The organism is Frateuria defendens (assembly GCF_001182895.1).
Taxonomy (GTDB): Bacteria; Pseudomonadota; Gammaproteobacteria; order Xanthomonadales; family Rhodanobacteraceae; genus Frateuria_B; species Frateuria_B defendens.
On the sequence record NZ_LFQR01000049.1, the window covers coordinates 1 to 54,259 of the forward strand.

Here is a 54,259-nt window from a genome sequence, read left to right on the forward strand (position 1 = left end):
TGGGCAAGCAAAGAAAAGTAACTCGCTCCCCGGCAGGGGAGCGAAACCCCCGGCCAAAGGCCGGCCAGCCCGCGATAAGCGCCCCGATTCAATCCAGCCACGCAAAGCTTGGGTGACCCACTTCGCTGTGGTGAAGCGCCCCCGGCCTACGCCGGAGCCAAATCACCCCGCAGGAAGCTGGGCAAGAGGAGCGGCATTCAGCGCCGCCCGTAGCGCGCCACCACGCGGTCGCCGAGCATCTGCAGCAGCTGCACCAGCACGATCAGCAGCGCCACCGTGACCAGCATGTAGTCGGACTTGTAGCTCAAGTAGCCGTAGCGGTAGGCGAGGTCGCCCAGGCCGCCGGCGCCGATCGCGCCGCCCATCGCGGTGTAGCCGACCAGCGCGATGGCGGTGACGGTGACGGCGGCGAGCAGGCCGCCGCGCGCCTCCGGCAGCAGCACGTGGCGCACGATCTGCCAGGTGCTGGCGCCCATCGCCTGGCTGGCCTCGACCACGCCGTGCTCCACCTCGCGCAGCGCGGTCTCCACCAGCCGCGCGAAGAACGGCGCGGCGCCGATCACCAGCGGCGGGATGGCGCCGCGGATGCCGAGCTTGGTGCCCACCAGCACGTAGGTGAGCGGCATCAGCACGATCATCAGAATGATGAAGGGGATCGAGCGCAGCACGTTCACCAGCAGCGAGAGCACGCCGTACGGCTTGGGCATGGCGCACAGCTGGCCGCGGCCGGTGAGGAACAGCAACACGCCCAGCGGCAGGCCCACCAGCACGGTGAGCGCGAGCGAGCCGCCCAGCATCAGCAGGGTGTCGATGCAGGCCTGGCCGATCTCGACCCAGTCGTCGATGTTGGGAAACAGCGATTGCAGCAGCGGCGCGCTCATGCCTTCAGCTCCTCGATTTCGATGCCGGCGGCGCGCAGCGCGGCCAGGGCGGCGTCGGTGTCGGCGCCTTCCAGCGCCAGGGTGAGCTGGCCGTAGGGCATGCTCTTGATGCGGTCGATACGCCCGGCCAGGATGTTGAAGTCCACGCCCGTCTCGCGCATCGCGCGGCTCAGCGCCGGCGACCAGGTGGTCTCGCCGCGGAACGACAGCCGCAGGATGCGGCCGGGTATCTGCGCGTAGCGCGCCTGCTCGGCCGCGGCCTCCTCCGGCAGCGCCTCGTCCACGAAGCGGTGCGTGGTCGGGTGCTGCGGATGCAGGAATACGTCGGCCACCGGCCCGTGCTCCACGATCACGCCGGCGTCCAGCACCGCCACGCGGTCGCACACGCGGCGTACCACGTCCATCTCGTGGGTGATCAGCACGATGGTGAGCTTGAGCTCGCGGTTGATCTCGGCCAGGAGTTCGAGCACGGAGGCGGTGGTCTGCGGATCGAGCGCGCTGGTGGCCTCGTCGCAGAGCAGGATGGAGGGACGGTTGGCCAGTGCGCGGGCGATGCCCACGCGCTGCTTCTGGCCGCCGGAGAGCTGCGAGGGGTATTTGTCCGCATGGGCTTCCAGGCCCACCCGCGCCAGCAGCTCCGCCACCCGGGTGCGGATCGCCGCGGCGTCGCGCTCGCCGGCCAGGCGCAGCGGGAAGGCCACGTTGTCGGCCACCGTCTGCGAGCCGAGCAGGTTGAAGTGCTGGAAGATCATGCCGATGCGCCGCCGCTGCGCGCGCAGCGCGGTGTCGTCGAGCGCGGTCATGTCCACCTCGTCGATCAGGATGCGTCCGCCGCTCGGGCGCTCCAGCAGGTTGATCAGCCGCAGCAGGGTGGACTTGCCCGCGCCGGAGTGGCCGATGATGCCGAATACCTCGCCGTCGGCGATCGTGAGGTCGAAGGGCTGCAGCGCGGGAACCTCCCGCCCGGCGACGCGATAGGACTTGTGGACGGCCTGGAATCGGATCACGGAATGCTCTCGGCGGCTGGCGCGGCGTCGCGCTCGTCAAGGCGATGCGTGGACTGCGTCGCAAAAAACGAAGCATAAGGCCAAGGCCGGTGGCCGAACACCCGGCGGGCTGCTCCCAGCCTGCTCAAGGGCCGCCAGCCGCTCCCCCACGGTATCCGCGATCGAGCCTGGAGGGCATCCCCAGGCCACACTGGCGCGGCGGAAACGATGAGCTGTAGACGCCGCTGTACCGCGCTGGTTCTAAACTGATCCACCACACCCGCGAGGATCGTTCCCATGACCACCGTCTACGATTTCAGCGCCGCCGACATCGACGGCAACGAGCGCTCGCTGTCCGAGTGGCGCGGCCAGACCCTGCTGCTCGTCAACGTGGCCTCCAAGTGCGGCTTCACTCCGCAGTACGAAGGGCTGGAGACGCTATGGCGCGAATACGGCGGCCGCGGCTTCGCCGTGCTCGGCTTCCCCTGCGACCAGTTCGGCCACCAGGAGCCGGGCGACGAGGCCGAGATCAAGAACTTCTGCTCGACCAGCTACGACGTCACCTTCCCGCTGTTCGCCAAGATCGAGGTGAACGGCGAGCACGCGCACCCGCTGTACAAATGGCTCAAGAGCGAAGGCAAGGGCATCCTGGGCAGCGAGTCGATCAAGTGGAACTTCACCAAGTTCCTGGTCGACCACGACGGCCGCGTGGTGAAGCGCTACGCGCCCACCGACACGCCGGAGAAGATCGGCCGCGAACTGGCCCCGCTGCTGCCGGCCTGAGCCGGCGCGGGTGTCCGCGTGTCATGCCTCGGGCCGGCCGAGGGTTCCCTCAGGAGGCCGCCGGCCGCAGCCATGCCTGCCGCCGGCGCAGCCGCAGCGCGATCGCGCCCAGGCTCGCGCCGCGCACCGCCATGAAGGCGAGGAAGGCCAGCCACAACCCCTGGTTGCCCCAGTCGCGGCCGGCCCAGGCCAGCAGCGCGAACAGCGCCACCGAGAGGAGCATGCCGTCGCGCATCTCGCGGGCGCGGGTGGCGCCGATGAACAGGCCGTCGAGCAGGTAGCTCCACACCGCTACCAGCGGCAGCGCGGCCAGCCAGGGCAGGGCCGCGTAGGCCACGGCGCGCACCGCGGGCAGGTTGGTCTGCGCGTCCACGAACAGGCGGCCGCCGAGCCCGAACAGCAGCGCATAGCCCACGCTGCCCAAGAGCGACCAGCCGCCGGCCACCACCAGCGCGCGGCGCAGGGCGTGGCGGTCCCCGGCACCGATGGCATGGCCGCACAGCGCCTCCACCGCGTTGGCGAGGCCGTCGAGGCCGAAGGCGGTGAGCATCAGACCGTTGAGCAGCAGCGCATTGGCCGCCACCACCGCGTCGCCGAGGCGCGCGCCGAGCACGGACAGCGCGAAGAACACGCCCTCCAGCGCCAGCGTGCGCAGGAAGATGTCGCGGTTCACCGCCAGCAGCGGCCGCCAGTGCGACCAGCCGCGCAGCGCCTGCCAGTCGATGCGCCCGTCCACGCCGCGCGCGAGCCGCCGTGCCCGCGCCAGCCCGTACAGCGCCCCGCACCACTCGCCGGCGGCCGAGGCCAGCGCAATGCCTTGCACGCCCCAGCGCAGCCCGAGCACGAGCAGCAGATTGAGCGCGATGTTGACCAGGTTGGTGACCAGGAGCAGCGCCAGCGTGGTGCGCGCGTGCTGCGCGCCGACGAACCAGCCAACCAGCGCATAGTTCAGCAGCGCCGCCGGCAGGCCGAGCAGGCGCAGGTGCAGGTAGCCGAGGCCGCTGTCGCCGAGCGCCGCCGAAGAGTGCATCAGCGCGAGCAGCCAGGGCAGCAGCGGCAGCATCAGCGCGCCGGCGGCTATGCCGAGCGCCAGTGCGAGCCCCAGCGCCTGCGCCAGCACCGTGCGCAGCGCCGAGCCGTCGCGCGCGCCGGCGGCCTGCGCGGCGAAGCCGGTGGTGCCCATGCGCAGGAAGCCGAAGCTCCAGACAGGCAGCGCATAGACCGCGCTGCCTACCGCCACCGCGCCGAGATCGCTGGCCTGGGGCAGGTGGCCGGCCACCGCGCTGTCCACCAGCGCCACCAGCGGCACGGTGAGGTTGGAGAGGATCATCGGCGTGGCCAGCGCCCATACCTGCCGGTGCGTGGGGCGGTGGCGCCAGTCGTGCATCAGCGAGGCGGACATGGAACAGCGGACCGGGCGGGGGGCGTGCATTTTCGCATGCCGGGCGAGCAGCGGGCGCGATCTGTTAGGCTAGGTCGTTCTTGCCGGTGCGAGATGCCGGTTTTCCCCACCGCAACGCGAGAACCACCATGCAGATTTCACCCCGTACCGTTGCCTCGTTCCACTACACCCTGACCGACGACCAGGGCCAGGTGGTCGACAGCTCCTCCGGCCGCGAGCCGCTCACCTATCTGCACGGCAGCGGCCAGATCGTGCCGGGCCTGGAGAAGGCGATGGAAGGCCGCCAGCCGGGCGACCAGTTCAAGGTGGACGTGACGCCGGAAGAAGGCTACGGCGTGCACCACGCCGAACTGGTGCAGCAGGTGCCGCGCGCCGCCTTCCAGGGCGTGGACGACGTCCAGCCGGGCATGCAGTTCCAGGGCCGCGGCCCGCAGGGCGCCTTCAACGTGGTCGTGACCAAGGTCGAGGACGACACCGTGCACGTGGACGGCAACCATCCGCTCGCCGGCCAGGCGCTGCACTTCGCCATCGAAGTGACCGACGTGCGCGAGGCCAGCGACGAGGAGCTGTCGCACGGCCACGTGCACGGCCCGGGCGGCCACGACCACTGAGCGCCGCGCCGCGGACTGCGGCATCGCATCGAGTCACGCACGAAAAAGCCCGGCGATTGCGCCGGGCTTTTTTCGTGCGGCCGCGCGGCCTTTAGTGCGTGGGACGCCGCCGATGCGGCGCTGGCGCTCAGTACCAGTCGAGCAGCGACACGCCCAGGCCGAGGTAGGTGGCGTTGTGGTTGTAGTCGATCAGGCTCTCGCCGTAGCCCTTGAACACTTCCATGTAGCCGCGCAGGTTGCCGGCCATCGGGAAGCTCCAGGTGAAGCGGGCGGCGCCGTGGCTGTCGCTGCCGCCGCGGAAGGAGTGGCGCAGCATCATGCCGAATTCCTGGCTGCCCACCTCGTGCACGATCTGCACCTCGCCGCGGCCCATGTAGTTGCTGATGTCGGGGTTGTTGTCGTTCTTGCCGTGCTCGGGGATGCGCCACCACGGACGCAGCATCACCGTCCAGCCGTCGCGCTCGAAGCCCACGTTCGCCACCACCCGGTTCCAGCTGCGCGAGAGCGGGTTGGAGCGGCCGTTGGACTGGTGGTCGAGGCCGACGGCGAACATGCGCCCGTCCCAGCCCAGCACGTCGTAGTGGGTGGCGAACACCAGCAGCGCCTCGGGCTCGTAGTTGGTTTCGCGGAACGGTCGCGAGGTCTTGTTGTTGTAGACCTGCCAGCGCGAGGACTGGGTGTAGCCCACCCACAGGTCGCCGACGTCGCCGAACACGCCCTGCCACACCTTGGTCTTGAGGCTGAGCTGGAACTTCGCCTCCACGTTGTCCAGCTGCTGCGGCGTGGTCACCGTGTTGAGCGGGTTGGGGCTGGACGGGCGCGTGTTCTGGTTGCTGGTGGCGAACACCGGCATGAAGTAGACGGGCTTGTAGCCGCGCACGTTGAGCGTGCCGAGCTTGCTCTCCGGCGACAGCTCCCAGCGGCTGTCGAGCAGCGACAGCGGGCGGTTCACGGTCTTGGCACTGGTTGCCGCCTGCACGCTGGCGTCGGTATGGAAGAGGTCCGGCCCTTGCGCGGCGGTTTCGTCTTTCTTCTGCGCCGCGGGCAGGTGATCGCGGCCGGTGGCGCGGTCGTAGCAGGCCAGGCGCTGCGCGTCGCTCTCGATGCCGGTGCAGGCCCGGATGTCCATCGGGTCGGGGTTCTGCGCCCGCGCGGCATGGGGCGCCAGGCTTGCGCACAGCACGAGTGTCATAGCGGCGGTCAGTCGCTTCATCGGATCTCCCAAAGTGTCCCGCACTCATGTGCCTGGCGGGAAAAGTGTAGTGGAGCGTTCCTGCATGGCGGATACGAAACCGCCGGCCGCGTCGCCGCGGCCGGCGGTCCATGCGGGCCTGGATTTATTTCTGCTGGGTCCAGCGTGTGTATTCGCTCTTGCTGATCTTGCCGTCGCGGTTGCGGTCGGCGTGGATGAAATCGTTCGCCAGCGGCGGGTAGGTGGCGGCCTGCTCCTCGCTGATCGACTTGCCGCCGTTGGAGAGTTGCGAGAAGTCCGGCGGCGTGCTCTCGGGCGCGGCCGGCGGCATCGAGGAGTGGATCTCCGGCTGGCCCTGCGACGCCTGGCCCTGCGCGGGCGGCGGCTGGCCTTGCGGCGGGTTCGCCGGCGGCGGCATCGCCTGCGGCGGCGCCATGCTGGTGGCGGCGCCGCCGGGCGCGGGCGCGGTCGATGCGGGCGCGGGCTGCGGCGGCATCGGCGGCTGGTTCTGCGCCAGCAGCGGCGCGGCCAGCAGCGCGGTGCCGGCGGCGAGCAGGGACAGCAGCAATGGGTTGCGAGGTTTCATCGTCGATACTCCATGCGAAGATGCGAGAGTGCGCGAGCGATGCGGGATTGCGTCGTAGGCGCCAAGCCGCACGCTAGCAAAGCATTCGTAAACAGCGACTCAACCCAGGCGTCGAGGCCACGTGAAAACGCGATCCCGTTGCAGCAGCCTTCATCCGCGATGACGGATTCCCGTTTTTCCCTCAGCCTGGCGCAGGCCCAGCGCCTGCAACTGGCCGCCCAGGGCCTGCTGCAGACGCCGCGGCGGCGCGCGCGTCCTGCCGACGTGGTGGCCGCCGTCGAGCGCATGCGCCTCCTGCAGATCGACAGCATCCACGTGGTGGCGCGCAGCCCCTACCTGGTGCTGCACGCGCGGCTGGGCGACTACGAGCCGGCATGGCTGGACGAGGCGCTGGCCGCCGGGCGGCTGGCCGAATGCTGGGCGCACGAGGCCTGCTTCGTGCCGGCCGCCGACCTGCCGCTGCATCGCGCCTGGAGCGGGCGTGCCCACCATTGGGCGCATCGCCACGCGGCGCGCATGCACGGCGAGCACCGCGACGCGATGGAGGCGCTGCTGGCGCGCATCCGCACCGACGGGCCGATGCGTGCGGCGGATTTCCCCAACGGCGAACGCCCCGCCAGCGGCTGGTGGACGTGGAAGCCCGAGAAGCGCTGGCTGGAGGCCTGGTTCGCGCTGGGCGCGTTGATGGTGACGCGGCGCGAGCGCTTCCAGCGCGTCTACGATGTGGCCGAGCGCGTGCTGGCGAAGCTCGATCCGCCGTTCGCGCCGGTGGCCGCCGATGCGGCCGCGCTGCGCCGGCGCTTCATCCTGGACAGCGTGCGCGCGCTGGGCATCGCGCAGGCGCGCTGGATCGCCGACTACTACCGGCTGAAGCCCGCGGTGAGCGAGGCCGAACTCGCGCCGCTGCTGGCCAGCGGCGAACTGCTCGCGGCATCGGTGGCGGGCTGGAACGTGCCGGGCTACGTGCACCGCGACCACGCCGACCTGCTGGCGCAGGCGGCCCAGGGGCGGCTGCGCGCCACCCACACCGCGCTGCTGTCGCCGTTCGATCCGCTGGTGTGGGACCGCGCCAGGGTGCAGGCTCTGTTCGGTTTCGAGTACACCATCGAGTGCTATACGCCCGCGCCGAAACGGCGCTACGGCTATTACGTGCTGCCGATCCTGCATCGCGGCCGGCTGGTCGGCCGGCTGGACGCCAAGGCCCATCGCACGACGGGTGTGTTCGAGATCAAGACGCTGTGGCTGGAGCCCGATGTCGAGCCCGCACCGCGCCTGCTGGAAGAGGTGGCGTCCGCCATCGCGCGCACCGCCCGCTGGCACGGCACGCCCACCGTACGGCTGGTGCGCGCGCCCTCCGGCGTGGCGGCGGGGTTGCGCGCGGCCTGGCGCGACGGCTGACTCGACGCCTGTTCGCGATCCGGCGGGAGAGCGGCTGGGCAGCGGCGAACGGGGCTCAGCGGGAACCGCTGCTGCCGGCGGCGGCCGGCCCCGTCTCGCACGGCTTGCCGTGCAGCGCCCGGCGCAGCTGCGTGGCCAGCGCATTGCAGCGGGAGGCGAGCTGCGGGCGGATGTCGGGGTTCTGGGCGTCGCGCAGCAGGCTGGTGCGCATGGCCTGGTAGCGGGCTTCCAGCTGGTCGGTCGGATAGATGCCGGCGGCGCGGTGGCAGCCCTTGTAGCTGGCCAGATAGGCGTCGCACAGGGCGATGCCGGTGCGATCCGGCAGCGGCGCGAGCGCCGGGTGCTGCGGCGGGACGGCCGATGCGGGCGCCGCATGCGTGGCCGCGGCGCGGTGCTGGGCGGTCGCCGCCGCGCGGTCGCCGCGGGCCGCCTTGCCCCCGCAGCCGGCGAGCAGCAAGGCTCCGGTCAGGGCGGCAAGGGCGAGGGACGGGCGGGTGGTCATGCGGGCGTCGGCCGGAAGTTGGGGCCAGTATCGGGCGGAAGGCCAGCATCGTCCACCGGCGGCGGGGCACGATTTCGTGAAGTCGCAATTAAAGGCGCGATTGCGACAATGCATCAATTCGAGGTTTAGGCCGAAAAACTATTTATTAAGCTGAACGGGGAGGGTCGCTTTGTACGCAAAGCACGGTTATGATGCCGATACTGCGTCTGCCGGGGTCACCAAAGTTCCGTGGCCCGATGCTGCCGATCTCGATCTGCCTCATCGCCTCACCCCTAGGGTTTCCTTGCATACCAGTAAGCCGGCTCGTCCATGTGGACGTGGCCGAGTCTCTTCACAAACCTTACGGAGTGTTTCTATGTCTGATCGTCAGATCGGTACTGTCAAGTGGTTCAACGACGCCAAGGGCTTCGGCTTCATCAGCCGCGACAACGGCCCGGACGTCTTCGTGCATTTCCGCGCGATTTCCGGCACCGGCTTCAAGAGCCTGCAGGAAGGCCAGAAGGTGAGCTTCAAGGTCGTGCAAGGCCAGAAGGGTCTGCAGGCCGACGAAGTGCTGCCGGCTTAATCGCCAGCATTTTGCAATGCACAAAAAGGCCGGGCCGCGAGGTCCGGCCTTTTTGTTTTTTGTGACGTGTAATACGAATGGACAGCCACAGTTTTCCGAAAAGTGCTTGCTTCGGCGGAAATCCGTTATGCTTGCAAGCACTGCGGTTGCTCGGTTCTCGTGTGCCCGACGCCAGGGATCTTCGGCGTCCCGCTCCACCTGCTCCTGGCTGCCCAGTTGAGTCGTCGGCCAGGGGGAGGCCGGCTTGTGTCGGTGACGGGTAGTTTCGGAGTGAGTCATGTCGGATCGTGAAATTGGCACAGTCAAATGGTTCAATGACGCCAAGGGGTTCGGGTTCATCAGTCGCGACAATGGTCCCGATGTCTTCGTGCATTTCAGGGCCATCGTCGGGTCGGGTTTCCGCAGCCTCAAGGAAGGGCAGAAGGTGAGCTTCAAGGTCGTGCAGGGCCAGAAAGGCCTGCAGGCCGATGAAGTGTCTCCGGCCTGAAGGCGGAGTCGATATACGAAAAGGCCGGCGCAAGCCGGCCTTTTTTATTGAAGTCTCGTTCGTCGTTAATGCGCACGATGCTGCGCGGATCTGGGGTGGTCGGGCATGCAAGCCACGATGGAGCCGGTTGCCGGCGACGTGAAAATCCAGCGGTTGCCGGCCACCGCCCGCGACGGCGCGCGGGCGGAGGTCACCTTGCTGCGGCCGGCCGCCGGCCCGGCCTCGTGCCTGCTGTACTGGCTGCCGGCGATGGGCGTGTCGGCCAGGCACTACCTGCCACTGGCCGCGGCGCTGGCCGCGCGCGGCGTCGCGGTGGCGCTGCACGAGTGGCGCGGCCTGGGCTCCAGCAACCGGCGCGCCGGGCGGCGGCAGGATTGGGCCTACCGCGAACTGCTGGAGGACGACCTGCCGGCCGGCCTGGCCGTGGCGCTCGATGCGCTGCCGTCGCTGCCGCTGTGGCTGGGCGGGCACAGCCTGGGCGGCCAGCTCGCGTGCCTCTACGCGGGGCGGCATGCGGAGCAGACGGCCGGCCTGGTGCTGGTCGCCTCCGGGGCGCCGTACTGGCGCAGCTTCCGGCATGCCTGGCCGATCCGCATCGCCTACGGCCTGGCGCCGTGGCTGGCGGCGTTGCGCGGCCACCTGCCGGGGCGCTGGATCGGCTTCGGCGGCAACGAGGCGCGCGGGGTGATCGGCGACTGGTCCCGCAGCGGCCGCAGCGGGCGCTACGCGGCGGCCGGCCTCGGCGAGCTCGAGACCGGCATGGCCCGCTACGCGCGGCCGCTGCTGGCGCTGCGCCTGCGCGACGACTGGCTGGGCCCAGCGGCCTCGCTGGACTGGCTGCTGGCCCGGCTGCCGCAGGCGCCGCGCACGGTGGCGGTGCTGGCCCCGGACGAGCTGCAGGGCCCGGCCGATCATTTCAGCTGGATGAAGGCGCCCGGCCCCGTGGCCGCGCGCATCGCCGGCTGGCTGGCCGCGCAGCCGTTCGCGTTTCCGGCCACCGGCTCTTGAAGCGGTGGCGTGCGGACGGCATGTCATGGCCCATCGTCCGCATTCCCGAGGTTTTCCCATGGATCTGTTTTCCCCGTTCCCGCAGCGCACGCTGACGCTGCGCAACCGCATCGTGGTGTCGCCGATGTGCCAGTACAGCGCGCAGGACGGCGTGCCCAACCACTGGCACCTGGTGCACCTGGGCAGCCGCGCGGTGGGCGGCGCGGCGGCGGTGATCGCCGAGGCGACCGCGGTATCGCCCGAGGGGCGCATCTCGCCGCAGGACGTGGGCCTGTGGAACGACGCCCAGCTGCAGGCCTGGCGGCCGATCACCCAGTTCATCCGCGAGCACGGCGCGGTGCCCGGCGTGCAGCTCTCGCACGCCGGCCGCAAGGCCAGCGCGCACCGGCCGTGGGAGGGCGGCGGCGCCCTGCCGGCCGGGCAGGGCGACTGGACCACGGTGGCGCCCTCGGCGATTCCCTTCGACGAGGGCTGGCACGTGCCGGAGGCGCTGGACGCGATCGGCCTGCGCAAGGTGGTGTCCGATTTCCGCGCTGCGGCGCAGCGGGCGCTGGCGGCCGGCTTCCAGCTGATCGAGCTGCACGCGGCCCACGGTTACCTGCTGCACCAGTTCCTCTCGCCGCTCAGCAACCGCCGGGGCGACGACTACGGCGGCAGCTTCGAGAACCGCACCCGACTGCTGCGCGAGATCGTGGCGGCCGTGCGCGAGGTGTGGCCGCAGGAGCTGCCGCTGTGGGTGCGCCTGTCCGCCACCGACTGGAGCGAGGGCGGCTGGGACGTGGAGCAGAGCGTGCGGCTGGCGCGCGAGCTGAAGCCGCTGGGCGTCGACCTCATCGACACCTCCAGCGGTGGCCTGGTGGCGCACGCGAAGATCGCGCTCGGCCCCGGCTACCAGGTGCCGTTCGCCGCGCGCATCCGCGAGGAAGCGCAGATCGCCACCGGTGCGGTGGGCCTGATCACCACGCCCGCGCAGGCCGCGGCGGTCGTCGCCGAGGGCAAGGCCGATGTGGTGCTGATCGCCCGCGAGAGCCTGCGCGACCCCTACTTCCCGCGCCGCGCCGCACAGGAACTGGGTGCGGCGGTGCCGCCGCCGGTGCAATATCAGCGGGCTTGGTGAACGGGGGATGCCGATGGATGCCGTACCGCAGCTGATCGAAGGGCGCGAGCAAGACCTGGGCGACGGCTTTCGCGTGCGCCGCCTGCTGCCGGTGCAGCAGGTACGGCACGTGGGGCCGTTCGTGTTCTTCGACCACATGGGGCCGGCGGATTTCGCCGCCGGCACCGGCATGGACGTGCGGCCGCACCCGCACATCGGCCTCGCCACGGTGACCTGGCTGTTCGAGGGCAGCATCCGCCACCGCGACAGCCTGGGCAGCCTGGCCGACATCCGCCCGGGCGAGATCAACTGGATGACCGCCGGCCGCGGTATCGTGCACTCCGAGCGCACGCCGCCGGCGCTGCGCGAGAGCGGCCAGCGCCTGCACGGCATCCAGACCTGGGTGGCGCTGCCGCAGGCGGATGCGGAGACGGCGCCGGAATTCCATCACCACGGCACGGACGAGCTGCCGCGCATCGAGCGGCCCGGCGCCGGCCTGGTGCTGGCGATCGGCACGGCCTACGGCAAGCGCTCGCCGGTGAAGGTGTTCGCGCCGATGTTCCTGGTCGAGGCCCAGTTGCAGGCCGGGGCCGTGCTGGACTGGCCGCCGGAGCATGCCGAACGCGGCCTGTTCGTGGTCGAGGGCGCGGTGCGCTGGGGTGATCTGGAGGTGCCCAAGGGCCGGATGGCGGTGCAGGCGGGCGGCGAGACAGCGTCGCTGCACGCCACCGCGGCGAGCCGGGTGGTGCTGTTCGGCGGCGCGCCGCTGGACGGCGAGCGGCACCTGTGGTGGAACTTCGTGGCCAGCAGCCGCGAGCGCATCGAGCAGGCCAAGGCCGACTGGGCGGCGCAGCGCTTCGGCAGCGTGCCCGGCGAGGAGGGCGAGTTCATCCCGCTGCCGGGATGAGCTTGCGCGGGGCGGCCGCCGGCGTCAGGCTGGCGTGGCCGCCGTGCCGTGTGGAGGCCCACCATGTCGCGCTTCGCCAGCTTCCGCGAGTTCTACCCCTACTACCTGGGCGAGCACCGGCATCCGGTATGCCGGCGCTGGCATGTGGTGGGCAGCACGCTGGTGCTGCTGGTGGTGGCGTTCGCGCTCGCCACCGGGCAGTGGCGGGCGTTGTGGCTGGCGCCGCTGGCCGGCTACGGCTGTGCCTGGATCGGCCATTTCGTCTACGAGAAGAATCGCCCGGCCACCTTCAGCCACCCGCTCTACAGCCTGATGGGCGACTGGGTGATGTTCTGGCAGGTGCTGCGCGGCAAGGTGAAGCTGTAGCGCCGCAAGCCGGTTCGCGCGCCTAGTCGTATTTCTGGTGGCAATCGTGGCAGGCCTGCAGCACCGGCTTGATGGTGGCCTCGAGCGCGGGGCAGTCGGCCGGAACGGCCTGCGCGGCGCCGTGCAGGGTCTCGCGCAGCTTGCCCGCCAGCGCGAGGAAATCGGGCTCGGTGCCGGCGAAGGCGGGCTCCACGTCGAGCGAGGCCATGTACATCTGCTGCAGCCTGGTGTGGCTCGCCGCCGCCTCGCACTGGCCCCGCTTCACGGCCTGCTTGAGTTCGCCGATGTGGTGCTCCATCACGTTCATCACCGCCTTCGGCAGCGGGTCGCGCTCGCGCAGCGCGTTCATGGCGAAGACGGTACCGATGATGCCGATCGCCAGTCCAAGCACGATCAGTAGGGCTGCACGCATGGGGTTCCTCGACTCGTGGCGCAGGATGCTCCGGTGAGCATAGCGGGCACGGTGCGCCCGCGCAGGACATAAAATGGCGTTTTGCACCCCCGGAACGGCGGCTCGTGCGGCATCGCGCGGGCGCCGCTTCCCACAGTGTTTTTCGGAGCAGCAAGCATGAGTGAGGTGAAGTTTCCGGCCGAGCGCTTCGCCGGCGTCGACCGCCTGTACGGCAGCGGCGCGGTGGAGAAGCTCGCGCACGGCCACGTCTGCGTGATCGGCGTGGGCGGCGTCGGCTCGTGGGCGGCGGAGGCGCTGGCGCGCAGCGGCGTGGGGCGGCTCACCCTGATCGACGGCGACGAGGTGTGCCTCTCCAACACCAACCGCCAGCTGCACGCGCTGGACGGCGAATACGGCAAGCCCAAGGTGGGCGTGATCGCGGCGCGCGCGCATGCGATCAACCCGGCGATCCGGCTGGAGGCGGTGGAGCGCTTCCTCACCCCGTCCACGCTGGACGAGCTGCTCGACCGCCGTTACGACGTGGTGCTCGACGCCTGCGATGCCTTCCGCGTGAAGCTGGAAACCATCGCCTGGTGCCGCCGGCGCAAGCTGCCGATCGTCTCGGTGGGCTCGGCGGGCGGGCGCACCGACCCCACCCAGATCCGCGTGCGCGACCTCTCGCGCACCGAGCATGACGCGATGTTCAGCCTGATCCGCAAGAAGCTCCGCCAGGACTTCGGCTTCCCGCGCAACCCGGACCGCTACTTCGGCGTCAGCGCGGTCTATTCGCTGCAGAACGTGCAGTACCCGCAGCCGGACGGCAGCGTGTGCGGCACGCGCCCGCCGGGCAGCGATCCGCTCAACCTCTCCTGCAGCGGCGGCGGGCTGGGCGCGGCCACGCACGTCACCGGCGCGTTCGCGTTCGCGGCGGTGGGCAAGGTGATGGAGAAGCTGCTGGGGCGGTGAGTTCGCGCCGCGCTGCAAGGCCCGCGAGGTGCGTCCCTCTTCTCTCGGGAGAAGGGTTGGGGTGAGGGGGCGGCCGGAGCGGAGCGATGGTGTCTTGCGCTCCGGCCGCACCCTCATCCGCCTGCCGGCACCTTCTCCCGGTGGGAGAAGGGTTCGAGCTTGGAGGGTGAGGTCGCGGCCGAGCGCCCGCGAGGGCGGAAGCGCCGCGAGGAACGCCTACTGCTGGAGGCTCGCCGCCACCGCGTCGCAGCCCTTGTCGAAGGCGGCGATCCACGCCGCCCCGGCCTGGCTCTGCGCCGGGCGCACGCAGCGCAGCTGCACGGCGTGGCTGTGCACGAACCAGTAGCGCTCGCTGTAGCTGAAGGGCGCGCCGGCTTCCTTCGCGGTATAGGCCTGGCCGTTCGGCTGCGTGCGGCCGGTGGCCGGCTGGTAGCCGTCGAGGGTGCGCGCCTTGGCCATCGCGCCGCTCATGTACTGCTGGAAGTCGGCGAGGTCGGCGGCCTGCTTCACGGTGACGGTGACGCGGGCCAGCGTGCTGCCGGCGGTGGGCGAGGGGTCGGGCACCTGGTACACGTGCACCTCCGGGTCGCCCTGGGTCTCCATGATGCCGACCCAGTTGTCCGGCGTGTGGAAGCTGACGCTGCCGCCGGCCATGCTCACGTCGGCGGCGCCGGCGTGGCCGGCCAGCAGCAGGGCGCCGATCAGTACGGTGTTGCGCAAGAAACTCATGCCTGTTCCCGGTGTGGTGCGTCGATGACGAAGCGCTTGAGCGGCAAGCCCAGCCACTCCAGCGCGGTGCCGTGGAACAGCCGGGCCCGCTCGCCCTCGTCCAGTTCCAGCGCGTCGATGCCGCTGCCGGGCCGCTGTTCCCCCAGCGGGAAAGGATAATCCGTACCGAGCATCACGCGCTCGACGCCGGTCACATCCAAGAGGTAGCGCAGCGCACGCGGGTCGTGCACGCAGGAGTCGAAGTACAGGCGCTGGAGGTAGTCGCGCGGGTTGCGCGGGTTGTCGGTGGCGACCAGGTCCGGGCGCATGCGAAAGCCGTGCTCGATGCGCCCGATGCTCCACGGGAAGCTGCCGCCGCCGTGGGCCAGCATCACGCGCAGGTTCGGCAGGCGTTCGAGCACGCCGCCCAGGGTGAGGCAGCAGGCGGCGCGCGACTGCTCGGCCGGCATGCCGACCAGCCAGGGCAGCCAGTACTTGGGCATGCTGTCGCTGCCCATCATGTCCCACGGGTGCACCATCACCGCGGCGTCGAGGTCGGCGGCGGCCTCGAAGAACGGGAACAGCTCGGGCGCGTCCAGGTTCCACGCGCCGCAGTGCGAACCGATCTGCACGCCAGCCAGGCCCAGCTCGTCGATGCAGCGCTCGAGTTCCCGTACCGCCAGCTCCGGCGACTGCAGCGGCACGGTGGCGAGGCCGGCGTAGTGGCGCGGGTGCGCGGCGCAGATCGCCGCGGCGAAATCGTTGAGATGGCGGTGCAGCTCCAGCGCCTGGTGGCCCGGCGCCCAGTAGCAGAACATCACCGGCACGGTGGAGATCACCTGCACCGACACGCCGAAGCGCGCGTAGTCGTCGATGCGGTGCTGCGGGTCGAAGGCCGACTCCCACACCTCGCGGAAGAACTTGCCGTCCTTGTAGATGCGGTGGCGCCCGTCGCTGTGCGTCATCACCGGGAAGCGCTCGTCGCCGTACCGGGCCGCGAGATTCGGCCAGTCGCGGGGCAGCACGTGCGCGTGGGTGTCGATCTTGAGCATCGGGGCCGAGTGTACGGCCAGGCCGCCGCGGCGTCGTGCGGCGGTGCACACGGGGCGGGGCTGTGCGGGGAGTTGCCGAATGATGGGACCGGCGCGGGGCTGCCGCCCGCAGCCGGTGCGAACCGCGCCGGGGCAGAGCCGCACGAGCGCACGCTGCACCACATCTGCGCGCACATCGAGGCGAACCTGGGCGAGGAGTCGCTCGGCATCGTCTCACTAATCCGTGACATCGCTATCTCGCACTCGACCCTGTGCCGCCTGTTCGGCGATGCGGGCGGAGTGGGCAGCTACATCCGCCGTAGGCGGCTGGAACAGGTGCGCAGCCATCTCGTGCGCGAGCCGGTGTGCAGCATACATGGCGGCTGTACGAATTCGGCTTTGCTTCGGAGCGGCAGTTCCAGCGCGCCTTCCGCGCGCGCTACGGCATCTCGCCGGCGCAGTGGCGCAGGCAGTGCCGCCATGCGCGGGGGATGGCGGTGCCGCAGGGATATGCGGAACGCAGCCTGACGCTTTAGCGTGCTGGCCGCCCAGCACGGCACACAGCGATTCCCGCTGCTGGCGCTACGCGCGCCGGTGGCTCCTTGGGCCATGCGGGCACGTGGCTGCAGTGCCGTAGCTGTTTGCACTTTGCCTGGGGGTTGTGCACCAGTCGGCCTGGAGGCTACCCAAAGAGACTGCGTGCGCAGCAGGTCAGATAGGTAAAGAGCGGCTCCCAGGTTCCGTGGTATTGGGCTTGCCTAAGCCGGATCAAATAACCTCCTCGGGATAATTGGCCGAGTTCGTGCAGTGGCAGATACGCCGCTGCCAGAGCGGGACTCCTCAGCGTCCAGTGGAAAAGCATCCGCCCGACGCGCCCATTACCGTCCGCGAACGGGTGCAGGTTCATCAAGGCAGTCATCGCGACGACGCCTGCGGCGGCGCGTGCCCGTTGATAGTGGCGTACCCAGAAGGTACCGATCCGCGTCACCTGTTGTTCGATCAAGTCGTGGCTGGGATAGCGAACGCAAGCCCCCCCTTCCATCGGGCAGACTTCGAGCGGGGGCATGGCGAAACCCATCGCTACGGGTCCCCAGCGCGGCATGTAGCTTCAGCAGCACGGTACGAAAGGCTTCCGGTCCTTCCTCCGCCACATCGGTGGCGGAGGGCAGGCCTGACGACTGGATAGTGGCCCATTCAACGAATGTCCGGCCCGTGGCGGGTATTTCCGTCGCTGCGGCGTGGAGGAGGGGCGACAACTCATGTTCAAGGTCGGCTTGGCGCAAGGGCCACGGATCGCACCTCGCGACCGGTTCGGACGACAGCCACGCGCGCACCTTCTCGGCGGCGAGCAGGGCCTCACCGCCGTAAGCGCGAAGGAGTGGCACCTGGAGCGCCAGGAGATGTGGCACTGTGTTCCGGCATGGCAGTTGCATCAGGCCGACCTGCCACTCGGCCGACGAGCACAGCCGGTTCACGCGGCCTCGGTGTGCCTGGACAGATCGTCCAAGAATCGCGCCTGCCAATCCGCATTGATCCCATCTGTCTGCCTGATAATCATGGGTACTTCCAGAGCGGTCGACGCATCGGGCGTTATGCCCATCGCCGTAAGCACGCACGCGACCACCGTTTCCCCGTGGCTGAGGAGATCCTCATAATAAATCCGGATGGGCGTCGTTCCGGTTGCTGCGAAGATGTCCTCCCAGGACTGTTTTTGCTGCCGAACACTCTTCAAGCAGCCCTTGATGTGGTCAAAGTCATAGGGGACATCGAGCGTTTTCTCAACGCCCGCAAACCACACGTTGCTGCGCCGCGCACGGGAGTAAGACATCGCTTGGCCCAGGTCGTCTCTTCTGGTCAGATATACGACATAGTTAGGCGTAATGTTCGCCAGAAAGCTCGGGTACGCCTTGGCGATCTCAATGTAGTTCCCCGGAAACATCTTGAAGCCAAACATGCCGTTGAGCGAAGTGCGAAGGCGGCGAATGTCCCTCCAGTAATCTGCCATGCGGCCTTCCGGGATGTGGCCTCGCTCATCGGGCTGGTAGCCGAGTCTTCGGAACACTTGGCCCATCACCCTGAAGTTCAGGTATTCCATGGGGGCACCCAGCAGGCCGCTCTGCCAAAGACGGATGGCGCAGAACGTACTTCCCGAGCGCGGTATCGTAGCCAGCATGTAGGTCCCGATCGGTTCGGCGCCAAAGCAGTTCAAGTCGAATGAGGCGCTGTAGAGTCGATGGATCACGTGCAGGCGGGTTGCCGAGGGGGCGGCGTCACTTGATCCCATCATTCATTCAGTCAGGCAGGTCGGAGGGGGCGCTCTGAGCAGGTCGCTATGGCTGAAGTGACGGCGGAATTCTTCCTTGGCCCACTCGTTCGCATTGGCAACCTGAGCTGGAGTCAGCGCAGTGGCGTAGCTTTTCGACTTCTGTTGAAGCACCAGCGCATACGGCCCCGTAGCGCCTAACAGCAAGAGGCGCGTAGCCCGGTAAGCGGTAAAGGGGAGGCCGATGTACACCTGGCCGCCTAACGCCTGGCCGCGGTGCATATAGCTGTCGGGTGGCGTGGCAAGCGTTTGTACAATACGCCAGTCACCACGCGCGAGCCCGTTCTTGAGGTACTCGGCGGCTTCGGGACCATACGTGCGGATGGATGCTTCGTCGGTCGGGTAGTAGCCCCCGTCTATGAAGCACAATTGTGCATCAGCATTTCCGGCGCGTGCGGCGGCCGCAGTCGCTTCGGTCAAGGATTGTTGCAATCTGACTGGATCATTGCTGCAACTGCTCTGTAAAGAGGCTTGCTCCGCAGCCGATAATTCCTTCGAGATGCCGCTACATTCAGCCGCCGCCGAGGCATCCTGGGGAGCGTGCGCACATTGCTCCTTGCGGAGAGCGAGTGTGCGTAGCTTGTCGGCGTTCCTGATACAGGTTCGCGCCTCCGTGAAAGCGTCAGCGGCTTCCGCATTCCGAAGGTCGTAATGCGGAGCAGCGACATCGGCCTGGTGTCGCGTGATGGCGGCAGAGTCCGGCGGGTTGCTCTGGTTCACGGAAATTGGAGCGGCGCTACCTGTGTCCGAGAGCTTGGATGGCGAATTGTCTGTCGCCGGGGCCCAATGTGCCGCATAGGCATAGGCAGCGGCGACCACACAGGCCGTCAGAAACGCAAGGGTTAGCTTGCTTTGTGGTCGCATGGCGAACCTCTCTGGTCATTTCGCCCTGGCAGCTACTGCAGCTTGCACGTTACTCGGCGCATTGGGCTCCATTGTCAGCCAGGAACGCTTGTTCGGCAGCCAGGCCGGCTGGGGCTCCACCTTCGACACCGAGCGGGCCCTTGCGAGGGGGTGAGCAAGACGGTATCTACGGGATAGTCAGCTTTTGCAGGGAGATCGTGGACGGGCCGCTGGAAGCGCCGGACCACGCAATCGGGTCCACGCAGTCTAAGGATGCACCTGGCGCATCGCCGGCGAGGCCGCCAGCCCTGGCCGGCTGCGGCCGAGCACGTAGGCCAGCGTGTCCACGTTGTCCACCAGGCGGTCGCTGAGGCGCACCAGCTGCGCGGCGGCCTCGCCGTCCTCGGCCATCGCCAGCAGCTCGGCCAGGCTGCGCTGCAGCGCGCGCAGGTCGGGCAGGGCGGCGGGCGGGCGGTTCTCGCGCAGGGCGGCGGCGATGTCGCGCAGGGCGGTGGCGGCGTGGTCCACGAACACGCTGACCTCGGCCTGCTCGGGCAGGCCGCCGTGGGTGTCGATCACCGCCTCCAGCGTCATCGTGGTGCGCGCCAGGCGGTTGCCGTTGGCGAGCAGCGCGTTGGCGAGGTCGAGCAGCGGCGCGGGCGTGGCCGGCTCCGCGCGCATGCGCTCGATCGAGGCCTGCGCGTTGCTGCGCGCGGTGCGGGCGCCGGTGCGCGCCTCGCCATGGGCGCTGCGCCGCTCGGGCCGGGCCAGGGCGAGCAGGTAGTCGGCGTAGGCGTCGAGCATGTCGGCCAGGGCCGGGCGGGCGCGGCCGTGCTCCCAGGTCGGCCACAGCAGGTAGGCGAGCAGGGCCATGCCGCTGCCCAGCGCGGTGCTGACCACGCGGTCGGTCACCGCCACGGTGGAGTTCACGCCGTCGAAGGAGAGCAGGATCACCACCGTGCCGGTCAGCGCCGCCACCGCCACGCCGTAGTGCGCGCCGGCCAGGTAGCGGAAGGCCATGCACAGCAGCGCCATCAGCGCGAGATGGGCCCACGGCTCGGCGGGCGTCACGTGCAGCAGCGCGGTGGTGAGCACCAGGCCGAGCACGGTGCCGACCACGCGCAGCAGGCCGAAGTTGAAGGTGGCGGCGAAGTCCGCGCGCAGCACGATCGCCACCGTCATCGGCAGCCAGTAGCCGTGCGGCAGTTGCAGCTCGCGCGAGAGCAGCACCGCGGCGCTCAGGCACACGGCGCTGCGCACCGCATGGCGGAAGGCCACCGAATGCGGGGTGAGGTTGGCGCGCAGCGTGGCGAGCGCGGAGCTGCCGCGCAGCGCGCGCGGCAGCGACAGCTCGGTGGTCTCGGCGCGCTGCTCGCCGCGGCTGCCGGCCCAGTTGGCGTTGCGCACGGCGGCGGCCAGCTGGCCGGACAGCGCGCGGGTGTGCGCGGCCAGGGCCTCGGCGCCGCTGCCGTGGCTCAGCAGCGCGGACTCGTCGAGCTGGAGGCTTTCCAGGGCCCGCTCGGCCTGCGCCGGCACGGCGCCGGCTTCGAGCGCATCGGCGATCGCCGCCAGCACGCGCGCGGCGTCGCCGCGGAAGGTCGCGTGCAGGTTGGGGCCGGCGCGCAGCTCGGCCAGCGCGGTGAGTTCGAGGCGGATGCGCTCGGCCAGCTCCAGCAGCACGCCGAAGGCCTCCATGGCGCGGCCGCGCGCGTGGTGGCGGCCGAGCAGGGTGTGTTGCAGGCGGGTCATGGTCTCGGTGAGCTCCGGCGCGTCGGCGTCGTCGTGCGCCTGCTGCCGGGCCAGCGCGGCGAGGTCGCGGTAGACCGCGGCCAGCGCCTCGCGCTCGGGGCGGTAGCGCTGCAGCGGCCAGGCCGCCACCGAGAACAGCATCATCAGCAGGCCGCCGCCGAAGATCAGCCCGGCCGCGCCGAGCGCGCCGCCCAGGGAGTGGATCGGCGTGGCGCCGGTGACCACCAGCAGGATCATGCTGGTCATGCCCACGCGCGCGATGTCGGTGCCGAACACCACCAGCAGGCCGCCGCCGAAGCCGCACGCCGCCGCGGCCAGCAGCATCGGCACCAGCTGGTCGCCGATCAGGAAGCCGAGCAGGGCGGCGAAGCCCGCGGCCAGCGAGGCCAGCACCAGCTGCCAGATGCGTTGGCGGTAGGGGCCGGGCTGGTCGGAGAACATGGTGTCCAGCGCGCCGGCGGCCACGCCCAGGCCGATCGCGGTCTGCCCGCTCGCCATGCCCAGCGCCAGCGGCAGCACCACCGCGGCGGTATTGCGCAGCACCACGCGCAGCGGCACGTCCGGCCGCTTGGTCTTGGTCAGACTTTCCAGGACGCTCGCGCGTAGCGAATAGCCGTTGTCGGGCATGGTGGGAGCCGGTGGCTTGCGTGGCGGGACAACGATTCTGCCCCAGCGCAGCTGAAGGCGCCGCTAAAGGCCGGATGGCGTTCGCGGCCGGCGGACCACGCCGCGCCGGTGGACGAGAGCCGCCGCCCCTGCCTGTGCCACGGCAACCTCCGGCGCGGCGGACGGCCGGGCTATTCGAACGTGGTGCCCGGGTGGTTGATGCGCTCGTCGCCGGGCACGTGCACGGCCTCGTCCGCCGGGCAGTCGCCGTGCGGCGAGGGGTGGCGGGCAAGGCCCGGCCTGCGCGGCGCGGGAGGCGGTGCTGCCGCCTCCCGCATGTGCTCAGGCCCGGCCGGCGAACTCGCCGGTCAAGGTGTTCACCCACACCTTGTCGTCGTTGCTGATGTACTCGGGCACCTGGATCTCGATGCCGGTGGCGAGCTTGGCCGGCTTGGTGCGCTTGGTGGCGCTGGCGCCCTTGAGCTCGGGCGCGGTGTCGACCACGGTCAGCGCCACGCTGGTGGGCACCTGCAGGCCCACCGGCGCGTCGTCGATCAGCTGCACGTAGTAGCCCTCGAGGCCCTCGACGATGTAGCCGGCGCTGTCGCCCACCAGCTCGGGGTCGAGCGGGTACTGGGTGTAGTCCTCCGTGTCCATGAACACGAAGGCCGCGCCGTCCATGTAGGAGAAGTTGGCCGCGCGGCGCACCAGCTCCATTTCCTTGAGGTCGTCGTCGGCGCGCAGGCTCAGGTCGAACTTGCGCCCGCCGGGGATGGCGTACAGCGTGAAGCGGAAGGTGACGTTGCCGCCGCGCGCGGTGGGCGCGCTGCGCTCGATGTCGCGCACCTGGTAGACGGTGCCTTCGTGTTCGACCACGTTGCCTTTCTTGACGTCGGAAGCTTTCATTTTTTGGGAGGGAATCGGGAGTTGGGAATAGGGAATTAGGAGGGGTGCGGGGAGGGGGCTTGGGGGCGGCTTTGGCTATTCCCAATTCCGACTCCCTGCTACTTGGGTGCCAAGCGCACGGCGCCGTCGAGGCGGATGGTTTCGCCGTTGATATAGCGGTTGCCGAGGATGAAGGCCACCGTGGCGGCGAACTCCTCCGGCCGGCCCAGGCGCGGAGGGAAGGGGATCGAGGCGGCCAGCGACTGCTGCACGGCCTCGGACATGCCGTCCACCATCGGCGTCCAGAAGATGCCCGGCGCGATGGTCGCCACGCGGATGCCGAAGCGGGCCAGCTCGCGCGCCATCGGCAGGGTCATGCCCACCACGCCGCCCTTGGAGGCGGAGTAGGCGGCCTGGCCGACCTGGCCTTCGTAGGCGGCCACCGAGGCGGTGTTCACGATCACCCCGCGCTCGCCGTCCTCGCCTGGCTCGTTGTGCTGCATCAGCGCCGCGCCGGCCTTGGCCACGTTGAAGCTGCCGATAAGGTTCACCATCACCGTGCCGGCGAAGCTGCCGAGCGGCATCGGACCGTCCTTGCCCAGCACGCGGCCGGCGCCGAGGATGCCGGCGCAGTTCACCACCACGTTGAGCCCGCCCATCGCCTCGCGCGCGGCGGCCAGGTTGGCGGTTACGCCGTCCTCGGACGTCACGTCGGTGCGGAGGAAGCGTGCGGCCTCGCCCAGCGCCTGCGCGGCGGCCTGGCCCTTCTCCCCGTTGACGTCGAACAGCGCCACCTTGCCGCCGTGGGCGACGAAGTGCTGCGCCACCGCGTGGCCGAGGCCGGACGCGCCGCCGGTGATGACGGCCCTGACCCGATCGAGCTGCATGGGAACCTCCCGCGCGAACCGTAAAGCGCGGGATTGTAGCCGTTCACGCGGTCGGCACGGTGGGGCCGGCATGGCGCCCGGGCCGGGCGGCCTTCAATCCGCGGGCAGGCCGCGCCAGGGCTTGTCGAGCTTGGCGATGGCCTCGATCTGGCGCCTGGCCTTGCGGCGCAGCGGCGCGGCGGCGCGCGCCTGCCAGCGGGCATAGCGCTCGACGAATGGTGCGTCGGCGGGGCCGTGGGCGGCCTCTTCCAGCAGCGCGCGCCCCATTGCCAGGTCGCGCAGCGCGCCCAGGCTGGTTTGCAAGTTCTCGCAGCGCCGCCGCCACTTGGCCTGCAACGGTGCGGGGCGGGGCAGGGTTTCCAGCAGGTAGCGCATCTTCTTGGCCCCGATGCGCAGGCGGTGCTCGGCTTCCGGGCCGTCGCCGCGGAAGGCCTTGCCGCGCTTGCGCAGGCGCTTGCGCGCCTTGCGCAGCAGGGGCGGCAGCGGCAAGGGCGCCGCGTCCGCGCGCCTGGCGCGGGCGAGCCCGAGGCGGGCTTTTTCGATCACGGCGGCCGCGTGCAGGGGTGCGATGGCGGCGAGGAAGACGTCCAGCTCGGCCTGGCGCCGCGCGGCCAGCAGCCGGCGCAGCGTGGCCGGCAGCCGGGCGCCGGTCTCTGCCCGGCAGCGCGGCAGGGTGTCCTTGCGCAGCACGTCGAGGTCGCGCAGCGGGCCGCTGGCCGCGCGCAGGGCATCGAGCCTGGCATCGAGCGCCTTGGGCACCGTGTCGGGCGGCAGCCGCAACAGCCCGGCACGGGCCCGGCGCGTCGCCACCCGCAGGCGATGCACCGCGCTCGGCGTGGCGGCGGTGCGCACCGCGTGCAGGGCCTTTTCGACGCGCAGCAGGGACGCGCGGAGCTGGCGTCCGGGGAGGGTCTTGCCGTCGCGCTGGCGGGCCATCGATTTCCACGCGCCGTGTCGGAAGCGGGTGAAGGCAGCCTAGCTCAATCGGTGTGGCGGCTCACCGCGAGCCGGGTGCGTCGCGAAATCATGCGGCTTCGCTTCCCGTGCGGCCTGAACGGTCGGGGATGGCCGGGCCGTTGCCTCCGGGGGCTCGACAGGGAGAAGCTGAACACGGACACGGCGGGGCCGCTTCGTTCATGCTCTCTTAGGGGGCGGCGGGCCAGCTTTGTGGCCGAGGATCGTGTCGCGGCGGCAAGTGCCGGCCTGCGAGACGGTGCCGCACCGGCCGCCCCAGCGATCCGTGCACGTCATCCCGCTCGAGGAGCCGATCATGAAAAAGCAGTTGGGCACGCTATTCGTTTGCGCCGCCATGCTGGCGTCCAGCCCGGCCTTGCTTGCGCAATCCCATGGACAGGGCCACGGCCACGGCAACGACAATGGCTACGACGACGACCAGGATCGCGGCCACGGTCATGGTCATGGCCACGACAAGGACCGCGGCTACGACCGCGACGACCACGGCCATGGCCCGCCCGGCGTCGTCTACCGCGGCTTCCACGACCGCGGCCGGCACGAGGGCTGGTACAAGCGCGGCGGCCGGGTGCCGCCGGAGTTCCTCGGCCCCCGCTACGTGGTGACCGACTGGCGCTACGCGCACCTGCGCGAGCCGCCACGCGGCTACCACTGGATCCGCAGCGACAACGGCGACTTCCTGATGGTGGCGATCGCCACCGGCATCATCGTGGACATCCTCACCCAGTGAGGCCGTCGGAAAGTCGGCGAGTGCGAAAAGCCCGGCCGCGTGCGGCCGGGCTTTTTCTTGGCAGGGCGTTGCCGCCCCTGTAGGAAGCGGCTCAACCCAGCAGGCGCTGGAAGTCCTCGCTGCCCGCCAACGCCGGAAACGGCAGCACCGCCGCGGGCACGGCGGCCGGGGCCTGCAGCTCGCGCTGCCACACGCCCACGTCCCACCAGCGGCCGAGCTTGTAGCCGGCCTTGCGCCACACGCCGGCGGGCTCGAAGCCCAGCGCCGCATGCAGCATCACGCTGGCCTCGCCGGGCAGAGTGATCACGCCCACCGCCTGGTTGATGCCCTGCAGACGCATCGCCTCCAGCAGCACCGGGTAGAGCCGGCGGGCGATGCCGTGGCGGCGGGCGTCGGTGTGCACGTAGATGGACGTCTCGGCGATCCAGTCGTAGGCGGCGCGCTCGCGGAAGCGGCTGGCGTAGGCGTAGGCCAGCACGCGGCCGTCCTCTTCCCAGATCAGCCAGGGGTAGTGCCGGAGCTTGCCGAGGATGCGTTCGCGCATCACCGCCTCGCCGGGGAGGTCGGTTTCGAAGGTGGCGACGCCTTCGGCCACGTGCGGGGCGTAGATGGCGTGGACGGCGGCGGCGTCCTCGGGGCGGGCGATGCGGATCATGCGAGCGGTTTTTCCATGCAGACGTTTTGCGAATGGGCGCGATGTTCGCCGAAGGGCGGGCAGCGCCGGTAGCCGGCGCTTTCGTAGAGTTCCAGCGCCTCGGTCTGGGCGGTGCCGGTCGACAGCCGCACCAGCTTGCCGCCGCCGCGGCGCACGTGCGCCTCCATCGCGTCGAGCAGCTGGCGGCCGAGGCCGAGGCCGCGGCAGGCGGGCAGCACGTACATGCGCTTGACCTCCACGTAGTCGCCCTCGTCAATGCAGGCGCCGCAGGCCACCGGGGTGCCGTCCACGCGCGCGGTGATCAGGCTTACGTTGGGGTGCTGCAGCGCCTCCGGCGCGGCCGGCTCGACGTCGCTGGCGGGATAGAGTTTGGCCAGATAGCCGTCCAGCTGGCGGATCAGCGGCAGCACGTCGGGCCGGGTCGGGTCGTCCACGTCGAAGACGAGCTGGGGCGGGCGGTGCCCGGGCAGGGCGGACTCGGGCGGATGGTTCATCGCTGGTATTTCCAGTTGCGCTGCTTGCCTTCGGCCAGCCATTCCAGCGTGGTGGCGAGGCGCTTGTGGCGGGTGGCTTCGGTCTTCGCCTCGTCCAGCCATCCGGCGTACTCGCGCTGCGCGCTGGCGCTGAAGCCCGTCCAGGTTCGGCGCGCGACGGCATGCGCCTGCTTCGCCAGTGCCGTGGCGAGATCTGCGGGTAGCTCGGGCGGCGGCCTGGGCGCGGCCTCGGGGCGGCTGCGCTTCACGCCCGCTTCGTTGAGCGCCATGGCTTTGCGGATGTATGCCTCGAACTGCTTGTCCGACGGCAGGTCGGCCAGCGCCGTGAGGCGGCCGAACTGACCCATCGCGCCGTCCACACCTTCGCCCACCACCTGCTCGTGCAGCCAGAAGCCGAGCGCGCAGTGCCGCTTGAAGGCGGCGATGGAGCACATCATCGCGCCCCGGTAGCCGAAGTGCGGGAAGCCCCACTTGGTGCTCTCCTCCACTTCGGGGCAGGCCGCGTGCACCCGCGCGCGCACGTGTTCGAGGATCGGCTGCGCGAACGGCGCGGCCTTGGCGATGTAGGCGTCGATGCGCGGGTCGCGGCTGGGCATGGCAGCGCTCACAGCTCGCGGATGAACCAGCGGTCGCAGCCGTGGTGGCCGGTGCCGCCCATCGGTTCGCACAGCGTGGTGAAGCCGCTGCGCCGGTACAGCGCCTGCGCGGCGTCCATGCCGGTCAAGGTCTCCAGGTAGCAGCGGCGGAAGCCGAAGCCGCGGGCGGCGTCGAGACAGCGCTGCATCATCGCCGCGCCGGCGCCCAGGCCGCGCGCCTGGGGCAGGAAGTACATCTTGCGCAGCTCGCACACGTCGGCCTCGCCGCCGTCCAGCGGCGCCACGCCGGCGCCGCCGATCACCGCGCCCTCGCGCTCCACCACGAAGTAGGCGCGGCGCGGCTGCGCGTAGGCGGCGGACATGCCGTCCACCTCCGGGTCGTGGAGGGCGAAGCCGGGGCCGTCGGCGCCGAACTCGGGCATCACGGCGCGGATGATGGCGGCGACGGCTTCGTCGTCGCGCGGTTCGATGGGGCGGATCAGGTAGGTGTCGCTCATGGCTGGGTGTCGGGGGTGCGGTAGGGCACGCCGTCCTTCATCACGAAGACGGGGTGCGCGAGGTCGTCGATGTGCGCGGCCGGATCGCCGGCGAAGGCGGCGAGGTCGGCGCGCAGGCCGGGCGCGATGGCGCCGAAGCGGCCCTGCTGGCGCAGGATGCGCGCGGCCACGTCGGTGGCGGCATGCAGCGCCTGCGTTGGCGTCATGCCATCGGCCACCATCGCCGCCGGTTCGCGCCAGTTGGCGCCGTGCGCGAACACGCCCACGTCGCTGCCGTTGCCGATCAGCACGCCGAGCCCGAGCGCGATGCGGAAGGCCTGCGCCGCCTCGCGCATGCGCGCGGTGGGGGCGTCGCCGGGGCGGTAGTGTTCGAAGTATTCGGCGGTGGATGCGACCGCGGTGAGCGTGGGCTGGTAGGCGGTGCCGCGCTGCTTCATCAGGCGGAAGGTGGCCTCGCCGGCGCCGTAGCCGTGCTCGATGCTGTCCACGCCGGCTTCCACCGCCATGCGCACGCCGGCGTCGCTGGCCGCGTGCGCGGCGACCGGGCGGCCGAGCAGGTGGGCGGTGTCCACGATGGCCTTCAGCTCGGCCGGCGTGAAGGTGGGCGCGGTGGCGCCGTCCGGGCCCACGCGGTAGTCGGCGTAGAGCTTGATCCAGTCCGCGCCGCGCGCGGCCTGCTCGCGCACCGCGACCATCGCCGCGTCCGCGCCGCTCACCTCCTGCGCGCCGCCGGGCAGGTCGAGGTCGGGGCGGAAGCCGCGCGGGCCGGGCCCGTAGCTGGCGGTGGCGACGATGGCGCGGGTGGCCACGAACAGGCGCGGGCCGGGGATCAGGCCCTCGTCGATGGCGTGCTTCACCGACACGTCGGCATAGCCGGCGCCTTCGGTGCCGAGGTCGCGCAGGGTGGTGAAGCCGGCCAGCAGGGTGTCGCGCGCGTGCTTCGCCGCTTCCAGCGTGCGGTAGTCCTGCGGCTCCTTCAGCACCTGGTCGTTCCACAGCGTCTCGTTGTACGGATGCAGGAACAGGTGCGCGTGCAGGTCGATCAGGCCGGGCGTGAGCGTGGCGCCGCGCAGGGTGACGCGGTGCGCGCCGGCGGGCACGACGATGCTGGCGGCCGGGCCGACCGCTGCAATGGCGCCCTCATGCACCAGTACCGCCCAGCCGTTGTGCGCGGCGTCGCCGTCGGCGGTCCATACGCGGTCGGGGAGGAGCAGCCAGTCGCCCTTGGCGGTGTCGGCCGCGGCGGGCAGGGCGGCGGGCAGGAGCAGCGCGAAGGCCGCACAGCACAAGCGTTTCAACAGAACCGACCGCATCGCCTCGCTTCCCCACCGATCAAGGGACGATCATAGCGGGTGCGGCGGGCCGGAACGGAAGGCCGGGAACGGAAGATGCGCCGGCGGGCGCATCCGCGCCTACGCCGCGCTGCGCGCCTTGGTGACCCGGCTCGCCGTGTCCTTGCCGAGCTGGGCGGCGAGCCAGGCGCCGGTGGCGACCAGCTTGTCCAGGTCGATGCCGGTATGAAGGCCCATGCCGTGCAGCATGTACACCACGTCCTCGCTGGCCACGTTGCCGGTGGCGCCCTTGGCGTAGGGGCAGCCGCCGGTGCCGGAGACGGCGCTGTCTACCACGCGCACGCCTTCCTCCAGGCAGGCCAGGATGTTCGCCAGCGCCTGGCCGTAGGTGTCGTGGAAGTGCACGGCGAGCGCGCGCAGCGGCACCTCCTGCGCCACTGCGTGCAGCATGGCCCGCGCCCTGGTCGGCGTGCCCACGCCGATGGTGTCGCCAAGGGAGACTTCGTAGCAGCCCAGCTCGTGCAGGCGCCGCGCCACGCGCACCACGTCGGCCACCGGCACCTCGCCCTGGTAGGGGCAGCCGAGCACGGTGGAGACATAGCCGCGCACCGGCACGCCGTCGACCCTGGCGCGTTCGAGCACCGACGCGAAGCGCTCGATGGATTCGTCGATGGAGGTGTTGACGTTGCGGCGGTTGAACGCCTCGGAGGCCGCGGTGAACACCGCGACCTCGCCGGCGCCCGCCGCACGGGCGCGCGCGTAGCCTTGCAGGTTGGGTACCAGCACCGGGTAGCTCACGCCCCTGGCCTTGCGGATGCCTGCGTACACCTCGGCCGCGTCGGCCAGCTGCGGCACCCACTTGGGGCTGACGAAGCTGGTGGCCTCGATGGTGGCGAGGCCGGTGTCGGAGAGGCGGTCGATCAGCGCGATCTTGGTCGCCGTGGGTACGATGGCCGACTCGTTCTGCAGGCCGTCGCGCGGGCCGACTTCGACGATGCGGACGTGGTCGGTTGCGGTATTCATGCGGCGGCGTTCCGGTGTGGCGGCGGGGCCTGGCCGGCCGTTGCGAGGGCGTGGCGATGATCCGCGACCTTGCCGGCCAGGATGATCGAGCCGAGCGCGATGCCGCCGAGCACGCTGAAGCTCACGGTTTGCAGGAACTCCCTGCGGCCCCGGTGCGCGATCCGGCGAAAGCGCCGGCGGGTGAACTTGAACGTGCTGGCCACGGCATAGAGACAGGCCAGGCCGAACAACCCCCAGAAGGCCAGGCTCGCCTGCGCCGGGTTGCCGAAGGTCGCCGGGTCGTAGAAGAACGAGCCCGCAAGCAGGATGAAGCCGGGTGGCAAGGTGTGGTTGCGCACCAGCTCCAGCCAGTCGCCGAGCAGCGTGTCCAGGGTGTCGGTGGCCGCAGGGCCGCCAGCGCTTTGTGCGGCCTCGGCGGCAGGGGTGGTCATGAGGGTCATGCTGCGACGGCCTCGGTCTTGAACCGGATCAACACCGCGTCGGCCTCGACGAATTCGCCTTGCACCGCGCTCACGCTCTCGATGGTGCCGGCGCGCGGCGCCTTCAAGGCCAGCTCCATCTTCATCGCCTCCATCACCAGCAGCTCCTGGCCGGCCTCGACGGCATCGCCCGCGCCGGCCTTCACCAGCACGATGCGGCCGGGCATCGGTGCGATCACGCGATCGCCGCCGGCGGCCTCTTCGGCAGTCCAGGCGAAGGCGGCGGCGCGCTCGAAGCGGTGGCGCGCGCCGGCGGCATCGTGCAGCAGCACGCGCCGGGCATCCGCGTGCAGCGGGTAGCGCAGGGCTTCGCCGTCGAAGCGGGCGCTGAGCGTCGCGCCGTCGTGGCGGGCCCCGTGCACCTCGCAAACGGCCTCGCCGTAACGCAGGCGGTAGTCGCCGTCGTGGCCCAGCGCCTCGATCTCGTAGCGGTGCTCGCCGAGGCCCAGCGCCACGATGCGCTTGCCCGGATGGCCGATGCGCCAGGCGTCCGCGCGGGCCCAGGGCGAATACGGGTCGGCATCGTGACGTACGCCGGCCAGCACGTCGCCTTCGTCGTGCAGCAGCGCCGCGGTGGCGGCGGCGAACAGCACGCGCGGGTCGGGCGCGCCGTCGCCGGCGAGGAATTCGTCCAGGTGGCGGTCGAGGTAGCCGGTGTCGATGCGGCCTTCGACCACCGCGGGATGCCGCGCCAGCCGTTCGAGGAAGGCGATGTTCGATTTAGGCCCTGCGATCTCGCACCCGGCCAGCGCCTCGCGCAGGCGTTGCAGCGCCTGCGGGCGGTCCGTGTCCCAGACGATCAGCTTGGCGATCATCGGGTCGTAGAAGATCGACACCGCATCGCCCTCGACCACGCCGCCATCGAGGCGCACGTGCGGCGACGGCGCGGGCAGGCGCAGCGTCTGCAAGCTGCCGGAGCCCGGCAGGAAGTTCTGCTCGGGGTCCTCGGCGTACAGGCGCACCTCGATCGCGTGGCCCTGCGCCCGGATGGCCTCCTGCGCCAGCGGCAGCGGTTCGCCCGCGGCCACGCGCAGCTGCCATTCGACGAGGTCGAGGCCCAGCGTCATCTCCGTCACCGGATGCTCCACCTGCAACCGCGTGTTCATCTCCATGAAAAAGAACGCGCCGTCCGGCGCCACGATGAACTCCACCGTGCCGGCGCCCACGTAGTCCACCGCCCTGGCCGCGGCCACCGCGGCGGCGCCCATCGCGGCGCGGCGCGGCGCGTCGAGGAAGGGCGAGGGCGTTTCCTCCAGCACCTTCTGGTAGCGGCGCTGGGCCGAGCACTCGCGCTCGTTCAGGTGGATTACCTGGCCGTGCGTGTCGCCGAACACCTGGAACTCGATGTGGCGCGGATGCTCCACGTAGCGCTCCAGGATCACCCGCGCATCGCCGAAGGAGGACTGCGCCTCGCGCTGGGCGGCGGCGAGCGCGGCGGCGAACTCGCCTTCCCCGTGCACGATGCGCATGCCCTTGCCGCCGCCGCCGGCCGCGGCCTTGATCATCAGCGGGAAGCCGGTGCGCCGCGCCTCCCCGACGAGGAAGCCCGGGTCCTGTTCCTCGCCATGGTAGCCGGGCACCAGCGGCACGCCGTGTGCTTCCATCAGCGCCTTGGCGGCGGCCTTGGAGCCCATCGCCTCGATGCTTTCCGGGCGCGGGCCGATGAAGGCGATGCCGGCATCGAGGCAGGCGCGGGCGAAAGCGGTGTTCTCGGACAGGAAACCGTAGCCCGGGTGCACCGCCTGCGCGCCGCTGCGCCGCGCGACCTCCAGGATGGCCTCGCCGCGCAGGTAGGAGTCGGCCGGGCGCGGGCCGCCGATCGGCCAGGCCTCGTCGGCGAGGCGCACGTGCTGCGCGTCGCGGTCGGCCTCCGAGTAGACGGCGACGGTGTGGATGCCGAGGCGGCGGCAGGTGCGGATCACGCGGCAGGCGATCTCGCCGCGGTTGGCAATCAGTACGCGCTCGAACATGCTTGGGTTCCCGGCTGTCCGTGTCGATGCAAAGCCTGCGACGCTAGCAGATCGCCGCGCCGCGGCCGATGCGCAGCGCAACAGAAGGCATCGCTGCGCGCAAGCCTGGGGCCCGGTTCGCGCTCTTCGCGGCATGGTCATCCATGCCCTTGTGGAGCGCGCTTGCGCGCGACAAGCTCGCACGGCGGTAACGCCGCGGTCGCGCGCAAGCGCGCTCCTTATGGTGTTTACTCGCCGTCCCAGTAGCCGACCGATTCGCCGTTGCGTCCCACCATGCGAAAGCTCTGCGGCTTGCCGTCGGCATCCGGTCCGAACTCGCCCGCCACGGCATACTTGTTCGAGTCGGGGTATTCGCAGATCTCCGGCGACACCGTGGTGCTCACGGCGAGGTAGCGCAGCTCCGCCTCGCCGGTGTTGACGATCTGGTGCGCGCTCTCCGGGCCGCCGGGCGGGCAGGCGATGATGTCGCCGGCGCGGATCGGATGGCGCGCCTCGCCGATGCGCACCTCGCCCTGGCCTTCGAGCACGAAGAACATCTCCTCGTTGACGCGGTGGTTGTGGAACGGGAACGCCCGCTTGCCGGGCGGCAGCGCGGTGAGGTTGTAGCCGAGCTTCTGCGCGCCGAGCTGCGGCGAGATGCGGCCCATGCGGGCCTCGAAGCGCTCGGCTGCGGGGCCGGTGGGGCCGTAGCCGGGCGGTGGGGGCTGCAGTTCGACGTCGGCGATGTTGAGGATGCGGCGGGTCATGGTGCGGGCTCCGCGGGTGAAGGGTCCGGACAAGCTAGCGGCGGCGTGCTGACAGCATGGCGTCAGCAGCACGGGCGGGGCGCCGGCGCGATGCTGGCGCATTGCGATGCGTAGTCATGCGGTGGTGCGGGGCGTGATGGCGGGGCGTAGCGATGCCGGTTCCCGCGTTGTCCTCCCCGTCCTGTTGCGAGGGTGCGAAGGGCGCGTTGCTAGGCGTCCGCTGCCCACGCCGGCGCGCGCTTGGCGAGGAAGGCGGCGAGGCCCTCCTGGCCCTCGGCCGAGACGCGCAGGCGGGCGATCAGCGCGGCGTTCTCCGCGTCGATGCGCCCGGCGGCCTCTTCGGTGGCGCCGGCCATGCGCAGCGCCAGCCGCTTGGCTTCGCTCTGCGCGAGCGGGCCGGCCTTGGCCAGTTGTGCCAGTACGACCTGCACCGCTTCGTCCAGCGCCTCGGCGGCGACCATCCAGTGCAGCAGGCCGAGGCCGAGCGCGGTCGGCGCGTCGAACAGTTCGCCGGTGAGGAACAGCCGGCGCGCCTGGCGCAGGCCGATCGCGGCGATCACGTAGGGCGAGATCGCCGCCGGCACCAGACCCAGCTTCACCTCGGTGAGTCCGAAGCGGGCGGTGTCCGCGCCGATGGCGATGTCGCAGCAGGCCACCAGCCCCACGCCGCCGCCGTAGGCCGCGCCGTTGACGCGGGCGAGGGTGGGCTTGGGGCAGAACTGCAGGGTGCGCATGAGCTGGGCTAGGCGCAGCGCGTCGGCACGGTTTTCCTCCTCGCCCGCCGCGGCCATGCGGCGCATCCAGTTGAGGTCGGCGCCGGCGGAGAAGCTCATCCCCGCGCCGGTCAGCATCACCGCGCGCACGGCCGGATCGCGGCCGGCGTCGTCGAGCGCGGCGGTGAGTTCGGCGATCAGCGTGTCGTCGAAGGCGTTGTGCACCTCGGGCCGGTTCAGGGTGAGGACGCGCACGCGGTCGCGGTCGGCGACCTCAACACCAATAGCCATGCGTGTCTCCTCAAGCTCTAGTGGGGCAAGCCATGTATGGACGATCTTCGGGGCGCGTGCATCTTAGGCCAGTGCCGGAGTAGCTGCGAGCAGCCCAGAATTGAGTACATGAGCCAATGCGTAATCTCGGTTGTGCCTGGATGAATTGAACTGTTTGTTGCTAGCAGTGTGATGGGGCATTCGAGCATCTACATCGACCGACACTTGTGCTAACGTCAAGCCGCCGTCATGTGACGGTGTGTTCGATCAATGGAGTGACGCTGTGAGCCATTTCGATATGCATGTCGAAGGAAATCTCTGCGAGATGAACCCGTTCGGGGTCGAGGTCGATGCACCGATGCCCAAGAGCGCGGCACCCCGCGTTCTTCACAAGCCCGGCTTGCCGAGTGATGCACAGGGGTATGGTCTCTACGACGGTGGTTGATCCATTTTGAGTATGGATCGCATGCGCCGCCTCCCTTGAGAGGCGGCGCTTAGTTTTAGGCGATGGATTGTCACGGATGATTAAAGCCGATCTCGCGCTGAGCGATTTAGTACTGGATGTGACTCTACAGGGGAGCGAGCTTGTTGTCGGGGGAAGCCGACTGACGCCTTATGCCCACCCTGCGCTTGAAACACTTCTGGTGCGCACGGAGCGGCAGTGGTTCGTGGCGGTCAGGGAGCGCGTTGCCGGGGGAGCGGTCCTGCCCTCACCTCGGGAAGTTGTGGTGGATGCAGATCATTTCGATCTGCTCTATCGCGAATGCCTAACGTGGCCCCTCGACTACGTATTGGTGGAGGTGGCGCAACTTGGAGCCAGGCTGAAGATCCGTGCGGGTGCGCTCGGTTCCGCACCCGTCTATTGCCATGTCGACAAGACAAGCGTCGCACTGTCCTGGGATATTGCCGACCTCCTTGCCCGCACTTCGGTCCTGGATGCAGAGGTGGCTTGCCACGCCTTGCTGCTAGAGCCTATTTATGCGGCGCGGCAGCTATGCACCGGCATCACCATGCTCACGGAGCGATCGACTCTGCACGTGGAGCCGGGACACGTTTTCTACCAGTATCCACGGCCATCAGGGCCGATCGTGCCATCGGCAACTGCGCCCAACAGCCTCGATGAGGCCGGACGGGCTTTTGGCGAGATGCTGTGGCGCGTGATCGCCAAGCGGCCGCTTGCTCCCGACCGGATGGTTGTTCAGTTGAGTGGCGGCATGGACTCAGCCGCTGTTGCCGTGGCACTGAGCAAGTCGGCTAGCCCGTTGGCCAGTCGGGGCATACTGCTTGATGGCGATTGCCGGCGAAGTCAGGTCGAACGCCGGCAGCATATCGTCGCCCGGCTTGGCTTGTTCGACGAGACTGTGGAGATGGCGGCTTATCCACCGTCCCTTGATCTTTTGCCTGGCGGGCGAAGGGAGCGGCCGCTTCGGGAGTTCTATCTAGAAGCCTTCCAGGCGTTATGGGCTGGCGCGGCGAGGCGTGGCGATCAACTTCTTTTCACGGGCGTTGGTGGTGACGAACTGTTCCTGCCATTCCGGTTCGAAGTGGATAATACGCAGGCTCCTACGCAGGCTCCTACAAGCCGGATCTATACCGACATTCGGTTGCGTGCCCAAAAGCTGTTGAGTACTCGCGCATTGAACATCATAAGGTCTCTGCGGACGTTCGATGCGCCACAGGCACCGGTTCCCGTTTCGGCCCTGTTGGCCCAGGCCAGCCATGCGCCGCATCTTCTCCAGCATGGCTTGTGGCCCGTCAATCCGCTTTGCGATCCCGTCCTGGTCGGGTTCTGCCATCGACTTCCAGCAACCTTCCGTCACGAACGTGCACCTTTGCGGCACTACCTCCAAGCCAGCCTGGGAGCTGATGTTTTCCGACTTGGATACGCCAAGGAAACCTTCGCCCGGGTCCTGCCCGAATTAATTGCGCAACAAGCCGACACCATTGCGGCTCAATTGAAGGACTGTGCCCTGGCCGACTCTGGCCTGGTCGACGGTAAGGAAGTGCTTGCTTTGCTGGATGAAGTCCGGCGAACCCGCGCGGAAGCCGCCACCGCCCCTCTGGTCAACTTTCTGTGGCTAGAGCGTTTCGTGCGGCAACTCGGCTGACAACTACGTGCATTCCTTCTCCTTTCCCGAAGGCTGATCGAACGTTGCGGATGCTGGCATCGTGATCTTCCACTGTAGGCATGACTGCCCCTTGCGCGGATGACGGGCCCATCCACTTCAGGCAGGCGCGCTGCAACAAAGTGCCTCCTCCTGTACAATGCGAACCATTCTTATTTCGGTGGACCGCTGTGCGCCTGTCCGATCTGCCCAAGGGAGCCGCTGCCGTCGTGGACCGTGTGGACGATGCCCAAGCCAATGACCCGATCGCGCAACGCCTGCGCGACCTGGGCTTTGTCGCGGGCGAGCCGGTGCGGTTGGTGGCGCAGGGCCCGCTGGGTGCGGACCCGCTGTTGATCCAGATCGGCTCCACGCGCTTCGCGTTGCGTCGCAGCGAGGCGGCCCGGGTGGCGGTGCGGCTGAAAGAACAGGAGGCGGCATGAGCGCCGGTACGCTGCGCATCGCCCTGGTCGGCAACCCCAACTGCGGCAAGACCGCGTTGTTCAACCAGCTCACCGGCGGCCGCCAGAAAGTGGCCAACTACGCCGGCGTCACCATCGAGCGCAAGGAAGGCCGCTTCACCGCCCCCTCCGGCCGCGTGCTGCAGCTGCTGGACCTGCCGGGCACCTACAGCTTCGACGTCACCAGCCCCGACGAGCGCATCACCCGCGACGTGCTGGAAGGCAACTACCCGGGTGAGGCCGCGCCGGACCTGATCGTCTGCGTGGCCGACGCCACCAACCTGCGCCTGCACCTGCGCTTCGTGCTGGAGGTGAAGCGGCTGGGCCGCCCGGTGGTGCTGGCGCTCAACATGATGGACACCGCGCGCCGCCGCGGCATCACGATCGATGTGCCCGAGCTGCAACGCCGCCTCGGCCTGCCGGTGGTGGAGACGGTGGCGGTGAAGCGCGGCGGCGTGCGTGCGCTGATCGCGCAGGTGGACGGCGAGATGCCGACGGCCGCGCCCGCGCAGCCGGACGACGCAGCCAGCCGCGCCGGCCTGCACGCGCAGGTGCGCGAACTGATGGCCGCCACCGTGGTGATGCCGCGCGCCACCGCGCAGGTGGACGACGCGCTCGACCGCTGGGCGCTGCACCCGGTGTTCGGGCTGGCGATCCTGGCGGTGGTGATGTTCCTGGTGTTCCAGGCGGTGTACTCGGTGGGCAAGCCGATCACCGACGCCATCGGCGACGGCTTCGACTGGCTCGGCGCGCAGGCCGCGGCGCTGCTGCCGGCGGGGCCGTTGCAGAGCCTGGTCACCGACGGCCTGTTCGGCGGCCTGGGCACGGTGCTCGGCTTCCTGCCCGAGATCCTGGTGCTGTTCCTGTTCATCCTGGTGCTGGAGGAGTCCGGCTACCTGCCGCGCGCGGCCTTCCTGCTCGATCGCGTGATGCTGTCGGTGGGGCTCACCGGGCGCTCGTTCATCCCGCTGCTGTCGAGCTTCGCCTGCGCCATCCCCGGCATCATGGGCACGCGCAGCATCCAGGACCCGCGCGACCGCCTCGCCACCATCCTCGTCGCGCCGCTGATGACCTGCTCGGCGCGGCTGCCGGTGTATGCGCTGCTGATCGGGGCCTTCATCCCCGCGCGGCACGTGCTGGGCGCCTTCAACCTGCAGGGGCTGGTGCTGTTCGCGCTGTACGCGGCGGGCATCCTCGGCGCGATGGCGGTGGGCTGGGTGATCAAGCGCATCCGCCGCGACCGCAGCGAGCACGCGCTGCTGATGGAGCTGCCGTCTTACCGGCTGCCGCATCCGCGCGACGTGGCGATCGGGCTGTGGGAGCGCGGCTCGATCTTCTTGAAGCGCCTCACCGGCGTGATCCTCTCGCTGACCGTGCTGATGTGGTTCATCTCCACCTTCCCGTCGCCGCCGGCGGGAGCGAGCGGGCCGGCGATCGAGTACAGCATCGCCGGCTACCTCGGCCGTGGGCTGCAATACATCTTCGGGCCGCTCGGCTTCAACTGGCAGATCAGCCTGGCGCTGATCCCGGCCTTCGCCGCGCGCGAGACGGCGGTGGCCGCGCTGGCCACGGTGTATGCGGTGGGCGGCGAGGGCGGCGACCTGGGCCAGGCGCTGACGGCCCACGTCTCGCTGGCGAGCGCGCTGTCGCTGCTGGTGTGGTTCGCCTTCGCGCCGCAGTGCATGTCCACGCTGGCGGTGATCCGCCGCGAAACCAATTCCTGGCGCAACGTGGCGATCTCCTTCGGCTACATGTTCGCGGTGGCCTATGTCGCTTCGCTGCTGACCTACCAGATCGCGAGGTGGCTGACATGACGACGAACCTGCTGGTGCAGTACGCGGTGATCGCGCTGCTGGTGCTGATCAGCGTGCTCTACACCTTCCGCAAGCTGGCGCCGCAGCTCGCCACGCGCTGGCAGGCGGGCGCCTCGTCGGCGCTCAACAAGCCCTGGCGCGCGGCCTGGCTGCGGCGGCTGGGCCGCTGGCTGCAGCCCAGGCAGGCCACCGGCAGCTGCGGCGACGGCTGCGGCACCTGCGGCAGCTGCGGCCCCAAGGCGCCGGCGACCTCGGCGCAACCGGACGCGCAGCCGCTGGTGTTCCGCCCGCGCGGGCGCTGAAGCCCAACCCCGACACGGCTTTTCTGTAGCGCGCCTTGCGCACGACCGGGCATAGCGGCATCACCGCTGCGTAAGCTTGTCGCGCGCAAGGCGCGCTCCTACATGAGATCGCACGGTGCGGCGCGTCATCGCGGGTGCGTTCCGCTGGTGCCGGTTAGGTGTCGGCTTCCGGGAACGCCCGTTGCAGCCATGCCGGCACCGGAATGCCCTTGGCGTGCAGGAAGGCCGGGTTGAACAGCTTGGCCCGGTAGCGACTGCCGGCGTCGGCGAGCACGGTGACGATGGTATGGCCCGGTCCCAGCGCGCGGGCCAGGCGCACCGCGCCGGCCACGTTGACGCCGCTGGAGCCGCCGACGTTCAGGCCTTCGCCGGCCATCAAGGCATGCACCCACGGCACCGATTCCTCGTCGCCGATCGACCAGGCCAGGTCGATCGGCGCGTCGCGGAAGTTGGCGGTGACGCGGCTGGAGCCGATGCCTTCGCTGATCGAATTGCCGGCGGATTTCAGCTCGCCCTCGTTGACGTAACTGGCGAGCGCCGAGCCCGCGGGGTCGGCCAGGGCGATGGTCACCGCCGGGTTGCGGGCTTTCAGCGCCCGACCCACGCCGGCCAGCGTGCCGCCGGTGCCGGTGGCGCAGACGAAGCCGTCGATCCGCCCGCCGGTCTGCTCCCAGATCTCCACGCCGGTGGTGGCGGCGTGGAAGTCGCGGTTGGCGGTGTTGTCGAACTGGTCGGCGAACCAGGCGCTGCCGGGCTCCTGAAGGTTCATCGCCTCCGCCAGCCTCCGCGCCACGTGCGCGTAGTGGTTCGGGTCGGCGTAGGGCGCGGCCGGCACCAGGCGCACCTCGGCGCCGGTGATGCGCAGCGCGTCGATCTTCTCGCGGCTCTGCGTGTCCGGCATGGTGATGAGGGCGCGGTAGCCGCGGCTGGCGCCGATCAGCGCCAGGCCGATGCCGGTGTTGCCGGCGGTGCCCTCGACGATGGTGCCGCCCGGCCGCAGCAGGCCGCGGCGCTCGGCGTCCAGCAGCAGGCCCAGCGCCGTGCGGTCCTTGATCGAGCCGCCCGGGTTGGCGAATTCGGCCTTGCCCAGGATCTCGCAGCCGGTCTGCTGCGAGGCCTGGCGCAGGCGGATCAGCGGCGTGTGCCCGACGGCGGCGGCGACATCGGCGAAGGCGCTCATGCCGAGGTGCCCGCCGGGCCGTTCGTTCCGCGCGCGGTGGCCTGCGCGTGCCGGGCTCCGGGGAGCCCGGTTGGGTGAGGGGAAGGGGCGGATCTCTTCGCGTGTTCCATGGGTTCTGGTCGGCGTACTGGAGGGCGTCTGATCGCGATGTCTGGGCAGGTCGTCCACCCGGCGCCTTTCGGAGAGGAGGCCGCGGATGGACTTGCCTAAACATGCCCGTCTTGCGCCCCGCGGTCGAGCCTTGCCGTTGCGACGGGGCCGGGCGTGCGGCGGCATGGCCGCCTCTTTCTCAGGTGTAGAGATTCGTGCGGCGGCGCGTACGGGGCTGCGGTTGTCGGCGTTCCCGCTGCCAGCCGGCGGGAAGCATGGCTCATCGGCCGGGCCTGGACGACTCTTGCGATGCCGCGTCCAGGCGAAGCCGCCCGCGATGCCGGCGCAGGTCGTCGGCCCAGGCCAGCATCGCCGCCCCGCCCATCACCAGCGCCGGCGAGCCGGTGGTGAACAGCAGCACCAGCAGCCCGATGCGCATCAGCGTGGGGTTGAGGTAGAGGCCCGTTTCGTCGTGCCGCCGCCAGTAGCGGCGCAAGCCCAGCCAGAGCGCGGCGAACAGCACCGGCAGGCGCAGCCACAGGTACGGCGGCGGCAGGGCCAGCGCACCCGCCGCGCCGATCGCGCACAGCCCCGGCACCAGGGCCAGCCGCAAGCGCGGCCAGCGCGCCGGCAGCGGCTCGGCGCGCGAGTGCCAGTTGTCCATGATGCGGAAGTAGTGCAGGGCCAGCCACAGCAGGCCGGCGGTCGCGGGCGCCAGGCCGAGCAGCAGCGGCAGGTAGGGCGATGCCGTCGCGCTGCCGCTGTCGAGCAGGCCGAGCGTGAGGAGCGCGCCGAGCGGCAGGGCCAGGGCCGTGACGAGCAGCAGCTTGCCGATCCCGGCCAGCAGGCGGGCGGCGCCGAAATGCCGGGTGTCGGCGGCTTCGGTCCAGAAGCGCAGTTGCTCGCGCGGGATCGACGGCGGCAGGTCTTCGGGATGCGCACCGGCGAGCTGGCCGATAAAGGCCTCCATTTCGCCGATCCGCCGCGGAAACAGCCCGGCCGCGATGCCTTGCCACCCATGGAACGGGCGCTGCAGGCGTTGCAGGCAGCGCTTCGTCCGCACGGGTTTCGCGCCGGAGGAGAGCGAGGAGCGCAGCAGCGATCGCCAGTCCGGCCCCAGGGCTCGCGCGGGGGGCTCCCAGCCGAGTTGCAGCCGGCGATCCAGCGCGTCGCGGTGCGCCGGCTGCAGCTCCCACGCCAGGCGCATGCGCCGCTCCAGCCGCTGCAGGGCCAGCGGGTCGTGGCCGGCGTGCACGTGGTCGAGGTCGAAGAAGCGCAGCAGCACGTGCAGGCACGCGGCCGGCATCGGCGGGACGTCGCGGTACAGGCGGCGCACCAGTTCGTGCCCGGCCGTGGTCTTGAGGCGGAACGACCACAGCGCGGGCTGCGATTTCAGCCAGACCAGCAGCGCCTCGCCGTCGCCTTGGGCGGCCAGGTGGATCGCTTGAGTGCAGAACGCTTCCAGCTCGAACCTGGGCTGGGGTTCCTCGCGGGGCCGCGCTGTGGCGGCCTGCACCGGCGATGGCGCAGGCCGCGGCGCGGGTGCCGGCGACGCGATGGGCGTCGGAGACGGCACGGCTTGCGGCGCGTGGCGCACCGAATCGAACGCACCGGCAACGGGAACGTCCCGTGCATGCGAAGCCTGCGCCACCGCCTGCGCCGGAACGGCTGCCGACGCCCGGCACACCGCCAGTGCCGACTGGTACGCCGCATGCAGGTGCTGGAAGCCCTGCGGATCGTCCTCGGGGCGGGTCGTGCGCAGGCGCATCGCATAGGCGCGCTTGACCGCGCGCTCGTCGGCGTCCTCGGGCAGGCCCAGCCACTCGAACGGAGACATCAGGTGCCTTCCAGCAGGTCCAGCGCCTGGCCGAATTCGCGGCGGTGCTCGCGGATCAGTATGTCGTCCTGCGTCTCCAGCGCCGAGCGGAAGCGCGCGATCCAGTTCTGCAACTGGTCGCGGGCCTGGATGTGCTCCTCGTAGAGCCGCTCGGCGCGGGCGAGCAGGGCGAGGTTCTCCTGTTTCTCGCGCGGGTGGATCTTCAGCTCCGCCAGCGCGGCCAGGCGGGTGCGGATCTCCTCCGGGGCGAGCAGGCCGGGGTTCTGCTCCAGCACCAGTTCGTAGCGGCGGCCGGTGGCCTGCACGGCGGCCTCCACCTGCAGCACGCCGTTGACGTCGTAGGTGAAGCGCACGGCGACCGCGTTCTCGGCGATGCTGCGCTTGGGGTCGAGCGTAAGCTCCAGCTGGCCCAGCTTGATGTTGTTCGCCACCAGCGGGCTCTCGCCCTGGAACACGTCCAGCATCAGCACCGACTGGCCCTCGCTGATCGGCCAGAAGGTTTCCTCGCGGCTCACCGGCACCACGCTGTTGCGATGGATGATCGGCGCGAAGAAGCCGCGCTGCGGCCGGCCCTGGTCGTCGCGCCGCGCCACCTCGGTGCCCAGCGTGTAGGGGCACACGTCAGTCAGGATCACTTCGTCCAGGCGCTGGTCGCGCGACTTCATGCCGGCCGCCACGCAGGCGCCCTGCGCGATGGCCTGGTCGGGGTTGACGTGGCGCAGCGGCAGGCGGCCGAACATGCGCGCGATCAGCCGGGCCACCTGCGGCATGCGGCTGGCGCCGCCCACCAGCACGATCTCGTCGAGCTGCTCGGGCTGCAGGCGGGCGTCGCGCATGGCGCGTTCCAGCGGCGCGCGCATGCGCTGCACCAGCGGCTCGGTGAGCTTGGCGAAGCGTTCCTCGTCGATCTGCCAGGCGAGCGCCTGCGCGCCGAGCGCGTATTCGATGCTGGCGACGGCGTTGGCGGTGAGCCCGCGCTTGGCCGCCTCCAGCCGGCGGCGCAGCTGGCCGCGCTGCTGGGCGTCCAGCGCCTGCGCGTCGAGCCGCAGGTCGGCGAGGCAGGCGGTCTCCAGCGCGTCGAGGAAATCCTCGCCGCCCAGGAAGTTGTCGCCGGCGCTGGCGTGCACCTCGATCACGCCGTCGAACATCTCCAGCACCGACACGTCGAAGGTGCCGCCGCCGAGGTCGAAGACCAGGAAGCGCGCGCCGTCCGGCCGCTCGCGCAACCCGTAGGCCAGGGCCGCGGCGGTGGGCTCGTTGATCAGCCGCTCCACGCGGATGCCGGCCAGTTCGCCGGCGGCGCGGGTGGCCTTGCGCTGGGCGTCGGAGAAGTAGGCCGGCACGCTGATCACCGCCTCGCTCACCTTCTCGCCCAGTGCTGCCTCGGCGTCCGCCAGCAGCGAGCGCAGCACCATCGCCGAGAGTTCCTCGGGGCGGAAGCTGCGGCCGGCCAGCACGGTCTCGCGGGGCGTGCCCATCCAGCGCTTGAAGGCGGCGACGGTGCTGGCGGGGTGGCTGATCAGCCGGTCGCGCGCGGCCTGGCCCACCAGCACCAGGCCTTCCTCGTCGACGCTCACCACCGAGGGCGTGAGGCAGTCGCCCAGGGCGTTCGGAAAGAGTTGCGCGCCCTGGCCGGCGTAGGCGCCGATGAGCGAGTGCGTGGTACCTAGATCGATCCCAACGATCATCCCTGACTGTTCCCCTGTGTCGAATCGGCGAGCCTGCTGACGAACTGCCTCGGCACTTGCGTGTGGGAAGGTGCCTTCGCAGGCCACGTCCTGCGGGCACGACGGGCAAACGTGCGCGGACAGGCGTCCGTAACAGGCCAGCGACGAGTTTACATGCAGCGCATGATGCTGCTGCGACCCAATCGGCGAATGGAGAGGGTCGTTGCGGTAGCGGTGGGTGGGTTCGCTTCTGCGCGAGCGGAGGGCTCAGACCAGCAGTGTGCGCACGCCCTGCTTTTGCAGCGCGGCGACGAGGGCCTCCGGGGCGGCCGTATCGCTGATGACCATGCCCAGGCTGGCGACTGGCGCAATCACTGACAGGCTGCGCTGGCCGAACTTGCTGGCGTCCAGCACCGCCACCGTCTCGCGCGAGACGCGGATCATCAGCGCGTTGAGGGTGGCCTCCTGCGGGTCGGGCGTGGTCACGCCCACTTCCGGGTCGAGGCCGTCCACGCCCAGGAATAGGCGATCGGCGGAGAGCTTGGCCAGCGCCTGCTCCGCGTCCGGGCCGGCCAGCGAGTAGGAGGTCTGGCGCAGCAGCCCGCCCAGCATCATCACGCGCACCGTGGGCAGGCCGCTCAGTTCGAGCGCGATGTTGAGCGCGTTGGTGATGACGGTGAGCGACTCCCACTTCCGCTGGCGGATCTGCCGCGCGATCTCCACCGTGGTGGAGCCGGAGTCGAGGATGATCGTCTCGCCGTCCTTGATCAGCTTGGCCGCGGCCTGGCCGATGCGGCGCTTCTCGGCCAGCCTCCGCGTTTCCTTGATGGTGAGCGGCGTGTCCATCTGCGAGGAGGGCGGTGCGGCGGGCAGCGCGCCGCCGTGCGAGCGCGCGATGGCGCCGCCGCGCGCCAGCGCCTCGAGGTCGGCGCGGATGGTCACGGCCGAGATGCCGAAGCGCTCGACCAGTTGCTCCACCGTGACCCGCCCCTGCTGCTCGATCTGCTCCACGATCAGGCGCCGGCGTTCCTCCACCAGCAGCTTGGGCGGGGCCGCCTTGCGGGCGGCGGGCTTCGGGGCGTGGAGGGCGGCGGCCTTGCGGCGTTGTGTCATGGGTCCATTCCAAGCAGGCGGGCGGCGTTGTCGTGGTAGATCTTGCGCAGGATCGCGTGCGGCAGGCCGAGGCCGTAGATCGACCAGCGTCCCTGCGGCGGCGTGGCCGCGGGCGCATAGTCGAAGTATTCGTCCTCCGTTTCCAGAAAGCGATAGTAGATCTCGTAGAGGGCGTCGCCGAGCAGTTGCTGGGGCACCTCCTCGCCGTAGGGCGGGGGTACCGCGTCGGTGCCGAACAATAGGCGGTCCTGATGGCGCTCGAAGAAGCGCCGCGCCTGACGCGGCTGGCGTCCCAGCTCGCCGATGCGCGCGCTGATGTCCGCATGCACGTTGGGGTGGCGGTCGAGGCAGGCGGACACGGCGTCCAGCGTCTCGGCCTGGTTGCCCACGTGCATCAGTACGAAGGTGGTGCGCGGGTGGCGCGCGATCACGCGGTCGCGTGCGGCGATGAGTTCGGCGTGGCTGGGGAAGCCTTCGCCGTAGAAGGACCAGTCCGGGTGCCTGGCCAGTTCTTCGTAGCGTTCGTTGTGGCGATCGGTGGGCTGGAAGAAGGCCAGCGGGTCGGCGCTGTGGATGAACACCGGCAGGCCATGCGCCGCGCAGGCCTCCCACATCGGGTCGAAGCGGCGGTCGTCGATGCCCACCAGCGCGCCCTCGTCGATGCCCTCGCGCAGGTACAGGCCCAGCGTCTTCAGCAGCTTGAGGCCGCAGGCGCCCGCGCGCCTGGCGTGGGCGATGGCGTCGGCCTGGCGCTGCGGATAGTCCGCCTCGCCGAACAGGCCGAAGGAGGGCTCGGTCATGGTGAGGAAGCGGCCGGGCGCGGCGCGGTCGAAGCGTGCGATGGTTTCCTCCAGCCCGCGGCCGACGCCGCCGGTGAGGTTGACCAGGGTGCGGATGCCCTTGCGGTCCATCAGCGGCAGCAGCTCGGCGGGGTCGGCGAAGTAGGTCATCGCCTCGCCCACCGAGACGCCGCCACGCGTCTCGCTCATCCAGCTCAGGTGCGTGTGTACGTCGATCACCGGGAAGGCCGGGTACGCGACGCGTGTGGCCTTCACATCGAGCATGCTGCGCGGCGCGAACTCGGCCAGCGGCAGGGCGAGGCGCTGCGCATCGGGCATGGTCTGCAGGAGGTTCTTGCCCTTGCCGCTATCCCGTGCCGCGGCCACCGCCCCCGGCGGCGCGCAGCAGAAGCAGTGCGCGGGCCGGCGCGGTGGCGTCGCGCCGGCTTGCGACGCTAGGCCGTGGATGGCGTCGTCACGGGGGATTCTGGCCATGCTCGGGCCTCAGCGGGGATGGCGGGCCATGATGGCATGCACCTGGCGGGTGAGCGCCACCGCCTGGTCGAACGGGCGCAGCCACATGTTGCGGCCGAACATCACGCCGCTGGCGCCGGACTGCATGTAGAACTCCACCTTGCGCAGCACCGCCTCGTCGTCGTCGTTCTTCTCGCCGCCGGAGAACAGCACCATGGTGCGGCCGGCCGAGCGCACCACGCGGGCCGAGCGTGCCGCGGCGTCCTCGTCCAGCGCATCGTAGGGCGCGGGGCTGGCGGCGCGCTCGGCCACCGGCTCGTGCAGCTTGACGATGTCTGCGCCCAGCTCCAGCGCCACGCGGGCAGCGTAGTCCTGCGCGTAGAGGCTGTTCTTGCCGCCCTTGGCGTCGATCGCCGCGCCGCGCGGGTAGGACCACATCACCAGCGGCATGCCGTAGCGCTCGCAGTCGCGGCGCACCTGCTCGAACTGGCGCAGCTCATCGTGCTGGCGCGGCGAACCCACGTAGAGGGTATAGCCCACCGCGTCCGCGCCCAGGCGCACGGCGTCCTCCACCGAAGCGAACAGCGGCGAAGTGGCTTCGGCGTCGCTTGGGATGTTGGTCTTGCCGTTGAGCTTGAGGATCAGCGGTACGCGCCCGCAATACTCGGTCATGTATTTCTCGGCCAGGCCGATGCCCAGCGCGATGGCGGAAAAGCCGCCGGCCTCGGCCAGGGCGAACTGGTAGCCCGGGTCGAGCGCCGGCGGATGGGGAAAGAAATCGGTGGGGCCGTGCTCCAGGCCCTGGTCCAGTGGCAGCACCAGCAGGCTGCCGTTGCGCGGGCCGCTGCCGTAGAGCAGGCGCCACAGGCGTGTGCGCTTGCCGTGCGACAGTGGCAGCGAGGCCAGCCGGCTGGCGGCGGTGGCGGCTTGCAAGGTGTGATTCATTTCGAATACCTTTGGTTGTAAGTTTCGTTAGATTTCACTTTCAGTCATATTTCATCATATGCCCATGCCTGTCAAACCAGCAGTTTCCACTTCCGAACTCATGCGGCTCACTGCTGCGGCGCCAGCCGAGCAGCGGCGCCTGGGCTATGCCGACACCCTGCGGGAGATCCTTCAGCAACCGGCCACTTGGCGGCGCACCGCCGCGACGCTGGCCACGGCTCCGGCCCAGGCCATGCTGCGGGCCTTGGTGGAGGAGGCGCCTGCGCACATCGTGTTCACCGGCTCGGGCAGTTCGGCCTATGCGGGTGAGAGCCTGGCGCCGGCCTTGCAGGCGTCATTGGGCATACCATGCCTGGCGGTGCCCGCCGGCCAGTTGCTGACGTCGCTGTGCGGCGTATTGCCGGCGGGGCGGGGACTGCTGGTGTCGATCGCCCGTTCCGGCGACAGCCCGGAGAGCACCGGCGCGGTCGATCAGGTGCTGGCTGCGGAGCCTGGTTATGCGCACCTCGCCATCACCTGCAATGCACGCGGCAAGCTGGCCACACGCTATACGGACGAGCCGCGCCTGCACGTGCTGTGCCTGCACGAGAGCACCAACGACCGCAGCCTGGTGATGACCAGCAGCTTCAGCAACCTGCTGCTGGCCGGCAGCGGCCTGCGCTATGCGGCCGGCGCCGCGGCGCACGCGCAGCTGGCCGACCAGGCGGCGGCCATCGTCGAACTGCTGTTCGAGCGCTACGGCGACGCGCTGGCGGCGGTGGCGCGGCGCGAGGTGACGGCGGCGGCCTACCTGGGCAGCGGCGCGACGCTGGGCGTTGCCCGCGAGTCCGGGCTCAAGATGATGGAGATGACGGGCGGCGCGGTGCGCGTGCTGGCCGAAACCTACCTCGGCCTGCGCCACGGCCCGATGTCCTGGCTGGACGCACAGTGCGCGGTGGTGGCCTTCCTGTCCGGCGAGTCGCGCGTGCGCGGCTACGAGAGCGACCTGCTGCGCGAACTCACGCGCAAGCGCCTGGGCGGGCCGCGCGTGGTGGTGGGCGAATCGGTGCCGGTCGAGCTGCTCGGCGGCGACGGCCTGGCGGTGGAGCTGCCGGGCCTGTACCAGCTCGAAGCGGTGCAGCAGCAGATGGTGCACGTGGTGGTCGGCCAGCTGCTCGCCTTCTTCCGCTGCCTGGCGCTGGGACAGCAGCCGGACACGCCCTCGCAGGGCGTGCTCACACGGGTGGTGGAGGACTTCGCCCTGCACGGCGCGGAGCACGGCGCGTGAAACCGGTGCTGGTGGCGGGCGAGATCAACGTCGACCTGGTGTTCTCCGGTTGCGCGACGCTGCCCGCCTTCGGCCGCGAGATGCTGGCCGAAGGCTTCCGCCAGGGGCCAGGCAGTTCCTCGATGATCTGTGCGATGGGCCTGGCGCGGCTGGGTGAGCCGGTGGCCTTTGCCGGCCGGGCCGGCCGCGATGCCTGGGGCGACGCCTGCGTCGCGGCCCTGCGCGAGGCCGGGATCGACGTGGTCGCGGTGCGCCAGGAGGAGGCGCTGCGCACTGGCGTCACGGTGGCGCTCTCGGCCGCGCACGATCGCGCCCTGGTGACCTATCCCGGCGCGGTCGCGGCATTGCGTGCGGAGGATGTCGGCGACGACCTGCTCGCCCGCGCCGGCCATCTGCATGTTTCCTCCTACTACCTGCAGGCCGCGCTGCGACCGGGGCTGCGCGAGCTGTTCGCGCGCGCCCGGCGAGCCGGGCTCACCACCTCGCTCGATCCCGGCTTCGACCCTGCCCAGTGCTGGCGCGACGAGGGCTTCGCGGCACTGCTCGAACAAGTGGACGTGTTCCTGCCGAATGCCCTGGAAGCCTGCGCGATCAGCGGCGAGGACACGCCGGCGCGGGCGCTGCACGCCTTCGCCAACGGCCGCACCCGCACGGTGGTCAAGTGCGGCGGCGAGGGCTGCATCGCGCTCGACGAGGAAGGCCGCACGCTCGCCGTGCCGGCCTTCCCGGTGGTTGCGGTGGACAGCACTGGCGCCGGCGATTCCTTCGATGCCGGTTTCCTGCATGCATGGCGGCGCGCGCTGCCGCTGCGCGAGTGCCTGCGCTGGGGCAGCGCCTGCGGCAGCCTTTCCACCCGCGGCCTGGGTGGCACGGCGTGCCAGCCCGGCGAGGCGGACGTGCGGCATCTGCTGGCGGCCGCGCCATGATCACGGTGGCCGGCTTCAACACCGCGATCGACCGGCTGGTGTCGCTGGACGCGCTGGCGCCTGGCCACGTGCAGCGCGCCCGCGCGGCCAGCGCGTACCCGGGAGGCAAGGGGCTGCACGTGGCGCAGACGGTGGCGGCGCTGGGCGAGCGCGTGCAGCTGGTGGGCTTGACCGACCCGCTCCATCGCAACCTGATCGGGCGCCGCCTCGCCGAGCGCGGCGTGCTGTTCCATGGCGTGGAGATCGGGCAGGCGCTGCGCCAGTGCATCGCGCTGCGCGAGCCGGACGGCCGCATCACCGAGATTCTCGACCCCGGCCCCGAACCGGAGGTAGCGGCGCGCGAGCGGCTGCTCGACGGCCTGCTGCGCTGCGCGGAGGAGAGCGCCCTGGTGGTGCTGGCCGGCAGCCTGCCGCGCGGCTTCGGTACGGATACCTATGCAAGCCTGGCGCGCCAGGTCGTGCCGCCGTCGCTGGTGGATGCCAGCGGCGAGGTGTTGCGGCAGGCGATCGCCGCCGGCGTGCACCTGGTCAAGGCCAACCGCGACGAGGCGGCCGAGTGGAGCGGCCGGCGCATCGACTCGGCCGGCGAAGCCGCGGCGGTGGCGCGGGCGATGCACGAGCGCGGCGTCGCGCGGCCAGTGGTGACGCTGGGCGTGCAGGGCGCGGTCGGCTTCGACGGCGCGACGGCCTGGCACGTGGCCGTGGCGACCACGCACAGCCGCAACGCGGTGGGGTCCGGCGACTGCTTCATGGCCGGCATGGCCGTGGCGCTGCGGCACGGCGAGCCGCTGGAGGAGGCGCTGCGTCTGGGGGCGGCCTGCGGCGCCGCCAATGCGCTGGGCGAGGAGACCGGCTACGTGCGGCGCGAGGATGTCGATGCGCTGCTTTCGCAGGTTGTCGTCAGACGTCTGGACGGCTGAATCGTCGAGGCGGGGGGCGCAGGGCGCGTCGGGTCGATGGCGATCCGGTCCGGCAAGTTTCACCGCCACGGTGGATGCGTGGCGTATTCATTTCGCGGACCCGGCAGCCGGAGCGTGCCGGGTCTGCACGATCCTGAGGGGAGATCCCGCCGATGACGCCACGCCGCCATGCTTCGTCCATCCAGCCGCCGGCAAGGCGGCGCGCCGCGCTGCCGGCCCTGGTCGCCCTGCTGCTGGGCGCCGGCGCCGCGATGGCCGCCGACAAACCGGCGGCCTTCGAGAGCCAGGGGCCGGTGCAGCGCTTCGGCAACGATGCGATCGCGGTGAGCTGGAAGCAGGCCGGCGATCATCTCGGCGATATGCAGGTGACCGATCTCGTCAACCGGCAGCAGCTGCCGCTGCAGGCGCCATTCGCGCTGGTCCTGGCCGATGGCAGCAAGCTCGGCCTGGCCGAACTGCGCGTGCTGGCGGCGCCGCGGGCGGTGAAGCTCAAGGCCGACCCCAAGGCCTCGCGCCTGTCGGCGCGGCTTCCCGGCAGCGCGGTGCAGGCGAGCTTCGGCGATGCGGAAGGGCGCTTTCGCATCGCCTGGCGCTGGGTGCAGCGCGACGGCGCCGACTACCTGCGCGAGGAGGTGACCCTCACCGCGCTCAAGCAGGACGAGCGGCTCGACCGGGTGGAGCTGTTGCAGGCGCAAGGGGCCGACGCCGAAGTCGTGGGTACGGTGAAAGGCTCGCCGGTGGTGGCCGGGCACGACTATCTCGGCTTCGAGCATCCGCTGTCCTCCAGCGAGGTCTACGGACGGCGCATCCGGCTGTGGATCGACCGCGTGCTGCCGCTGCCCAAGGGCCAGTCGGTGACCTACTCGGCGGTGGTCGGTGTCACCCATGGCGACCAGTTGCGCCGCGACTTCCTTGCCTACGTGGAACGCGAGCGTGCCCACCCGTATCGCAGCTTCCTGCATTACAACTCCTGGTACGACATCGGCTATTTCACGCCCTACACCGAGGCGCAGGCGCTGGACCGCATTCATGCGTTCGGCGAGGAGCTGGCGGTCAAGCGCGGCGTGAAGCTCGACTCCTTCCTGTTCGACGATGGCTGGGACGATCGCAGCGGCAGCTGGCATTTCAGCAGGGATTTCCCGCAGGGCTTCGTGCCGTTGCGCGAGGCAGCTGCCCGATACGGCGCGGCACCCGGCGTGTGGCTCTCGCCCTGGGGCGGCTACGGCCCGCCGAAGAAGGAGCGCGTGAAGAATGGCCAGGCGGCCGGCTACGAGGTCATCGACGGCGGCCTGGCGCTGTCCGGCCCGCGCTACTACCAGCGTTTCCGCGACGCCACGCTGGAACTGCTGCAGAAGGACGGCATCAACCAGTTCAAGTTCGACGGCACCGGCAACGCCGACAAGGTGTTCCCCGGCAGCCGCTTCGACAGCGACTTCGACGCCGCCATCCACCTCATCGACGACCTGCGCAACGCCAGGCCGGATCTCTACGTCAACCTCACCACCGGCACCACCGCCTCGCCGTTCTGGCTGCGCTACGCCGACTCGATCTGGCGCGACGGCGAGGACGACGCGCTGGCCGGCTTGGGCAGCAAGCGCGAGCGCTGGATCACCTACCGCGACCGCGAGACCTACCGCAACATCGTCGAGAAGGGGCCGCTGTATCCGCTCAATGCGCTGATGCTCCACGGCATCATCTACGCCAAGGAAAACCGCAACCTCAATACCGACCCCGGCCACGACTTCGCCAACGAGGTGCACTCCTACTTCGGCACCGGCACGCAATTGCAGGAGCTGTACATCACGCCCTCGCTGCTCTCGCCGCAGGACTGGGACACGCTCGCCGAGGCGGCGCGCTGGTCGCGCGCCAACGCCGGGGTGCTGCGCGACACGCACTGGGTCGGCGGCGATCCCGGCCGTCTGGACGTCTACGGCTGGGCGGCGTGGTCGCCGGGCAAGGCCATCCTCACCCTGCGCAATCCCAGCGACCGGCCGCAGCTGGCGGTGCTCGACCTGGCGCGCCAGCTGGAACTGCCGTCCGGGGCGGCACGGCGTTTCGGCGCGCGCAGCCCATGGAGGGCCGATGCCGGGAAGCCGGCCATGACGCTGGATGCCGGGCGGCCCTCCAGCGTGACGCTCGCACCGTTCGAGGTGTTGACGCTCGAACTCGCGCCGGTTCCCTGAGCGAGGGCCGATGCTGCGCTTTGGGCGGCGATTGTCCGGAGCGGAGCGGGTGGCCGTGGCGGTTCCGACTTTTTCTTCAAGGAGACGACAAAACATGAGCAGGCGTACGAATCCCTTCCTGCCTTGGCTGGCGAGCCTTGCGGCATGGCCCGCGCTGCTGGCCGCGGCCACCGTGGACGATGCCGCCCTGGTCCGCACGCCGCCCATGGGCTGGAACAGCTGGAACTATTTCGGCGATGCCGTGACGGATGCGGACATCCGCCGGACGGCGGACCTGCTGGTTTCCACCGGCATGGCGGCGGCCGGCTACCGCTACGTGATCATCGACGACGGCTGGCAGGGCCAGCGCGACGCGCAGGGCCGCCTCCACCCGAACGCCAAGTTTCCCGACATGAAGGCGCTGGCCGACTACGTGCACGGCAAGGGGCTGAAGTTCGGGATCTATTCGTCGCCTGGCGAGAAGACCTGCTCCGGCTACGCGGGCAGCTATGGCCACGAGGCCGAGGACGCGCGCACGTTCGCCAGCTGGGACGTGGACTACCTGAAATACGACCTGTGCAGCTACCGCAAGCAGCTGGTCGGCAAGCCGCTGGACGAGCAGACGGCGATGATGAAGGGCGCCTTCCGCACCATGCGGAAGGCGCTGGACGCCACCGGCCGCCCGGTCGTCTACGCCCTGTGCAGCTACGGCTGGGGCCGGGTGTGGGAATGGGGCGGCGAGGTCGGTGGCAACCTCTGGCGCACCACCATCGACATCGAGCAGAGCTATCAGAGCATGATGTTCAACGCCTCGGCCGAGGCCGGCCTGGAAGGCTATGCCGGACCCGGGCATTGGAACGACCCGGACATGCTGGAAGTCGGCAACAAGGGCTTCGAGTCGCCGGACATGCAGCGCACCCACATGAGCCTGTGGGTCTTGCTCGCCGCGCCGCTGATCGCCGGCAACGACCTGGCTGGCATGAGCCCCGCCACGCGCGAGGTGCTGACCGACCCGGAAGTGCTGGCCATCGGCCAGGACGCTCGTGGCGTGCCTGGCCGACGGGTGCAGCAGCGGGGAGCGATCCAGCTGTGGGCGCGTCCGCTTGCGGACGGCTCGGTCGCCGTGGGCCTGCTCAATACACTCGACCACGCGACGACCGCCACGCTGGACCTGCATGCGCTCGGCATGGGGTCATCCGTGTCGGCCCGCGACGTATGGCAGCACCGCGACCTCGGGCCGATCGATGCGCAACATGTGTTCGAAGTGCCGACGTATGGCACGGTGTTGCTCAAGCTGAAGCCGGCGCAAGCTTCGCGCTGACGCGCATCGTGGCGGTCTTCGCCGCTGCGGCGGCAGGAAGGGCACGGCGGCGAAGACCGTAAATTCAAAAGGACCCGGCCGTTCACCCTGGTGCGCGCTCTGCCGGATGGCCTGGCGTCATGGCCTGGCGTCTGCGGGTTTATAGATACCCGCGCCATCGATCTCCCGAATGCGGGCCGCCCCGCGTCGTTGCGCCGCCGCGCGCGGCGCTGCCTTCGTCGCAATATCACCGATGCCTTCCCTTGGCGGGTTTTCGGCGCGCAAGCCTGCCTGGCTTTCGTTCATAAAAATGTCTACTTTCGATTATCTTCGAGTATTGACATGTGTCTTTCATATATGCATCGTTCGTAAGCGTGAAGGGTGGCGGCACAGGCGTCGCCGCCGCACGCCGGGAGAGGGGAGACCACCTACATGACGATGCGATGCGACTGTCGTGCCTCGGTGCACGGCTTGAAGAAAATGTTGGCCGCGAGCCTGCTGATGGCCTTGGCGAGCGGGGTCCAGGCGCAATCGATCACCGGCGGCCTGTACGGCCGCGCGCCGACCGGTGGGGACGTCGTGATCCGGGTGACAGGTCTCGATTCCGGTTTCGTCCGCGATCTGCGCCCCGACCGCGACGGGCGCTACAGCACGGCCGGCCTCAATCCCGGCCAATACGCCGTCAGCGTCGTGCAGGGGGGGAGGACCATCGTCGAGCGCACGGCCGTGGTCACCGCCAACGTGCAGACCCCGGTGGATGTCGTGGCCACGGCCGCGCCGGGCGCGCGCGAACTGGGTGCGGTGCGCGTTTCGGCCAATGCCGCCTCCACCGTGATCAACCCCATCGACGTGAGCACGCCAGAGCTGGCCAGCCGCTACAGCATGGACCTGGTCAACCAGCTGCCCATAGGACGCAGCATGGAGAACATCGCCCTGCTGAAGTCCAACGTGCGCTACGACAGCCAGACTACCGGCCTGGTACAGATGGGCGGCGCGACCTCGGCCGAAAACCGTTATTTCTACAACGAGTTCGACACCACCAACGACCGCACCTCGATGGGCGCGCAGCGGCTGCCGGCGGAGGCGATCGGTGAGACCCAGGTGCTCACCAACAGCTTCGGCGCCTCCTGGACCAACGCCACCGGCGGCATCATGGCCGCCACCGTGCGCCAGGGCGGCAACGACTTCAAGGCCGGCTACTCGCTGTACTACACCCCGCCGACCTCGCGCCTGCTGCAGCCGCGCGGGCACAACACGCTGGACTCGGCCGGCAACTACTACAACTACATCTCGGCCAACAGCAGCGCCGCCAGCACCACGC

56 protein-coding genes (1 of these 56 cut by a window edge) are annotated in these 54,259 nt (G+C 70.3%); 23 read left to right on the forward strand and 33 right to left on the reverse strand.

All coding sequences use genetic code 11. From position 1 onward, the window contains the following. Window positions 1–197: 197 nt before the first annotated feature. Both ACH65_RS08230 and ACH65_RS08235 read right to left on the reverse strand, forming a co-directional pair. Window positions 198–881 (reverse strand): methionine ABC transporter permease, encoded by a 684-nt coding sequence (locus tag ACH65_RS08230; RefSeq protein WP_049622108.1) that lies wholly within the window; start codon window positions 879–881, stop codon window positions 198–200. Then, the gene (locus ACH65_RS08235) at window positions 878–1,888 is read right to left on the reverse strand and encodes a methionine ABC transporter ATP-binding protein (RefSeq protein ID WP_049622109.1); all 1,011 of its coding nucleotides are present in this window, start codon (window positions 1,886–1,888) and stop codon (window positions 878–880) included. Before ACH65_RS08235 ends, ACH65_RS08230 begins: the two co-directional genes overlap by 4 nt. 276 nt (window positions 1,889–2,164) lie before the next feature. On the opposite strand from ACH65_RS08235, the gene ACH65_RS08240 reads away from it, so the two are divergent. Further along, a complete protein-coding gene (locus tag ACH65_RS08240) occupies window positions 2,165–2,650 on the forward strand; it encodes a glutathione peroxidase (protein ID WP_049622110.1) in 486 nt (161 codons plus the stop codon). A 49-nt stretch (window positions 2,651–2,699) separates the two neighbouring features. Here ACH65_RS08240 and ACH65_RS08245 read toward each other — a convergent pair whose 3' ends face one another. Next, on the reverse strand, window positions 2,700–4,052 hold the full coding sequence (locus tag ACH65_RS08245) for an MATE family efflux transporter (RefSeq protein ID WP_049622111.1): 1,353 nt from the start codon (window positions 4,050–4,052) through the stop codon (window positions 2,700–2,702). A gap of 128 nt (window positions 4,053–4,180) precedes the next feature. Between ACH65_RS08245 and ACH65_RS08250 the strand changes: the two genes are divergently transcribed. Next, window positions 4,181–4,663: an FKBP-type peptidyl-prolyl cis-trans isomerase gene (locus ACH65_RS08250; RefSeq protein ID WP_049622112.1), complete on the forward strand. Its 483-nt coding sequence runs from the start codon at window positions 4,181–4,183 to the stop codon at window positions 4,661–4,663. Window positions 4,664–4,790: 127 nt separating this feature from the next. On the opposite strand, the gene ACH65_RS08255 is transcribed toward ACH65_RS08250, so the two are convergent. Then, window positions 4,791–5,876, reverse strand: a complete 1,086-nt coding sequence (locus ACH65_RS08255) for a phospholipase A (protein WP_049622113.1) — start codon at window positions 5,874–5,876, stop codon at window positions 4,791–4,793. Window positions 5,877–6,000: 124 nt separating this feature from the next. Then, window positions 6,001–6,441, reverse strand: coding sequence for a hypothetical protein (locus ACH65_RS08260; protein WP_049622114.1), 441 nt, complete (start codon window positions 6,439–6,441; stop codon window positions 6,001–6,003). A gap of 159 nt (window positions 6,442–6,600) precedes the next feature. Between ACH65_RS08260 and ACH65_RS08265 the strand changes: the two genes are divergently transcribed. Continuing rightward, a complete protein-coding gene (locus ACH65_RS08265; RefSeq protein ID WP_049622115.1) occupies window positions 6,601–7,839 on the forward strand; it encodes a winged helix-turn-helix domain-containing protein in 1,239 nt (412 codons plus the stop codon). Window positions 7,840–7,894: 55 nt separating this feature from the next. On the opposite strand, the gene ACH65_RS08270 is transcribed toward ACH65_RS08265, so the two are convergent. Further along, window positions 7,895–8,341: a hypothetical protein gene (locus ACH65_RS08270; protein WP_049622116.1), complete on the reverse strand. Its 447-nt coding sequence runs from the start codon at window positions 8,339–8,341 to the stop codon at window positions 7,895–7,897. Window positions 8,342–8,696: 355 nt separating this feature from the next. Between ACH65_RS08270 and ACH65_RS08275 the strand changes: the two genes are divergently transcribed. From ACH65_RS08275 to ACH65_RS08300, 6 genes are all read left to right on the forward strand, one after another. After that, the gene (locus ACH65_RS08275; RefSeq protein WP_049622117.1) at window positions 8,697–8,906 is read left to right on the forward strand and encodes a cold-shock protein; all 210 of its coding nucleotides are present in this window, start codon (window positions 8,697–8,699) and stop codon (window positions 8,904–8,906) included. A gap of 277 nt (window positions 8,907–9,183) precedes the next feature. Next, the gene (locus tag ACH65_RS08280) at window positions 9,184–9,393 is read left to right on the forward strand and encodes a cold-shock protein (protein WP_049622118.1); all 210 of its coding nucleotides are present in this window, start codon (window positions 9,184–9,186) and stop codon (window positions 9,391–9,393) included. A 105-nt stretch (window positions 9,394–9,498) separates the two neighbouring features. Next, complete coding sequence (locus ACH65_RS08285; protein WP_053096217.1) at window positions 9,499–10,401, forward strand: alpha/beta hydrolase family protein; 903 nt, start codon at window positions 9,499–9,501, stop codon at window positions 10,399–10,401. A gap of 58 nt (window positions 10,402–10,459) precedes the next feature. Next, window positions 10,460–11,518: an NADH:flavin oxidoreductase/NADH oxidase gene (locus ACH65_RS08290; RefSeq protein WP_049622119.1), complete on the forward strand. Its 1,059-nt coding sequence runs from the start codon at window positions 10,460–10,462 to the stop codon at window positions 11,516–11,518. 13 nt (window positions 11,519–11,531) lie between these two features. After that, window positions 11,532–12,404: a pirin family protein gene (locus ACH65_RS08295; RefSeq protein ID WP_049622158.1), complete on the forward strand. Its 873-nt coding sequence runs from the start codon at window positions 11,532–11,534 to the stop codon at window positions 12,402–12,404. Window positions 12,405–12,467: 63 nt separating this feature from the next. Continuing rightward, window positions 12,468–12,770: an Mpo1-like protein gene (locus tag ACH65_RS08300; protein ID WP_049622120.1), complete on the forward strand. Its 303-nt coding sequence runs from the start codon at window positions 12,468–12,470 to the stop codon at window positions 12,768–12,770. 22 nt (window positions 12,771–12,792) lie between these two features. Here ACH65_RS08300 and ACH65_RS08305 read toward each other — a convergent pair whose 3' ends face one another. Beyond that, window positions 12,793–13,182 (reverse strand): cytochrome c, encoded by a 390-nt coding sequence (locus tag ACH65_RS08305; RefSeq protein ID WP_049622121.1) that lies wholly within the window; start codon window positions 13,180–13,182, stop codon window positions 12,793–12,795. A gap of 156 nt (window positions 13,183–13,338) precedes the next feature. Here ACH65_RS08305 and ACH65_RS08310 point away from each other — a divergent pair, with 156 nt between their 5' ends. Continuing rightward, window positions 13,339–14,127 (forward strand): tRNA threonylcarbamoyladenosine dehydratase, encoded by a 789-nt coding sequence (locus ACH65_RS08310; RefSeq protein ID WP_049622122.1) that lies wholly within the window; start codon window positions 13,339–13,341, stop codon window positions 14,125–14,127. Between the two features lie 216 nt (window positions 14,128–14,343). On the opposite strand, the gene ACH65_RS08315 is transcribed toward ACH65_RS08310, so the two are convergent. Beyond that, window positions 14,344–14,856 (reverse strand): hypothetical protein, encoded by a 513-nt coding sequence (locus tag ACH65_RS08315; protein WP_049622123.1) that lies wholly within the window; start codon window positions 14,854–14,856, stop codon window positions 14,344–14,346. After that, complete coding sequence (locus tag ACH65_RS08320) at window positions 14,853–15,887, reverse strand: amidohydrolase family protein (RefSeq protein WP_049622124.1); 1,035 nt, start codon at window positions 15,885–15,887, stop codon at window positions 14,853–14,855. Before ACH65_RS08320 ends, ACH65_RS08315 begins: the two co-directional genes overlap by 4 nt. 344 nt (window positions 15,888–16,231) lie before the next feature. On the opposite strand from ACH65_RS08320, the gene ACH65_RS21160 reads away from it, so the two are divergent. After that, entirely contained in the window at window positions 16,232–16,402 is a 171-nt protein-coding gene (locus ACH65_RS21160) for an AraC family transcriptional regulator (protein WP_082190209.1), read from the forward strand. Between the two features lie 146 nt (window positions 16,403–16,548). Here the strand turns inward: ACH65_RS21160 and ACH65_RS18905 are convergent, their stop codons facing one another. The 7 genes from ACH65_RS18905 to ACH65_RS08350 form a co-directional block, all read right to left on the reverse strand. Then, window positions 16,549–16,932, reverse strand: coding sequence for a Fic family protein (locus tag ACH65_RS18905; RefSeq protein WP_202594169.1), 384 nt, complete (start codon window positions 16,930–16,932; stop codon window positions 16,549–16,551). Window positions 16,933–17,337: 405 nt separating this feature from the next. Then, complete coding sequence (locus tag ACH65_RS08330) at window positions 17,338–18,153, reverse strand: Stf0 family sulfotransferase (protein ID WP_082190211.1); 816 nt, start codon at window positions 18,151–18,153, stop codon at window positions 17,338–17,340. Continuing rightward, window positions 18,154–19,053, reverse strand: a complete 900-nt coding sequence (locus ACH65_RS19765) for a hypothetical protein (protein ID WP_153242529.1) — start codon at window positions 19,051–19,053, stop codon at window positions 18,154–18,156. It abuts the gene before it with no gap. A 246-nt stretch (window positions 19,054–19,299) separates the two neighbouring features. Continuing rightward, a complete protein-coding gene (locus tag ACH65_RS08335; protein WP_049622126.1) occupies window positions 19,300–21,408 on the reverse strand; it encodes an FUSC family protein in 2,109 nt (702 codons plus the stop codon). A gap of 321 nt (window positions 21,409–21,729) precedes the next feature. Next, on the reverse strand, window positions 21,730–22,293 hold the full coding sequence (gene efpL, locus ACH65_RS08340; protein WP_049622127.1) for an elongation factor P-like protein EfpL: 564 nt from the start codon (window positions 22,291–22,293) through the stop codon (window positions 21,730–21,732). Between the two features lie 98 nt (window positions 22,294–22,391). Continuing rightward, window positions 22,392–23,159: an SDR family NAD(P)-dependent oxidoreductase gene (locus ACH65_RS08345; RefSeq protein WP_049622128.1), complete on the reverse strand. Its 768-nt coding sequence runs from the start codon at window positions 23,157–23,159 to the stop codon at window positions 22,392–22,394. A 93-nt stretch (window positions 23,160–23,252) separates the two neighbouring features. Then, the gene (locus ACH65_RS08350; RefSeq protein WP_049622129.1) at window positions 23,253–24,095 is read right to left on the reverse strand and encodes a CHAD domain-containing protein; all 843 of its coding nucleotides are present in this window, start codon (window positions 24,093–24,095) and stop codon (window positions 23,253–23,255) included. Between the two features lie 334 nt (window positions 24,096–24,429). Here ACH65_RS08350 and ACH65_RS08355 point away from each other — a divergent pair, with 334 nt between their 5' ends. Then, window positions 24,430–24,861 (forward strand): RcnB family protein, encoded by a 432-nt coding sequence (locus ACH65_RS08355; protein ID WP_049622159.1) that lies wholly within the window; start codon window positions 24,430–24,432, stop codon window positions 24,859–24,861. 91 nt (window positions 24,862–24,952) lie between these two features. Here ACH65_RS08355 and ACH65_RS08360 read toward each other — a convergent pair whose 3' ends face one another. The 10 genes from ACH65_RS08360 to ACH65_RS08405 all read right to left on the reverse strand — a co-directional run bounded on the left by ACH65_RS08360 (window position 24,953) and on the right by ACH65_RS08405 (window position 33,617). Next, the gene (locus ACH65_RS08360) at window positions 24,953–25,516 is read right to left on the reverse strand and encodes a GNAT family N-acetyltransferase (protein ID WP_049622130.1); all 564 of its coding nucleotides are present in this window, start codon (window positions 25,514–25,516) and stop codon (window positions 24,953–24,955) included. Then, a complete protein-coding gene (locus tag ACH65_RS08365; protein WP_049622131.1) occupies window positions 25,513–26,010 on the reverse strand; it encodes a GNAT family N-acetyltransferase in 498 nt (165 codons plus the stop codon). Before ACH65_RS08365 ends, ACH65_RS08360 begins: the two co-directional genes overlap by 4 nt. Then, entirely contained in the window at window positions 26,007–26,606 is a 600-nt protein-coding gene (locus ACH65_RS08370; protein WP_049622132.1) for a YdeI/OmpD-associated family protein, read from the reverse strand. Before ACH65_RS08370 ends, ACH65_RS08365 begins: the two co-directional genes overlap by 4 nt. 8 nt (window positions 26,607–26,614) lie before the next feature. After that, entirely contained in the window at window positions 26,615–27,103 is a 489-nt protein-coding gene (locus tag ACH65_RS08375) for a GNAT family N-acetyltransferase (protein ID WP_049622133.1), read from the reverse strand. Beyond that, the gene (locus ACH65_RS08380; protein ID WP_049622134.1) at window positions 27,100–28,416 is read right to left on the reverse strand and encodes a metal-dependent hydrolase family protein; all 1,317 of its coding nucleotides are present in this window, start codon (window positions 28,414–28,416) and stop codon (window positions 27,100–27,102) included. The genes ACH65_RS08375 and ACH65_RS08380 overlap by 4 nt, the downstream gene beginning before the upstream one ends. A 99-nt stretch (window positions 28,417–28,515) precedes the next feature. Next, window positions 28,516–29,418 (reverse strand): hydroxymethylglutaryl-CoA lyase, encoded by a 903-nt coding sequence (locus ACH65_RS08385; RefSeq protein ID WP_049622135.1) that lies wholly within the window; start codon window positions 29,416–29,418, stop codon window positions 28,516–28,518. Beyond that, window positions 29,415–29,858 (reverse strand): hypothetical protein, encoded by a 444-nt coding sequence (locus ACH65_RS08390; RefSeq protein ID WP_049622136.1) that lies wholly within the window; start codon window positions 29,856–29,858, stop codon window positions 29,415–29,417. Before ACH65_RS08390 ends, ACH65_RS08385 begins: the two co-directional genes overlap by 4 nt. After that, window positions 29,855–31,867 carry an acetyl/propionyl/methylcrotonyl-CoA carboxylase subunit alpha gene (locus ACH65_RS08395; RefSeq protein WP_049622137.1) on the reverse strand — a complete coding sequence of 671 codons (2,013 nt, stop codon included), beginning with the start codon at window positions 31,865–31,867 and terminating at the stop codon, window positions 29,855–29,857. Before ACH65_RS08395 ends, ACH65_RS08390 begins: the two co-directional genes overlap by 4 nt. 227 nt (window positions 31,868–32,094) lie before the next feature. After that, window positions 32,095–32,613 carry a cupin domain-containing protein gene (locus ACH65_RS08400; protein WP_049622138.1) on the reverse strand — a complete coding sequence of 173 codons (519 nt, stop codon included), beginning with the start codon at window positions 32,611–32,613 and terminating at the stop codon, window positions 32,095–32,097. Between the two features lie 209 nt (window positions 32,614–32,822). Beyond that, window positions 32,823–33,617, reverse strand: a complete 795-nt coding sequence (locus tag ACH65_RS08405; protein ID WP_049622139.1) for an enoyl-CoA hydratase-related protein — start codon at window positions 33,615–33,617, stop codon at window positions 32,823–32,825. Between the two features lie 262 nt (window positions 33,618–33,879). Between ACH65_RS08405 and ACH65_RS19770 the strand changes: the two genes are divergently transcribed. The 5 genes from ACH65_RS19770 (at window position 33,880) to ACH65_RS08420 (ending at window position 38,278) form a co-directional block, all read left to right on the forward strand. After that, entirely contained in the window at window positions 33,880–34,041 is a 162-nt protein-coding gene (locus ACH65_RS19770; protein ID WP_153242530.1) for a hypothetical protein, read from the forward strand. A 76-nt stretch (window positions 34,042–34,117) separates the two neighbouring features. Next, window positions 34,118–35,704, forward strand: coding sequence for an asparagine synthetase B family protein (locus tag ACH65_RS18910; protein ID WP_082190212.1), 1,587 nt, complete (start codon window positions 34,118–34,120; stop codon window positions 35,702–35,704). Window positions 35,705–35,892: 188 nt separating this feature from the next. Beyond that, window positions 35,893–36,144, forward strand: coding sequence for a FeoA family protein (locus ACH65_RS08410; protein ID WP_049622140.1), 252 nt, complete (start codon window positions 35,893–35,895; stop codon window positions 36,142–36,144). Continuing rightward, window positions 36,141–37,976, forward strand: coding sequence for a ferrous iron transporter B (feoB, locus tag ACH65_RS08415; protein WP_049622141.1), 1,836 nt, complete (start codon window positions 36,141–36,143; stop codon window positions 37,974–37,976). The genes ACH65_RS08410 and feoB overlap by 4 nt, the downstream gene beginning before the upstream one ends. Next, entirely contained in the window at window positions 37,973–38,278 is a 306-nt protein-coding gene (locus ACH65_RS08420; protein ID WP_049622142.1) for a DUF6587 family protein, read from the forward strand. The genes feoB and ACH65_RS08420 overlap by 4 nt, the downstream gene beginning before the upstream one ends. A 154-nt stretch (window positions 38,279–38,432) precedes the next feature. Here the strand turns inward: ACH65_RS08420 and ACH65_RS08425 are convergent, their stop codons facing one another. The 6 genes from ACH65_RS08425 to ACH65_RS08450 form a co-directional block, all read right to left on the reverse strand. Next, complete coding sequence (locus ACH65_RS08425) at window positions 38,433–39,458, reverse strand: cysteine synthase A (RefSeq protein WP_049622143.1); 1,026 nt, start codon at window positions 39,456–39,458, stop codon at window positions 38,433–38,435. A 370-nt stretch (window positions 39,459–39,828) separates the two neighbouring features. After that, complete coding sequence (locus ACH65_RS08430) at window positions 39,829–41,385, reverse strand: hypothetical protein (RefSeq protein ID WP_049622144.1); 1,557 nt, start codon at window positions 41,383–41,385, stop codon at window positions 39,829–39,831. Continuing rightward, on the reverse strand, window positions 41,385–43,073 hold the full coding sequence (locus tag ACH65_RS08435; RefSeq protein WP_049622145.1) for a molecular chaperone HscC: 1,689 nt from the start codon (window positions 43,071–43,073) through the stop codon (window positions 41,385–41,387). The genes ACH65_RS08430 and ACH65_RS08435 overlap by 1 nt, the downstream gene beginning before the upstream one ends. A gap of 246 nt (window positions 43,074–43,319) precedes the next feature. Next, entirely contained in the window at window positions 43,320–44,165 is an 846-nt protein-coding gene (agaR, locus tag ACH65_RS08440; protein ID WP_049622146.1) for a transcriptional repressor AgaR, read from the reverse strand. Continuing rightward, on the reverse strand, window positions 44,162–45,439 hold the full coding sequence (locus ACH65_RS08445) for an amidohydrolase family protein (protein WP_082190213.1): 1,278 nt from the start codon (window positions 45,437–45,439) through the stop codon (window positions 44,162–44,164). Before ACH65_RS08445 ends, agaR begins: the two co-directional genes overlap by 4 nt. A gap of 9 nt (window positions 45,440–45,448) precedes the next feature. Then, window positions 45,449–46,363, reverse strand: a complete 915-nt coding sequence (locus ACH65_RS08450) for a class I fructose-bisphosphate aldolase (RefSeq protein ID WP_049622147.1) — start codon at window positions 46,361–46,363, stop codon at window positions 45,449–45,451. 100 nt (window positions 46,364–46,463) lie between these two features. Between ACH65_RS08450 and ACH65_RS08455 the strand changes: the two genes are divergently transcribed. The 5 genes from ACH65_RS08455 (at window position 46,464) to ACH65_RS08475 (ending at window position 52,959) form a co-directional block, all read left to right on the forward strand. Further along, window positions 46,464–47,630, forward strand: a complete 1,167-nt coding sequence (locus ACH65_RS08455; protein ID WP_064504836.1) for an SIS domain-containing protein — start codon at window positions 46,464–46,466, stop codon at window positions 47,628–47,630. Further along, window positions 47,627–48,556 (forward strand): carbohydrate kinase family protein, encoded by a 930-nt coding sequence (locus tag ACH65_RS08460; RefSeq protein WP_049622149.1) that lies wholly within the window; start codon window positions 47,627–47,629, stop codon window positions 48,554–48,556. Before ACH65_RS08455 ends, ACH65_RS08460 begins: the two co-directional genes overlap by 4 nt. Further along, a complete protein-coding gene (locus tag ACH65_RS08465; protein ID WP_049622150.1) occupies window positions 48,553–49,476 on the forward strand; it encodes a 1-phosphofructokinase family hexose kinase in 924 nt (307 codons plus the stop codon). The genes ACH65_RS08460 and ACH65_RS08465 overlap by 4 nt, the downstream gene beginning before the upstream one ends. Before the next feature lie 152 nt (window positions 49,477–49,628). After that, window positions 49,629–51,659, forward strand: a complete 2,031-nt coding sequence (locus ACH65_RS08470) for an enterotoxin (RefSeq protein WP_049622151.1) — start codon at window positions 49,629–49,631, stop codon at window positions 51,657–51,659. 94 nt (window positions 51,660–51,753) lie between these two features. Then, window positions 51,754–52,959 (forward strand): glycoside hydrolase family 27 protein, encoded by a 1,206-nt coding sequence (locus ACH65_RS08475; RefSeq protein ID WP_053096220.1) that lies wholly within the window; start codon window positions 51,754–51,756, stop codon window positions 52,957–52,959. Between the two features lie 117 nt (window positions 52,960–53,076). Here ACH65_RS08475 and ACH65_RS20280 read toward each other — a convergent pair whose 3' ends face one another. Next, the gene (locus ACH65_RS20280; RefSeq protein ID WP_161805605.1) at window positions 53,077–53,244 is read right to left on the reverse strand and encodes a hypothetical protein; all 168 of its coding nucleotides are present in this window, start codon (window positions 53,242–53,244) and stop codon (window positions 53,077–53,079) included. Between the two features lie 174 nt (window positions 53,245–53,418). On the opposite strand from ACH65_RS20280, the gene ACH65_RS08480 reads away from it, so the two are divergent. Continuing rightward, window positions 53,419–54,259: the beginning of a TonB-dependent receptor gene (locus ACH65_RS08480; RefSeq protein ID WP_049622152.1), read on the forward strand. The gene runs 2,102 nt beyond the window's last position; 841 of the gene's 2,943 nt are visible here — the first part of the coding sequence; the start codon lies at window positions 53,419–53,421; its stop codon lies beyond the right edge, outside the window.

Bases quoted from the DNA above. Each gene is read 5' to 3' on its own strand.
- ACH65_RS08230 (WP_049622108.1), bottom strand. From the start codon at position 881: ATGAGCGCGCCGCTGCTGCAATCGCTGTTTCCCAACATCGACGACTGG.
- ACH65_RS08240 (WP_049622110.1), top strand. From the start codon at position 2,165: ATGACCACCGTCTACGATTTCAGCGCCGCCGACATCGACGGCAACGAG.
- ACH65_RS08245 (WP_049622111.1), bottom strand. From the start codon at position 4,052: ATGTCCGCCTCGCTGATGCACGACTGGCGCCACCGCCCCACGCACCGG.
- ACH65_RS08250 (WP_049622112.1), top strand. From the start codon at position 4,181: ATGCAGATTTCACCCCGTACCGTTGCCTCGTTCCACTACACCCTGACC.
- ACH65_RS08255 (WP_049622113.1), bottom strand. From the start codon at position 5,876: ATGAAGCGACTGACCGCCGCTATGACACTCGTGCTGTGCGCAAGCCTG.
- ACH65_RS08260 (WP_049622114.1), bottom strand. From the start codon at position 6,441: ATGAAACCTCGCAACCCATTGCTGCTGTCCCTGCTCGCCGCCGGCACC.
- ACH65_RS08265 (WP_049622115.1), top strand. From the start codon at position 6,601: ATGACGGATTCCCGTTTTTCCCTCAGCCTGGCGCAGGCCCAGCGCCTG.
- ACH65_RS08270 (WP_049622116.1), bottom strand. From the start codon at position 8,341: ATGACCACCCGCCCGTCCCTCGCCCTTGCCGCCCTGACCGGAGCCTTG.
- ACH65_RS08275 (WP_049622117.1), top strand. From the start codon at position 8,697: ATGTCTGATCGTCAGATCGGTACTGTCAAGTGGTTCAACGACGCCAAG.
- ACH65_RS08280 (WP_049622118.1), top strand. From the start codon at position 9,184: ATGTCGGATCGTGAAATTGGCACAGTCAAATGGTTCAATGACGCCAAG.
- ACH65_RS08285 (WP_053096217.1), top strand. From the start codon at position 9,499: ATGCAAGCCACGATGGAGCCGGTTGCCGGCGACGTGAAAATCCAGCGG.
- ACH65_RS08290 (WP_049622119.1), top strand. From the start codon at position 10,460: ATGGATCTGTTTTCCCCGTTCCCGCAGCGCACGCTGACGCTGCGCAAC.
- ACH65_RS08295 (WP_049622158.1), top strand. From the start codon at position 11,532: ATGGATGCCGTACCGCAGCTGATCGAAGGGCGCGAGCAAGACCTGGGC.
- ACH65_RS08300 (WP_049622120.1), top strand. From the start codon at position 12,468: ATGTCGCGCTTCGCCAGCTTCCGCGAGTTCTACCCCTACTACCTGGGC.
- ACH65_RS08305 (WP_049622121.1), bottom strand. From the start codon at position 13,182: ATGCGTGCAGCCCTACTGATCGTGCTTGGACTGGCGATCGGCATCATC.
- ACH65_RS08310 (WP_049622122.1), top strand. From the start codon at position 13,339: ATGAGTGAGGTGAAGTTTCCGGCCGAGCGCTTCGCCGGCGTCGACCGC.
- ACH65_RS08315 (WP_049622123.1), bottom strand. From the start codon at position 14,856: ATGAGTTTCTTGCGCAACACCGTACTGATCGGCGCCCTGCTGCTGGCC.
- ACH65_RS08320 (WP_049622124.1), bottom strand. From the start codon at position 15,887: ATGCTCAAGATCGACACCCACGCGCACGTGCTGCCCCGCGACTGGCCG.
- ACH65_RS18905 (WP_202594169.1), bottom strand. From the start codon at position 16,932: ATGCCCCCGCTCGAAGTCTGCCCGATGGAAGGGGGGGCTTGCGTTCGC.
- ACH65_RS08330 (WP_082190211.1), bottom strand. From the start codon at position 18,153: ATGATGGGATCAAGTGACGCCGCCCCCTCGGCAACCCGCCTGCACGTG.
- ACH65_RS19765 (WP_153242529.1), bottom strand. From the start codon at position 19,053: ATGCGACCACAAAGCAAGCTAACCCTTGCGTTTCTGACGGCCTGTGTG.
- ACH65_RS08335 (WP_049622126.1), bottom strand. From the start codon at position 21,408: ATGCCCGACAACGGCTATTCGCTACGCGCGAGCGTCCTGGAAAGTCTG.
- efpL (WP_049622127.1), bottom strand. From the start codon at position 22,293: ATGAAAGCTTCCGACGTCAAGAAAGGCAACGTGGTCGAACACGAAGGC.
- ACH65_RS08345 (WP_049622128.1), bottom strand. From the start codon at position 23,159: ATGCAGCTCGATCGGGTCAGGGCCGTCATCACCGGCGGCGCGTCCGGC.
- ACH65_RS08350 (WP_049622129.1), bottom strand. From the start codon at position 24,095: ATGGCCCGCCAGCGCGACGGCAAGACCCTCCCCGGACGCCAGCTCCGC.
- ACH65_RS08355 (WP_049622159.1), top strand. From the start codon at position 24,430: ATGAAAAAGCAGTTGGGCACGCTATTCGTTTGCGCCGCCATGCTGGCG.
- ACH65_RS08360 (WP_049622130.1), bottom strand. From the start codon at position 25,516: ATGATCCGCATCGCCCGCCCCGAGGACGCCGCCGCCGTCCACGCCATC.
- ACH65_RS08365 (WP_049622131.1), bottom strand. From the start codon at position 26,010: ATGAACCATCCGCCCGAGTCCGCCCTGCCCGGGCACCGCCCGCCCCAG.
- ACH65_RS08370 (WP_049622132.1), bottom strand. From the start codon at position 26,606: ATGCCCAGCCGCGACCCGCGCATCGACGCCTACATCGCCAAGGCCGCG.
- ACH65_RS08375 (WP_049622133.1), bottom strand. From the start codon at position 27,103: ATGAGCGACACCTACCTGATCCGCCCCATCGAACCGCGCGACGACGAA.
- ACH65_RS08380 (WP_049622134.1), bottom strand. From the start codon at position 28,416: ATGCGGTCGGTTCTGTTGAAACGCTTGTGCTGTGCGGCCTTCGCGCTG.
- ACH65_RS08385 (WP_049622135.1), bottom strand. From the start codon at position 29,418: ATGAATACCGCAACCGACCACGTCCGCATCGTCGAAGTCGGCCCGCGC.
- ACH65_RS08390 (WP_049622136.1), bottom strand. From the start codon at position 29,858: ATGACCCTCATGACCACCCCTGCCGCCGAGGCCGCACAAAGCGCTGGC.
- ACH65_RS08395 (WP_049622137.1), bottom strand. From the start codon at position 31,867: ATGTTCGAGCGCGTACTGATTGCCAACCGCGGCGAGATCGCCTGCCGC.
- ACH65_RS08400 (WP_049622138.1), bottom strand. From the start codon at position 32,613: ATGACCCGCCGCATCCTCAACATCGCCGACGTCGAACTGCAGCCCCCA.
- ACH65_RS08405 (WP_049622139.1), bottom strand. From the start codon at position 33,617: ATGGCTATTGGTGTTGAGGTCGCCGACCGCGACCGCGTGCGCGTCCTC.
- ACH65_RS18910 (WP_082190212.1), top strand. From the start codon at position 34,118: ATGATTAAAGCCGATCTCGCGCTGAGCGATTTAGTACTGGATGTGACT.
- feoB (WP_049622141.1), top strand. From the start codon at position 36,141: ATGAGCGCCGGTACGCTGCGCATCGCCCTGGTCGGCAACCCCAACTGC.
- ACH65_RS08420 (WP_049622142.1), top strand. From the start codon at position 37,973: ATGACGACGAACCTGCTGGTGCAGTACGCGGTGATCGCGCTGCTGGTG.
- ACH65_RS08425 (WP_049622143.1), bottom strand. From the start codon at position 39,458: ATGAGCGCCTTCGCCGATGTCGCCGCCGCCGTCGGGCACACGCCGCTG.
- ACH65_RS08430 (WP_049622144.1), bottom strand. From the start codon at position 41,385: ATGTCTCCGTTCGAGTGGCTGGGCCTGCCCGAGGACGCCGACGAGCGC.
- ACH65_RS08435 (WP_049622145.1), bottom strand. From the start codon at position 43,073: ATGATCGTTGGGATCGATCTAGGTACCACGCACTCGCTCATCGGCGCC.
- agaR (WP_049622146.1), bottom strand. From the start codon at position 44,165: ATGACACAACGCCGCAAGGCCGCCGCCCTCCACGCCCCGAAGCCCGCC.
- ACH65_RS08445 (WP_082190213.1), bottom strand. From the start codon at position 45,439: ATGGCCAGAATCCCCCGTGACGACGCCATCCACGGCCTAGCGTCGCAA.
- ACH65_RS08450 (WP_049622147.1), bottom strand. From the start codon at position 46,363: ATGAATCACACCTTGCAAGCCGCCACCGCCGCCAGCCGGCTGGCCTCG.
- ACH65_RS08455 (WP_064504836.1), top strand. From the start codon at position 46,464: ATGCGGCTCACTGCTGCGGCGCCAGCCGAGCAGCGGCGCCTGGGCTAT.
- ACH65_RS08465 (WP_049622150.1), top strand. From the start codon at position 48,553: ATGATCACGGTGGCCGGCTTCAACACCGCGATCGACCGGCTGGTGTCG.
- ACH65_RS08470 (WP_049622151.1), top strand. From the start codon at position 49,629: ATGACGCCACGCCGCCATGCTTCGTCCATCCAGCCGCCGGCAAGGCGG.
- ACH65_RS08475 (WP_053096220.1), top strand. From the start codon at position 51,754: ATGAGCAGGCGTACGAATCCCTTCCTGCCTTGGCTGGCGAGCCTTGCG.
- ACH65_RS20280 (WP_161805605.1), bottom strand. From the start codon at position 53,244: ATGAACGAAAGCCAGGCAGGCTTGCGCGCCGAAAACCCGCCAAGGGAA.